Annotated in this window: 51 protein-coding genes and 1 riboswitch (2 of these 52 only partly in view); of the genes, 21 read left to right on the top strand and 30 right to left on the bottom strand. The window is 58.5% G+C overall.

Going from position 1 to position 56,848, the window contains the following annotated elements; genetic code table 11:
* The 9 genes from addA to HNQ99_RS09575 form a co-directional block, all read right to left on the bottom strand.
* A protein-coding gene (gene addA / locus HNQ99_RS09615; protein ID WP_184475423.1) for a double-strand break repair helicase AddA crosses the window boundary here: on the bottom strand, nucleotides 1-3,225 show its 5' portion. Its footprint begins 210 nt before the window's first position; only the first 3,225 of its 3,435 coding nucleotides appear in the window; it begins with the start codon at nucleotides 3,223-3,225; the stop codon falls past the left edge of the window.
* Nucleotides 3,222-6,209: a double-strand break repair protein AddB gene (addB, locus tag HNQ99_RS09610; protein ID WP_184475422.1), complete on the bottom strand. Its 2,988-nt coding sequence runs from the start codon at nucleotides 6,207-6,209 to the stop codon at nucleotides 3,222-3,224. Before addB ends, addA begins: the two co-directional genes overlap by 4 nt.
* Nucleotides 6,202-6,924 (bottom strand): nucleotidyltransferase family protein, encoded by a 723-nt coding sequence (locus HNQ99_RS09605; protein ID WP_246414851.1) that lies wholly within the window; start codon nucleotides 6,922-6,924, stop codon nucleotides 6,202-6,204. Before HNQ99_RS09605 ends, addB begins: the two co-directional genes overlap by 8 nt.
* The gene (locus tag HNQ99_RS09600; RefSeq protein ID WP_184475459.1) at nucleotides 6,924-7,913 is read right to left on the bottom strand and encodes an aminoglycoside phosphotransferase family protein; all 990 of its coding nucleotides are present in this window, start codon (nucleotides 7,911-7,913) and stop codon (nucleotides 6,924-6,926) included. Before HNQ99_RS09600 ends, HNQ99_RS09605 begins: the two co-directional genes overlap by 1 nt.
* Nucleotides 7,910-8,353: a tRNA (adenosine(37)-N6)-threonylcarbamoyltransferase complex ATPase subunit type 1 TsaE gene (gene tsaE, locus HNQ99_RS09595; protein WP_184475421.1), complete on the bottom strand. Its 444-nt coding sequence runs from the start codon at nucleotides 8,351-8,353 to the stop codon at nucleotides 7,910-7,912. Before tsaE ends, HNQ99_RS09600 begins: the two co-directional genes overlap by 4 nt.
* Nucleotides 8,350-10,698 carry a PAS domain-containing sensor histidine kinase gene (locus HNQ99_RS09590; RefSeq protein ID WP_184475420.1) on the bottom strand — a complete coding sequence of 783 codons (2,349 nt, stop codon included), beginning with the start codon at nucleotides 10,696-10,698 and terminating at the stop codon, nucleotides 8,350-8,352. Before HNQ99_RS09590 ends, tsaE begins: the two co-directional genes overlap by 4 nt.
* Nucleotides 10,699-10,836: 138 nt before the next feature.
* Nucleotides 10,837-12,249, bottom strand: a complete 1,413-nt coding sequence (gene ahcY, locus HNQ99_RS09585; protein WP_322790353.1) for an adenosylhomocysteinase — start codon at nucleotides 12,247-12,249, stop codon at nucleotides 10,837-10,839.
* 125 nt (nucleotides 12,250-12,374) lie between these two features.
* A complete protein-coding gene (locus HNQ99_RS09580) occupies nucleotides 12,375-12,860 on the bottom strand; it encodes a hypothetical protein (protein WP_184475419.1) in 486 nt (161 codons plus the stop codon).
* Nucleotides 12,861-12,957: 97 nt separating this feature from the next.
* Nucleotides 12,958-13,518: a YqgE/AlgH family protein gene (locus tag HNQ99_RS09575; protein WP_184475457.1), complete on the bottom strand. Its 561-nt coding sequence runs from the start codon at nucleotides 13,516-13,518 to the stop codon at nucleotides 12,958-12,960.
* A gap of 170 nt (nucleotides 13,519-13,688) precedes the next feature.
* Here HNQ99_RS09575 and HNQ99_RS09570 point away from each other — a divergent pair, with 170 nt between their 5' ends.
* From HNQ99_RS09570 to galE, 4 genes are all read left to right on the top strand, one after another.
* Nucleotides 13,689-14,171: a peroxiredoxin gene (locus HNQ99_RS09570; protein WP_184475418.1), complete on the top strand. Its 483-nt coding sequence runs from the start codon at nucleotides 13,689-13,691 to the stop codon at nucleotides 14,169-14,171.
* Between the two features lie 117 nt (nucleotides 14,172-14,288).
* Nucleotides 14,289-15,740: an AMP nucleosidase gene (locus HNQ99_RS09565; protein WP_184475417.1), complete on the top strand. Its 1,452-nt coding sequence runs from the start codon at nucleotides 14,289-14,291 to the stop codon at nucleotides 15,738-15,740.
* A gap of 175 nt (nucleotides 15,741-15,915) precedes the next feature.
* A complete protein-coding gene (locus HNQ99_RS09560; RefSeq protein WP_184475456.1) occupies nucleotides 15,916-16,875 on the top strand; it encodes a UDP-glucuronic acid decarboxylase family protein in 960 nt (319 codons plus the stop codon).
* Entirely contained in the window at nucleotides 16,872-17,903 is a 1,032-nt protein-coding gene (galE, locus tag HNQ99_RS09555; protein ID WP_184475416.1) for a UDP-glucose 4-epimerase GalE, read from the top strand. The genes HNQ99_RS09560 and galE overlap by 4 nt, the downstream gene beginning before the upstream one ends.
* Here galE and HNQ99_RS09550 read toward each other — a convergent pair.
* Genes HNQ99_RS09550 through HNQ99_RS09540 form a run of 3 tightly spaced genes read right to left on the bottom strand, consistent with a single transcriptional unit; the run spans nucleotide 17,869 to nucleotide 22,845 of the window.
* Nucleotides 17,869-19,653 carry an ABC transporter ATP-binding protein gene (locus tag HNQ99_RS09550; RefSeq protein WP_322790352.1) on the bottom strand — a complete coding sequence of 595 codons (1,785 nt, stop codon included), beginning with the start codon at nucleotides 19,651-19,653 and terminating at the stop codon, nucleotides 17,869-17,871. The genes galE and HNQ99_RS09550 overlap by 35 nt on opposite strands.
* Nucleotides 19,646-21,694, bottom strand: a complete 2,049-nt coding sequence (locus HNQ99_RS09545; protein WP_184475415.1) for a glycosyltransferase family 2 protein — start codon at nucleotides 21,692-21,694, stop codon at nucleotides 19,646-19,648. The genes HNQ99_RS09550 and HNQ99_RS09545 overlap by 8 nt, the downstream gene beginning before the upstream one ends.
* A complete protein-coding gene (locus HNQ99_RS09540; RefSeq protein WP_184475414.1) occupies nucleotides 21,691-22,845 on the bottom strand; it encodes a glycosyltransferase family 2 protein in 1,155 nt (384 codons plus the stop codon). The genes HNQ99_RS09545 and HNQ99_RS09540 overlap by 4 nt, the downstream gene beginning before the upstream one ends.
* 111 nt (nucleotides 22,846-22,956) lie before the next feature.
* Here HNQ99_RS09540 and HNQ99_RS09535 point away from each other — a divergent pair, with 111 nt between their 5' ends.
* Entirely contained in the window at nucleotides 22,957-23,991 is a 1,035-nt protein-coding gene (locus HNQ99_RS09535; RefSeq protein ID WP_246414849.1) for a glycosyltransferase family 2 protein, read from the top strand.
* On the opposite strand, the gene HNQ99_RS09530 is transcribed toward HNQ99_RS09535, so the two are convergent.
* On the bottom strand, nucleotides 23,946-25,274 hold the full coding sequence (locus HNQ99_RS09530; RefSeq protein WP_184475413.1) for a glycosyltransferase: 1,329 nt from the start codon (nucleotides 25,272-25,274) through the stop codon (nucleotides 23,946-23,948). The two genes, HNQ99_RS09535 and HNQ99_RS09530, sit on opposite strands and share 46 nt — an antisense overlap.
* Before the next feature lie 272 nt (nucleotides 25,275-25,546).
* Between HNQ99_RS09530 and HNQ99_RS09525 the strand changes: the two genes are divergently transcribed.
* The gene (locus HNQ99_RS09525; protein WP_184475412.1) at nucleotides 25,547-26,326 is read left to right on the top strand and encodes a DUF2569 domain-containing protein; all 780 of its coding nucleotides are present in this window, start codon (nucleotides 25,547-25,549) and stop codon (nucleotides 26,324-26,326) included.
* Nucleotides 26,327-26,334: 8 nt separating this feature from the next.
* Here HNQ99_RS09525 and HNQ99_RS09520 read toward each other — a convergent pair whose 3' ends face one another.
* From HNQ99_RS09520 to HNQ99_RS09500, 5 genes are all read right to left on the bottom strand, one after another.
* Nucleotides 26,335-27,270, bottom strand: coding sequence for a right-handed parallel beta-helix repeat-containing protein (locus HNQ99_RS09520; protein WP_184475411.1), 936 nt, complete (start codon nucleotides 27,268-27,270; stop codon nucleotides 26,335-26,337).
* Nucleotides 27,271-27,365: 95 nt separating this feature from the next.
* Nucleotides 27,366-29,966, bottom strand: coding sequence for a methionine synthase (metH, locus tag HNQ99_RS09515; RefSeq protein ID WP_184475410.1), 2,601 nt, complete (start codon nucleotides 29,964-29,966; stop codon nucleotides 27,366-27,368).
* 115 nt (nucleotides 29,967-30,081) lie between these two features.
* A complete protein-coding gene (locus HNQ99_RS09510) occupies nucleotides 30,082-31,125 on the bottom strand; it encodes a homocysteine S-methyltransferase family protein (RefSeq protein WP_184475409.1) in 1,044 nt (347 codons plus the stop codon).
* The gene (gene metF, locus HNQ99_RS09505) at nucleotides 31,122-32,069 is read right to left on the bottom strand and encodes a methylenetetrahydrofolate reductase (protein WP_184475408.1); all 948 of its coding nucleotides are present in this window, start codon (nucleotides 32,067-32,069) and stop codon (nucleotides 31,122-31,124) included. The genes HNQ99_RS09510 and metF overlap by 4 nt, the downstream gene beginning before the upstream one ends.
* The gene (locus HNQ99_RS09500) at nucleotides 32,066-33,037 is read right to left on the bottom strand and encodes an ArsR/SmtB family transcription factor (protein ID WP_184475453.1); all 972 of its coding nucleotides are present in this window, start codon (nucleotides 33,035-33,037) and stop codon (nucleotides 32,066-32,068) included. Before HNQ99_RS09500 ends, metF begins: the two co-directional genes overlap by 4 nt.
* Before the next feature lie 246 nt (nucleotides 33,038-33,283).
* Here HNQ99_RS09500 and HNQ99_RS09495 point away from each other — a divergent pair, with 246 nt between their 5' ends.
* From HNQ99_RS09495 to trmB, 3 genes are all read left to right on the top strand, one after another.
* On the top strand, nucleotides 33,284-33,490 hold the full coding sequence (locus tag HNQ99_RS09495; RefSeq protein ID WP_184475407.1) for a circumsporozoite protein: 207 nt from the start codon (nucleotides 33,284-33,286) through the stop codon (nucleotides 33,488-33,490).
* Nucleotides 33,491-33,572: 82 nt separating this feature from the next.
* A complete protein-coding gene (locus tag HNQ99_RS09490) occupies nucleotides 33,573-33,773 on the top strand; it encodes a hypothetical protein (protein ID WP_184475462.1) in 201 nt (66 codons plus the stop codon).
* 95 nt (nucleotides 33,774-33,868) lie between these two features.
* Entirely contained in the window at nucleotides 33,869-34,579 is a 711-nt protein-coding gene (gene trmB / locus HNQ99_RS09485) for a tRNA (guanine(46)-N(7))-methyltransferase TrmB (RefSeq protein ID WP_184475406.1), read from the top strand.
* 98 nt (nucleotides 34,580-34,677) lie between these two features.
* On the opposite strand, the gene HNQ99_RS09480 is transcribed toward trmB, so the two are convergent.
* Nucleotides 34,678-35,229 (bottom strand): hypothetical protein, encoded by a 552-nt coding sequence (locus tag HNQ99_RS09480; protein ID WP_184475405.1) that lies wholly within the window; start codon nucleotides 35,227-35,229, stop codon nucleotides 34,678-34,680.
* Nucleotides 35,230-35,412: 183 nt separating this feature from the next.
* A complete protein-coding gene (locus HNQ99_RS09475; RefSeq protein ID WP_184475404.1) occupies nucleotides 35,413-35,631 on the bottom strand; it encodes a hypothetical protein in 219 nt (72 codons plus the stop codon).
* A 143-nt stretch (nucleotides 35,632-35,774) separates the two neighbouring features.
* On the opposite strand from HNQ99_RS09475, the gene HNQ99_RS09470 reads away from it, so the two are divergent.
* Entirely contained in the window at nucleotides 35,775-36,896 is a 1,122-nt protein-coding gene (locus HNQ99_RS09470) for a sensor histidine kinase (protein WP_184475403.1), read from the top strand.
* 37 nt (nucleotides 36,897-36,933) lie between these two features.
* Nucleotides 36,934-37,653 carry a LytR/AlgR family response regulator transcription factor gene (locus tag HNQ99_RS09465; protein ID WP_246414870.1) on the top strand — a complete coding sequence of 240 codons (720 nt, stop codon included), beginning with the start codon at nucleotides 36,934-36,936 and terminating at the stop codon, nucleotides 37,651-37,653.
* A 76-nt stretch (nucleotides 37,654-37,729) separates the two neighbouring features.
* Here the strand turns inward: HNQ99_RS09465 and HNQ99_RS09460 are convergent, their stop codons facing one another.
* Both HNQ99_RS09460 and HNQ99_RS09455 read right to left on the bottom strand, forming a co-directional pair.
* Complete coding sequence (locus tag HNQ99_RS09460; RefSeq protein ID WP_184475401.1) at nucleotides 37,730-38,062, bottom strand: UrcA family protein; 333 nt, start codon at nucleotides 38,060-38,062, stop codon at nucleotides 37,730-37,732.
* A gap of 311 nt (nucleotides 38,063-38,373) precedes the next feature.
* Nucleotides 38,374-38,742, bottom strand: coding sequence for a PilZ domain-containing protein (locus HNQ99_RS09455; RefSeq protein WP_184475400.1), 369 nt, complete (start codon nucleotides 38,740-38,742; stop codon nucleotides 38,374-38,376).
* A 222-nt stretch (nucleotides 38,743-38,964) separates the two neighbouring features.
* On the opposite strand from HNQ99_RS09455, the gene HNQ99_RS09450 reads away from it, so the two are divergent.
* Nucleotides 38,965-40,659 carry a thiamine pyrophosphate-binding protein gene (locus HNQ99_RS09450; protein WP_246414842.1) on the top strand — a complete coding sequence of 565 codons (1,695 nt, stop codon included), beginning with the start codon at nucleotides 38,965-38,967 and terminating at the stop codon, nucleotides 40,657-40,659.
* Between the two features lie 25 nt (nucleotides 40,660-40,684).
* On the opposite strand, the gene HNQ99_RS09445 is transcribed toward HNQ99_RS09450, so the two are convergent.
* On the bottom strand, nucleotides 40,685-41,431 hold the full coding sequence (locus HNQ99_RS09445; protein ID WP_184475398.1) for a hypothetical protein: 747 nt from the start codon (nucleotides 41,429-41,431) through the stop codon (nucleotides 40,685-40,687).
* A gap of 154 nt (nucleotides 41,432-41,585) precedes the next feature.
* On the opposite strand from HNQ99_RS09445, the gene HNQ99_RS09440 reads away from it, so the two are divergent.
* From HNQ99_RS09440 to glpX, 3 genes are all read left to right on the top strand, one after another.
* A complete protein-coding gene (locus tag HNQ99_RS09440; RefSeq protein ID WP_184475397.1) occupies nucleotides 41,586-41,807 on the top strand; it encodes a hypothetical protein in 222 nt (73 codons plus the stop codon).
* Between the two features lie 135 nt (nucleotides 41,808-41,942).
* Nucleotides 41,943-42,887 carry an EamA family transporter RarD gene (rarD, locus tag HNQ99_RS09435; protein ID WP_281376785.1) on the top strand — a complete coding sequence of 315 codons (945 nt, stop codon included), beginning with the start codon at nucleotides 41,943-41,945 and terminating at the stop codon, nucleotides 42,885-42,887.
* 115 nt (nucleotides 42,888-43,002) lie between these two features.
* Nucleotides 43,003-43,971 carry a class II fructose-bisphosphatase gene (gene glpX, locus HNQ99_RS09430; protein WP_184475396.1) on the top strand — a complete coding sequence of 323 codons (969 nt, stop codon included), beginning with the start codon at nucleotides 43,003-43,005 and terminating at the stop codon, nucleotides 43,969-43,971.
* A gap of 93 nt (nucleotides 43,972-44,064) precedes the next feature.
* Here glpX and HNQ99_RS09425 read toward each other — a convergent pair whose 3' ends face one another.
* The gene (locus HNQ99_RS09425; RefSeq protein WP_184475395.1) at nucleotides 44,065-44,466 is read right to left on the bottom strand and encodes a glycine zipper 2TM domain-containing protein; all 402 of its coding nucleotides are present in this window, start codon (nucleotides 44,464-44,466) and stop codon (nucleotides 44,065-44,067) included.
* Between the two features lie 193 nt (nucleotides 44,467-44,659).
* On the opposite strand from HNQ99_RS09425, the gene HNQ99_RS09420 reads away from it, so the two are divergent.
* Entirely contained in the window at nucleotides 44,660-45,646 is a 987-nt protein-coding gene (locus HNQ99_RS09420; protein ID WP_184475394.1) for an esterase-like activity of phytase family protein, read from the top strand.
* Between the two features lie 100 nt (nucleotides 45,647-45,746).
* On the opposite strand, the gene rpmB is transcribed toward HNQ99_RS09420, so the two are convergent.
* Nucleotides 45,747-46,034 (bottom strand): 50S ribosomal protein L28, encoded by a 288-nt coding sequence (rpmB, locus tag HNQ99_RS09415; RefSeq protein ID WP_184475393.1) that lies wholly within the window; start codon nucleotides 46,032-46,034, stop codon nucleotides 45,747-45,749.
* A gap of 111 nt (nucleotides 46,035-46,145) precedes the next feature.
* Between rpmB and HNQ99_RS09410 the strand changes: the two genes are divergently transcribed.
* Nucleotides 46,146-46,622, top strand: a complete 477-nt coding sequence (locus HNQ99_RS09410; protein WP_407692313.1) for a nucleoside deaminase — start codon at nucleotides 46,146-46,148, stop codon at nucleotides 46,620-46,622.
* Between the two features lie 10 nt (nucleotides 46,623-46,632).
* On the opposite strand, the gene HNQ99_RS09405 is transcribed toward HNQ99_RS09410, so the two are convergent.
* A complete protein-coding gene (locus HNQ99_RS09405; protein WP_246414840.1) occupies nucleotides 46,633-48,462 on the bottom strand; it encodes a hypothetical protein in 1,830 nt (609 codons plus the stop codon).
* Nucleotides 48,463-48,510: 48 nt separating this feature from the next.
* On the opposite strand from HNQ99_RS09405, the gene HNQ99_RS09400 reads away from it, so the two are divergent.
* The 3 genes from HNQ99_RS09400 (at nucleotide 48,511) to HNQ99_RS09390 (ending at nucleotide 53,676) form a co-directional block, all read left to right on the top strand.
* Complete coding sequence (locus tag HNQ99_RS09400; RefSeq protein ID WP_184475392.1) at nucleotides 48,511-48,936, top strand: GtrA family protein; 426 nt, start codon at nucleotides 48,511-48,513, stop codon at nucleotides 48,934-48,936.
* A 188-nt stretch (nucleotides 48,937-49,124) separates the two neighbouring features.
* Nucleotides 49,125-51,056 carry an acyltransferase family protein gene (locus HNQ99_RS09395; protein WP_322790351.1) on the top strand — a complete coding sequence of 644 codons (1,932 nt, stop codon included), beginning with the start codon at nucleotides 49,125-49,127 and terminating at the stop codon, nucleotides 51,054-51,056.
* 161 nt (nucleotides 51,057-51,217) lie between these two features.
* Nucleotides 51,218-51,465, top strand: a riboswitch (cobalamin riboswitch).
* A 240-nt stretch (nucleotides 51,466-51,705) separates the two neighbouring features.
* Nucleotides 51,706-53,676, top strand: coding sequence for a TonB-dependent receptor (locus HNQ99_RS09390; RefSeq protein WP_184475449.1), 1,971 nt, complete (start codon nucleotides 51,706-51,708; stop codon nucleotides 53,674-53,676).
* Between the two features lie 197 nt (nucleotides 53,677-53,873).
* On the opposite strand, the gene HNQ99_RS09385 is transcribed toward HNQ99_RS09390, so the two are convergent.
* Complete coding sequence (locus HNQ99_RS09385) at nucleotides 53,874-54,617, bottom strand: Bax inhibitor-1/YccA family protein (RefSeq protein ID WP_184475390.1); 744 nt, start codon at nucleotides 54,615-54,617, stop codon at nucleotides 53,874-53,876.
* A 132-nt stretch (nucleotides 54,618-54,749) separates the two neighbouring features.
* Between HNQ99_RS09385 and thpR the strand changes: the two genes are divergently transcribed.
* A complete protein-coding gene (thpR, locus tag HNQ99_RS09380; protein ID WP_184475389.1) occupies nucleotides 54,750-55,283 on the top strand; it encodes an RNA 2',3'-cyclic phosphodiesterase in 534 nt (177 codons plus the stop codon).
* Nucleotides 55,284-55,300: 17 nt separating this feature from the next.
* On the opposite strand, the gene HNQ99_RS09375 is transcribed toward thpR, so the two are convergent.
* The 3 genes from HNQ99_RS09375 to sdhA all read right to left on the bottom strand — a co-directional run.
* Nucleotides 55,301-55,774: a low molecular weight protein-tyrosine-phosphatase gene (locus HNQ99_RS09375; RefSeq protein ID WP_184475388.1), complete on the bottom strand. Its 474-nt coding sequence runs from the start codon at nucleotides 55,772-55,774 to the stop codon at nucleotides 55,301-55,303.
* Between the two features lie 4 nt (nucleotides 55,775-55,778).
* Entirely contained in the window at nucleotides 55,779-56,330 is a 552-nt protein-coding gene (locus HNQ99_RS09370) for a superoxide dismutase family protein (RefSeq protein ID WP_184475387.1), read from the bottom strand.
* A 198-nt stretch (nucleotides 56,331-56,528) separates the two neighbouring features.
* A protein-coding gene (gene sdhA / locus HNQ99_RS09365) for a succinate dehydrogenase flavoprotein subunit (protein ID WP_184475386.1) crosses the window boundary here: on the bottom strand, nucleotides 56,529-56,848 show its 3' end. 1,483 nt of this gene lie beyond the right edge of the window; only the last 320 of its 1,803 coding nucleotides appear in the window; its start codon lies off the right edge, out of view; it ends in the stop codon at nucleotides 56,529-56,531.

Genomic DNA, 56,848 nt, shown 5'->3' with positions numbered 1-56,848 from the left:
CGTCTTGAAATCGACGACCCGGACACATTCCTCTGTCACAGATAGGCGATCAACCGTGCCGGCGACAACCTCCCCCCCCACCACGGCCGCAATTGGCGCTTCCGCCAAAGCGTCCGGGGAAAATAAGGCAGCAAAATCGGGATTTTCTATTATGGCAAGAGCGCGATCGATAATTTCTGAGCGAATGCCTTCCTCCTTTACTCCCTGCACCCGCAACAGCCAGCTATCCGCTGCGGCGCGGCGCTCGGAAGCCACGACCGCCGGCAATCGTTCATATAATGAATGCAGCCACTTCCCTCGCTCCGCCGCGGCTCGCATTAGGGCGGACGGTGGTGGATCGGGGATGCTGTCCTCCTCCTGCGCGGATGGTGCGAGAGGGCGAGGAGGACGCGCTTCCGCCGGCGCTGGTTGCCCGAGCCAAACCGGTAAAGGTAAATCCGTTTCCGGAGCGAGGTCTTGAACAGCTTGCACTTTACGCGGCGCAAAGGATTGGACGCCCTGATAAACCCGCTCATGGCCCCAGCGAGGGGACTCGTCCGCAATGACGCCAAGACGCTCCATCGCCCGCGCCACAAGCGCGTACCAGCTGAGTTCTGGCGGCAGCCCTTTTGCCTTCGGGCCAAGTGCTCCGCCCACCACCAGCTTCTCTTCCGCGCGGGTAAGCGCCACGTAAAGCAGCCGCCAATGCTCCTCCAACTCGGCCCGCTCAGCCTTCTTTGCAGCCTCCTCGATCAACCCCATCTTCTCGGTGCGACGCGGCGAGAGGACGGGGATCTTGACCTGACTGTCCTCGATCAACCAGTCAAAGCCCCGCATATTGCCCATGGCCTTGGGGTCCACCGTGGCGTCGGCCAATATGACCATCGGCGCTTGAAGTCCCTTCGCGCCATGCACCGTCAGAACCCGCACTGCATCGTCGGAGGCCGACGCATCGCGGACGATCTCCACATCGCCCCGGTCGAACCAGTCCACGAAGGTTTGCAGCGATGGATGCGCTTCGGCTTCAAAGCTCAAAGACGCATTCAGCAGTTCGTCAATGGGGTCGCGCGCCTCAGCGCCCAATCTACCCAGCAATTTGCGACGGCCATCCATTGGGCCTGAGAGAATATTCTCCAGATAGCGGTAGGGGGTCGTGAAATCGGCCTGGCCCAACAAGCCGTAAAGCGGTTCCAGATTGTCTGAGCCGCCCATGGTCCGCCGTAAATGACTCCATAGCCTTACCCCCTTCTCACGCCGCGCGCGTTCGAACAGTTGCTCCTGGGTCCATCCAATAAGGGGCGAGACAAGCAGATTGGCAAGGTTAAGATCATCCTCGGGCTGAAGCGCGAACCGCAACGCCGCGAGCAGATCGCGAACGGCCAGCGGCGCGTTGAGACGCAGGCGATCGATACCAGCGACTGGCACCCCTTCTTCATAAAGGCGCGCGACGATCAACCGCGCGAGATCGCTTCGCTTCCGAACCAGGATCATGACGTCACCGGCTTGTAGCGTACGCCCCTTGCTTTCCAGCATCAGGCCATGGCTCAGCCATTCGCTAATTTGGCTCGCGATACGGGCAGCATGTTCGCGGGATGAGTTGCTGAGCCACTCTTCTTCGCCCTCGTCCTCATTCTCCTGATCTGCCATGAGATCGGCAGAAACGGGATTCCAAAGGATGACTTCACCTGGATGGGGAACGGCGCTTTGATGCGCTTCCGCGCTCTCGTCTAGACCCAGCCATTCGCTTCCCAGTTCCTCAACGACCGCATCGACCAGATCAAGCACTGGCGGGGTCGAGCGAAAGGACTGCACCAGCGACAGCTTGTGGAAATTTTGCTCTGCCTCCTCGCATTGCCGGGAAAAGAACAGCTCGGCTGCGCGAAAGGCATCAGGACTTGTACCCTGAAACCCAAAAATCGCCTGTTTGAAATCGCCGACGGTGAAGATCGTTCTAACCTTTTCCCCCTTCGCGCCTTCCCCTGAGAAGAAATCTGAAGCAAGTGCAGCAACTATTTGCCATTGGGCAATATTCGTATCTTGAGCCTCATCCACCAGAATGTGATCGGTGGCTTGATCGAGCTTGAAGCGAATCCAGTCCGCCATCTTGTTTTCATTGAGAAGTCGAACCGTGGTGCGGATCAAATCATCGAAGTCGACTGCGCCCGCAAGGCGCTTGGCCTCGCTATAGGCATGGGCATAGGCACGTCCGGCCGACAGCGCTCTAGCATAAAGATCTGCCCAGGCCACACGAGCGCGCAGTTTCAACAATCGATCGCAGCACTCGGCCATTCGGGCCGCCAGCGCCTCATATTCGGGTTCGGCATCGATCAGCTTGGGCGAATATTTGCGTGGTTCTCCCTTGCCGGTCCAAAACAGGGACAGAAGCTCCGCAAGCGTCGCGGCTCGTTCCTTTCCAGAAGCGCCGCACCAGCGGGCGATGATATCGCAATGTTCCAGGGCCGTCTTGGTGGCCCAGGCCTTGTTGGCTGCGGAAATGCGCCGAAGGCCGGCAATATCGAACAATTCATCAGCGCATTCAGAAGCAATGGCCGTCTCCACATCGCCAACCGGAAGGTCGAGCCTGTCGCGAAGCCAGTTTTGAATATCATGGGGCAATGACGTCATGGCGTCAGGGGCACGGGCGCAGCGGGCAAGGAAATTTTCTGCCCCCTCTTCCCCGAGCCTCAGGCTAAGCGCCTGCATGTCTGCAATGAGACCGGCATTTCCCTCAGTTTCGGCGCTCACAAGCAGATCGGCCAGGGCTGAGCGCGCCAAGCTCTTCTGCTCGCGTTCGTCAAGTGGGCGAAAGCCGGGGATCAGGCCGGCCTCCAGGGGAAAAGCGGACAGCAGCGTCTGGCAGAAGCTGTGGATCGTCTGGATACGAAGGCCGCCGCCGCTGGCATCCAATACACTGGCGAACAAGGTGCGGGCATGATCGCGGGCAGCCGGACCAGACGCTTCGCCCAGCGCTTCCAAATCGTTGAACAGGCTGCCATCATCCATCTGCACCCACGCCGCCAGGCGGTTATGAATGCGCTCGGCCATCTCGGCGGCACCGGCTTTCGTGAAAGTCAGGCAAAGGATGTTTTCCGGACTGACGTCCTTCCGCAACAACAAACGAAAGACACGCGCTGTCAGCACGTGGGTCTTCCCGGTTCCGGCCGACGCGCTCAGCCAGACATGATCGTCCGGACGGGAAGCGAGGCTCTGGCTGCCTTTCAGCGGCTGCAGGGGCGAATGGTTCATGTTGAACCGCCTCCTGTCCTTCCCCGGCCATACCATTCCTCAAGCCGCATCAGCTGGTCATAGTCGCCATAGGTCGGAATTTCCGGGTGCAGCTTGGCCGTGAACGGGGCTTCCCCGATCAGCCATTTCTCTATTGCGTCGAGGAGATGCCGCTGCGCGTGCTGCGTGAACTCTTCCGTCACGATCTTTCCGTAGTTGCCCTTGGGGTCTACGGGGCTCAGGAAATAACCGAAGCTGTCAGACTTGGAGTCTCGCCCCAACGACCAGTATTCAAAGACCGAAGCGGTCCGCCGCTCCGCCAGACCATCAAACTCCCCCTTCTCGGCAATCAGGCCGAGCAGACCCAATTGCATGGAGTATCCCGCCGCGACCTGCTTTCCACTCGGGGGCTTGCCGGTTTTATAATCGACTATCGCCAATGTTCCGTCGGACATCACATCGATCCGGTCGGCCTTGCCCGCCAGATTGACGCCCGCAATGTGCAAGCGGCCCCATTTTTCCGCAAGCAAGGGCCGTCTTCCTTGCGACCAATTGTCTGCGACTTGCCGCGCTATCCAATGGATCGCCTTCATCAATCTAGGCTGCCATAGCGCCCGCATCATCGGATGAGCGTCCGACTGCGCCAACATCAATCGGGCGCGGGCTTCGAGCTTTGCTGCATCCCAACCGTCTTCGGCCGCCCATTTCTCCAACATGTCATGCACTGCGGTACCGCGCCAGGCGGCGCTCGGTTCGGCATCCACTGGATCAAGGGCGGACAGGCCCAACATCTTTCGGGCATAAAAACTGTAGGGGTCGGCTTTCAGACGATCCATGTCGGTGACGGCGATGTCCCTTGGTCGCGTCGCGGCAGGCGGGCAAGGCGCTGGCTGCGTTGCCGGGGAATGACTGCCGGGCTCATCTATCCTTAGCGCCAAATTGCGATATTCCCTGGCCTCACGCCATTGCGGCCCCGCCATCGCCTTCAAACGCAGCCAAAAGCGCGATGCGATAGCAGGGGCGCTGGCATCGCGGCGAGCGCGGGTTATCAGCACCTGGGGCGCACCGAGGGCGTTGGCAAGGTCATGCGCGGACAGGCCGATGCGCCTCTCAAGCCCTGGCAGGCCTAATTCCTGCCGGACACGGGGGGCGAGCCATGGGTCGGGCGCGGGAAGCGCCGGCCAAGTGCCTTCGTTCAATCCCCCAAGGATCATCAAATCCGCCTGCTGCAATCGCGCTTCCAGCAAACCCAATATCGCGATGCGCGGGTGCCCTCCTTGCGGCGGTCGAACGGCCATATTGGACAATATCTGTTCCAGCAGGAACACGAAGGAGCGCGGATCGGAATCCCGCGGTCCTTCCTTGGCGGCAGCTTCCATTTCGGAATAGAGTGCGGCCGCCTGATGGCCCTGATGCCCCGCCCAGACCTTATCACCAGCAAGTACACCCGCCGCTTCGCGAATGGCGGCAAATAGCGGGGGGAGCGAAGTGGCCGTCGTAAACGACGTCTCGAGCGGCCTCAAAATGGCATTAAGATTATTCCACCATATCAATATATTATCGGTCGACTCTAACCTTGCTTCTAGGTAATGGCCGATTCCTGCCAGCCCTGCGGCGGGCCTTGGCCCCCTCAACAACAAATCGAAGCGGCGAACCTGCTCGAGCCAAGCCAGCCTTTCGTCCCCGGCCTTCACCAGCGGATGTTTAAGGAGCGCCAAGAGCGAGATCGGAGCGAAACGTTCAGCAGCAGCCTGGGCAAGGGCAATGAGCAGAGCCCCTGGCGGCAGTTCACTCAATGGCCGCCCAGCGCTGTCGTCCGCTTCGACTCCCCAACGCCTCAAATGTGCGGACACCCTTGTGGCAAGCCCACGATCAGGGGTTACAAGGGCCGCGGTCTTTCCCGAGGTCTCCAATGCTTCGCGCAACGCAATGGCAATGGCCTGAGCCTCTTCGGCCGGCGTCGCTACCTCCAGGAACCTTACTCCCGCCAGATTGCGTTCCGAAGTCTCCAAATCTCGCCATTTTGCCGTCAGTCGGGGCGGCAGCATGGCATTGGAGATATTCCGGCTGCGCGCGGCGCGAGCGTCGTGCCCGCCGCCCCAACGCCAAAGCGCCACCTCATCACGGTGCACGCCCATTCTGTCGAGCAGCAGTTTCAACGCAAATTGGGGATGTGTTTCGATCGGCCGCTTGCGATAACCGGTGACAGGATCAGGCTCGAACGGACCGATGCTATCCCACTCCTCGGCGGTCAGGTTGAGATCCAGGTCCGGTAGCACAACAGCGCCACGTTCCATTCGCGCCACCCGATGAAGCAGCTCCGCAATTGCAGGGGCGGACGTCGTTATACCGGCCGCCACCACAAATCCCGCCGGAGGGTTGGTGCGCCAGCGCTTCGCGATTTGCGAGAGCAACCGGTTTCGACGCTCCGCCGCGTCGATCAAACCGCGCGCCGCCAACTCACGCGGCCATCTTTCTGTGAGAATATTAAATATTTCCAGAGACTTGTACCAGTGATCTGATAGTTCGACTGAAACATTAAGGTCCCTGAGCTTATCCGGCGCGATCTTATCCACCATCAGCGAGTCAAGCGCCTGCCCCAAGGCCACGCCAAGCCGCATCGCCTCCCCGGCATCAACAGCTTGCCCCGAAGCAGCTCGAACGTCCTGCACTGTCCGGGCCAAAATCATCTGGCGTTCCATAGGTGCAATGGCGGGCGGAATATCCGCGCCTTCGCTTATGGGCTCAAGAGCGCTTCCCAGCTTCTCGCCCAGTTCAAGATCGCCAAGGGGAACCAGGCGCGGCAGGAGCAAGCCCGTCTCCGCCCTACGAACAAAGGCGTCGCTGATAGAGCGTGCCGCACGATTGGTGGGCACGAGCACAATACCCCGAGCAAGGCCAAGGGGCTCTCTCCCATATTGCGCAAGCAAACCGGCCGCGAGCGCGTCGGCAAAGGCCCGGTGCGCCGGAATAGTGAAGACGGATGGCTTTTCGGCGCTACCCACCGGCGATAATGGCTTCTGCCCTCGGTATCGCTCCGGGCGAGCCTATGTCAAACCACAGCCCTTCGTGCGACACGCCGTAAAGGCGGCCTTCTTCTATGGCTCGACTCCAGAAAAAATTGGTCGAAAACGCCCCCTCCGGCGGATTGCGGAGCAGGCGGGGGGACACGAGTTGCACGCCGGTAAAAACAAATGGGGCCAGACGGCCAGAGCGCCTACGGGTAATGCGGCCAAGATCGTCCATATGGAAGTCGCCGGGGCCCTTATGACAGTGCGCCCGCGCATGCGGGACGAGCAACAGCAGCGCGTCCATCTTCTCATCGTCCCAATGGCTGCTCAACATCGCGATCGAGTTTTGGGGACCGTCGATCCAGATATTGTCGCTATTGGCACAGATGAATGGCTCGTCCCCAAGCATAGGCAAGGCCTTCACCAGCCCTCCACCGGTTTCGAGCAGCTTTTCGCGCTCATCGGAGATCAGTATCTCCATGGGACTTCGGCGGGCCTTCACATGTGCGATCAGCGCATCCGGCAAATAGTGGACATTGACGACGGCTTTCTTGATCCCACCAGCTTCAAGCCGTTCCAGCGCATGATCGAGAAGCGGCTTTCCATCCACTCTCACCAGCGGCTTTGGCCGTGTGGCGGTCAGCGGCCGCATACGCTTGCCAAGGCCAGCCGCCATCAGCATCGCCGAATGCACAGGTGTTCCGTTCATCATGCCTCGTGATGCTCCGCCAGCGCGTGATGGCGCTTTTCCCCTGGGATGTTGTCGGCGAACCAAGAGGCCACTGGCTTCAATGCCGGATGTTCAAGATCCCGCTCCAGCAGGTTCCACATACGAGGCAGGAAGGAAAGGTAACGCGGTTTCCCATCGCGCTTCCAAAGGCGCGTGAAGATGCCGATGATCTTGGCGTTGCGTTGAGCGCCGAGCACTGCGTAGGCGGCGTCGAAATGGCCGTTGGGCTTTGCGATCCGCTTGTAATGAGCAATCATCTCACGTTCCAGCTCAGGGGAGACATCGCGGCGGGCGTCCTGCAACAACGACACCAGATCATAGGCCGGGTGTCCGACAAGCGCGTCCTGAAAGTCCAGCAGTCCCAGCCCATGAGAAGATTCACGGTCAGGTATCAACATGATATTTTCCGCATGATAGTCACGCAATACGGTTACGGCGGGCGCGCCATCCTCTTCGGCAATCGGCAGCACCTGATCCCAGGCCGCAATATAACTGCCGGCGTCCGCCTCCACTCCGACGGCCGGGCAATACCATTGGGTCAACAGCCCGGCTTCGCGCTGATATTCCTGCCGGTCGTAGGGGTTAAGATCGGCAGCAGGCCGGGCATGAAGATCAGCGAGCAGCGCAACCGCGCGTTCATATACGCTGCGCTCCTCATGTGGAGCCGCCTCAAGATATTCCCGAACCCTGATGTCGCCGAAATCCTCCAGCAGCACCAGGCCGTGGTCCAGATCGCGAGCGTAAATATGCGGCGCGGCGAAGCCCTGTCCTACCAAATGGTCGGCGATCGCAAGAAAAGGGCGGGGATCTTCATAGGGCGGCGGCGCATCCATCAAGACCGCCTGCCGCTCATTGTCGATGATGCGGAAATAGCGTCGGAAGGACGCATCGCCCGCCAATGGCAGAATACGCGCGTCGCCCCAGCCAACTGAGTCAAGAAATGCCGGCGCCGCGGCGGGAGGGATCATTTCAATGGCCATCGCTCTTTCCATGCAGCAGGGACGGTTGCTGTCAAGCGCCTCGATCCATCATCTATCGCTTCGATCTTGAGGACCAGGCTGTGCGGCCACAGGGCGTCACCCATTTTTTCAGGCCATTCGATCAGCAGCAGGCTATCGAGCACCAGCTCATCCAGCGCCAATTCCTGTATCTCGCCGGCATCCTCTATGCGGTAAAGATCGATATGCGCCACCGGATAGCGGACCAGTGGCGGCGCATAAGGCTGGACGATGGCAAAGCTCGGGCTGGGCGCTTCCTCTTCGAGACCGAGCGCCGATAGAAGCCCCCGGGCAAGTGTGGTTTTCCCGACGCCCAGTTCACCTCGCAAGGCGATCACGTCGCCCGGCTCAGCGCGCTGCGCCAACATCGCGCCCAGGGCATGCATCTCTGCCTCGTTCCCGACTATCATCCCCTCGGCAACTCCATGGTAATCGCCGTTCCTTGCCCCAGCTCCGACATCAGATTTAGCGTTCCGCCATGAGCCTCCACCAATTGCCTTGCTAAAGGAAGGCCAAAACCAAGCGGCTCACCCTTCTTGGCCTGCTCGGCGCGCTTGAAGCGGTCAAAAGCAAGTGCCTGGGCTTTGACGTCCATCCCCGGTCCATTGTCCGAAACGACGATCCTTGCGCCCTGCGGCGTACCGTCGCCATGAAGCAACACCCGCCCACCCGAGCCAGTATAGCGGATCGCATTGGCCAACAGATGGTCGATCGCCTCACCCAATCGGCGGCTATCCCCGGACACACTGCCAAGACTGTCGTCGATCTTGACCGCCAACTCGATCTCCCTGCCCTTGGCTTCGTCTTGATAGTGGCCGGCCCGCTCCTGGATCAGTTCCGCAAGATCCAGCGGTCGCATATGCAGAGGCAATGCCCCCGCCTCACCTTGGGTCAGGTCAAGTACATTGTCGATGAGGCTGGATAGCCGAGCGACGCTTTCCATGATCGCTCCGATATAGTCGCGTGCCTGATCAGGCAGTTCACCGGCATAGCCGGCCTGGAGCATTTCGGTGAACCCCGCAATCGATGTAAGGGGTGTCCGCAGTTCGTAGCTCATGTTGGATACAAAGGCTGTTTTGATCTGGTCGGCCTCCTCAAGCGCGCTATTGCGATCTCGCAGCGCCTGCTCAATTCTACGGCTATCGGTAACGTCAAGCATCGTGAAAAGAGCATTGCCATCCGGTAGCGGAATGGCGGCAAATTCAAAATGCTGGCCGTCAGCGAAAGCGACGCGGCCACCGCGCTGCTTGCGTTCCACAGTGGCGGAACGAACCAACTCGCGCACTACAGAAATCTGATCGGGTTTCAGTAGCTTGTATGCCACTTTTTCCATCATTTGATCGACCCGAGGGTGCTCTGCCAGAGCATTTTCCTCAAAGCCCCAGATCTTCTTGAAACGGTTATTCCACAGATGCAGTCGTCCGTCGGATGCAAAGACACCCACCGCTTCGAACAAATTATCGAACGTCGCCGCACGAACCCGCAGCAATGTGTCGCGTGCGCTTGAAAGCTGAACCTGCTCCGTCCTGTCTTCAAAGATCAACAGCAAGCCGCCATCGGGCAGAGGCTGGGCAAATACTCGCAAATGCACGCCATCGGGGAGCAACCAATTTTCTTCGATGGCCTGGGTCGAAAGAAACCAGTCGCGCCGCTCCGTGCGCCAGGCGGGAAAATCGCGGCTGCCGGGCAAACGTCCTGCTTCGCGCATCGAATCGAGGACGCGGTCGAATTCCGGTGCGTCGGACAACGACTCCGAACGAAGCCCGAACAGGCGTTGAAAAGGCTGGTTGGAGAAACGCAAGCTGCGATCAGCGCCAAATTGCGCCACTCCCGCCGAAAGCCTGTCGAGCATGTCGCGCTGCGCCTCAGCAAGCCGCTTATATTCGCTCCGTGCCTGCTCCAGCTCGTGCATGTCGATGGCATAACCAGCCACCCCGGCCTCGCCCAGCGGCACGTCGACGACTCTCATCATGCGCCGTTCACCATCAATGGTGGCCGGCACCAGCCGCGCATAGGAAACGCCGGATTCCAGCGCCGTCGCTGCTGCCGCCATCGGGGAAACTCCCTCAATGGGCTCGACCAGTTCCATGCCGTTCAGGATCACTTCTTGCGCATCGCTCGCGTCAACCGACTGCACATAGGCGGAATTGACGAGCGACAGGCGCAAATCCGGACTGCGATGCCACATCGGCATGGGCGCCGCTTCGATGACCCCCGCCAAGGATTCCAGCGCGCGGGCAAGCCTGTCCTTTTCTTCTGTGAGCGCAGCTATCTCAACCTGGCTTTCGGTCGCATCGAACAGCCACAAAATAACCCCGCCTGGACTTGACAAGGCTGGGCCGGCCGGGGACCCTCGCACCAGCAACGCCCTTGATGACCCCTGCGCGCTCACTGGTCGGGTGAAGCTTTTTCCAGCCTTCTGCGCGGCACTAATGTCATGGGCAAGCGTCTGGCCGTCTTTCGGTTCAAGCCCTCCTTCTGCCTCAGTCAGTTGGGAGACGAATTTGGGAACGCTTTCCAGCCCCAGCCAGCCTGCAAGCCGGTCGGGCGCTTCGATCCGGCCATCGGCACGGACCAGGACAGGCAGAGCAGGGGCTGACTCCAGCAAAAGCGCCAACCGGTCCGCCTGCTCTGCCGCAAAGGCCGATCTTCGCCGCATTGAAAGCCCGGCGTACAGCGCCCAAACAGCGCCAAAAAGCCAAAGCGCAGCCACCACGCCAAGCGCAGCCATGGTGGTGGTGGACAGGGCTAGCATCCGGTATTCAGCCCCTGCTTGTAATGATTACCGGATATCATGGTCATGCAGGGGCAGTAGCCCAATCTGGGCGGCGGGTGAAGCCGGGATAGATATCCTCCCCCGCGAAGGAGGAGGAATTAAGCTGATGATCCTAAATCAATAACGGTAATGGTCAGGCTTGAACGGCCCTTGGGTGGGGACGCCAATATAGTCGGCCTGCTTCTGGGTCAGCTGGGTAAGCTTCACTCCGAGCTTGTCCAGATGAAGCGCTGCCACCTTTTCATCAAGATGCTTGGGCAGGACATAGACGTCATTCTTATACTGATCGCTCTTGGTGAAGAGCTCGATCTGCGCCAGCACCTGGTTGGTGAAGCTGGACGACATGACGAAGCTTGGATGGCCGGTGGCACATCCCAGGTTGACGAGCCGGCCCTTGGCGAGAACGATGATTTGCTTGCCATCTGGGAATTCGACCAGATCCACCTGGGGCTTCACCTCGGTCCACTTCATATTGCCAAGGCCAGCGATCTGAATCTCGCTGTCGAAATGGCCAATATTGCAGACGATGGACATCGGCTTCATCGCCCGCATGTGATCGACCGTGATGACATCGGCGTTGCCAGTGGCGGTTACAAAAATGTCGGCGCGGGTGACCGCTTCCTCCATAGTGACAACTTCATAGCCCTCCATCGCCGCCTGCAAAGCGCAGATCGGATCGATTTCAGTCACCAGGACACGCGCGCCGCCATTGCGCAGTGACGCAGCCGAACCCTTGCCCACGTCGCCAAAGCCGGCGACGCAGGCAACCTTGCCCGCCAACATCACGTCGGTAGCCCGGCGAATGGCGTCGACCAGGCTTTCCTTGCAACCATAGAGATTGTCGAATTTGCTCTTGGTGACGCTGTCATTGACGTTGATGGCCGGGAAGGGAAGCTTGCCCTTTTTCGACAGATCATAGAGGCGGTGGACGCCGGTGGTGGTTTCTTCCGAAACACCTTTGATGGCCTGAACCGTCTTTGTAAGATATCCGGGGCGCTCGGCCAGGAAGCGCTTCAGCACCGCTACAAAAATTTCCTCTTCTTCGTTGGAGGGTGTGAAGAGCGCTTCACCTGCCTCCGCGCGCGCGCCCCAGAGCGCGAACATGGTGGCGTCGCCGCCATCGTCCAGGATCATGTTGCAGGTTTCGTCCTTGCCCCAGTCGAAGATGCGGACGACATAATCCCAATAATCCTGAAGGCTTTCACCCTTGATCGCAAACACGGGGATGCCACGCGCGGCTATGGCGGCGGCGGCGTGATCCTGCGTCGAATAGATGTTGCAGGTCGCCCAGCGCACGTCGGCGCCCAGGTCGGCCAAAGTCTCAATGAGAACCGCTGTCTGGATGGTCATGTGAAGAGAGCCAGTTATCCTCGCTCCCTTCAACGGCTTGGACGCTCCGAATTCCTGGCGCAGCGCCATGAGGCCGGGCATTTCCGTTTCGGCAATGCGGATTTCAGCGCGGCCGAAATCGGCAAGGCCGAGGTCTGCGACTACATAATCGGAAAAATCAGCAACAGGTGCAGTGGCCACAATGGTCTCCTGGACTTTTTGAAATAGGGTCGGGCCGCCACAGCAATGCGGCGGCATCGGTTGGAGCTTCTCTACCAACCCATGCCGCCGGAATCAAATCAAATATAAAGATTTCTTTATATGAGTTACTTTGCCGCGATGGTAAGCGGGCATTTCGCGCCCGGCAAACGCGGATCAGCGCCCGCTCGCTGCGCAAGGGTGACAAGCGCCGCCTTGCTTGGCGACGCAGCATTGGCTGCCCGAGTCAGCGACTGCATGTCGGAACAGGCCAGCCCGACCGCCCCTGCGCCATAGCTGTTGGCCAGGGAAGTCACATAGCCATCATAAGCGTTGAGCGCCGCCTTTGCGCCGAGAGTCTGTTCAAATTGTGCGCGCAGCTCGTCATTCACCTGCGTCAATGCCGTCCGCTTGGAGCGGACAAAATCATTATATTCATCGAGAAAGTTGACACCTGTATTCCGGCACCGCAGCGCCGAGACCATCAGCATGGTTTCAAAGTCACGCACCTGCGCCGCCTCTATCGCCTGTATATTCCAGCAAGAGGCAGCCTGCGCCGGTGTTACCGAGAATAGTATCACTACTCCCATTATCGCTTTCAGAATATTTCGCATTCCAGTTCCCCGTCCCAATCCCCTGGGACGGAGCATGCGCTCTACAGTTTGTGCAAAGATTGACCGGTATTGTTAATGGCGGATTGCCGATGTTCGTTCAGGCATGGCCGCTTTGATTTGCCAGCAGGCTGGCGTCTATCCCGCTTGCCGACCATGCCGCGGTCCATCGTGTGCGGGTATCGGTGCTAAATAAAATCGTGTCGCTCGCTGGCGCAACGAACCAGCCGTGACGCGTCATTTCCTCCTCAAGCTGCCCCTTCCCCCAACCCGCATAGCCAAGCGCCACGATATAGCGCGTCGGGCCACGCCCTTCGGATATGGCCTTCAGCACATCAAGCGAGCCGGAAAGACCCCAGCGGTCACTCACCTGCAACATGTCCTGCCCACCCCAATCAAGGCTATGCAGAACAAAGCCCCGCTGACGCTCCACCGGCCCGCCCCGCAGAACGGGCACTTCTGGTACGTTTTCACCCGGAAGATCGAACTGCGTGAGCAACTCGCGTAACGAAAAACCCGGAATTTCCTGCCCGATATTGATTCCGAGCGCGCCATTTTCGTCATGGGCGCAAAGCGCGATCACGGATCGTTCGAAATTGGGATCGCCTATGCCGGGCATCGCCAGCAGCAGGCTTCCGGAATAAAAAGGCGCGTCATCCATGGTTGAAGAATATCGAACTTCCCCCTGCCGGTCCAACCGCACTTGCACTTTCCCTCCCAGAGGTCGGCGCACCGTATATATTTCGCGGCGGGGAGTTCGAAGCGCTTGACTCGGCAGGCCCGAGGCACGACCTCAGGCGCGCCATTCGGAATCAGAAAGGACCTCCCAAAATGACCATCAGCAAGGGCGACAAGCTTCCTCAGGTGACCTTCACCACCATGACTGCCAACGGCCCGGAAGCGGTCGACAGCGAAACTTATTTTAAGGGAAAGAGGGTAGCTCTTTTCTCTGTACCGGGGGCCTTTACGCCTACCTGCTCAGCCAAGCACCTGCCAAGCTATGTCGAAAAGGCCGATGAACTGAAGGCCAAGGGCATTGATGAGGTCGCCTGCACCGCCGTCAACGATGCTTTCGTCATGGGTGCATGGGGCAAGGCCAATGGGGTTGAAGACAAGGTCACCATGCTTGCGGACGGCAATGGCATTTTTGCCAACGCCGTTGGCCTGGAAATGGACGGCAGCAAATTTGGGCTCGGCACGCGCGGACAGCGCTTCTCGATGATCGTCAACGACGGTGTCATCGAAAATATTTTTGTCGAAGCACCGGGCGATTATAAGGTGTCCTCGGCTGAACATATGCTCGAACAGCTTTGAAACGATAGGCCCATTGCGGGGCCGCTTTCTTCATATTTTCAAGGCCAGCGCAGAAATTGTGCTGGCCTTGGCTTTACCGCCCTTCCCGACACTCCCCAAAAGCGTTACCTTTCGTCCATGACCCCTTCGGTTCAAGGCAAGGACGTCGTTGCGCAGCTCGACGAGATTTACCAGGCATCATTGCAGAATCTGCGCTCGGCCATGCTGCGCTTTGCCGCCGATGGCATGGTTCCCGGTCCCGAGGCCGTCGAACAGAGGCTTTTTTGCTATCCCGAGCTGCGGGTCACGCACGCCGGGGGGCCCGATGCTTCCCAGCATGGCCGCTCTTTTGCCCGACTTTCGACTCCAGGCGTTTTCATCAGCACTATTACCCGCCCCGCCATGTATGCCGCCTATCTGGCGGAACAAATCGACCTGCTGGTTCGGGACTACGGGGTAACCGTAGAGGTAGCGAAGAGTACGCAGCAAATTCCCTTTCCCTATGTGCTGGACGGCTTGGATATGGCGGAGCTGGACGGGATCGCGCCGACCGAACTCGCCCGGCATTTTCCGTCGACTGACCTGTCGCACATCGGGGACGAAATTGCCGACGGCCTCTTCCTTCCTGACGCCGAGGGCGTTCGCCCGCTGGCTCTTTTCGACGGATTGCGCACCGACTTTTCGCTCGCGCGCCTCAAACATTATACCGGCACTCCGCCGGAACATGTGCAGCGCTTTGTGCTGTTCACCAATTATCACCGCTATGTCGATGAATTCGTCAGTTGGGCCTGCGAAGCGTTAAAGAAGGAGGGGCGTTTTACGGCTTTATCGGGCGCAGGGGGCGTCTTTGTGACGCCTGACACCGCAGACCCGGCTGCCGCCATCGCCGATAGCGCCTGGCGCAGACACCAGATGCCCGCTTATCATTTGATGGCGCCGGACCGCAGCGGCATCACGCTGGTCAATATTGGGGTCGGCCCCTCCAACGCCAAGACAATCACGGACCATCTGGCCGTGGTCCGGCCAGAGGCGTGGCTGATGATCGGGCATTGCGGCGGGTTGCGCCCCAGCCAAAGGATTGGCGACTATGTGCTCGCCCACGCCTATTTGCGGGACGACCATGTGCTTGACGAAATGCTCCCCCCCGAAATCCCTATTCCCGCCATTGCAGAGGTTCAGCTGGCCATGGCGAAGGCCGCTCATCAGGTTTTGGGCGGCACGGAGGAGGAATTCAAGCGTCGGCTGCGCACCGGGACGATCGTCACCACGGATGACCGGAACTGGGAACTCCGCTTTTCCAAATCCGCCCTGCGCTTCAGCCTGTCGCGCGCCGTCGGTATCGACATGGAGAGCGCAACGATCGCGGCACAGGGTTACCGCTTTCGTGTTCCCTATGGAACATTGCTCTGCGTGTCCGACAAGCCGATCCATGGCGAGTTGAAGCTTCCCGGTCAGGCCAACCGCTTTTATGAAGAAGCGATAGCCAGCCATTTGCGCGTTGGGGTCGAAACCTGCGAACTGCTGCGCCAGGAGGGCGCGAAGCTCCACAGCCGCAAGCTTAGGGCCTTTAACGAACCGCCGTTCCGGTAGAACGCCATCCTGTCTCGCCTTCGCTCTGGCTTCCGCCTCATTATCCGAACGGATGATCCGACATTGCTTGGAATCCACCGGAAGGAACATAGTGGGCCCATTGTTTATTTGGCATCTTCGCAGAGCAGCAGGACCAGACAGGATTGAACAATTGAAGCAGACCCGACGGGCGCTGATGCGCCGGAAACGTGTCCTGGTGACAGGTGGCGCGGGCTTTCTTGGCTCCTTTCTTTGCGAAAGGCTGCTCGCAAAGGGCCATGAGGTCGTCTGCGTGGATAATTTCTTCACCGGAAACCGCGACAATATAGCGTCCATGCACGGGGAGCACCGTTTCGAGCTGCTTCGCCATGACATTACCTTCCCGCTGTTCGTCGAGGTGGACGAGATTTACAATCTCGCATGCCCCGCCAGCCCGGTGCATTATCAGTTCGACCCGGTCCAGACGACCAAGACCAGCGTGCACGGCGCCATCAACATGCTGGGGCTCGCCAAACGCACCGGAGCGAAGATCCTTCAGGCCTCCACCTCCGAAATTTATGGCGATCCCGAGGTCCATCCCCAGAGCGAGGATTATTGGGGCCGGGTCAATCCGATCGGCCCGCGCTCCTGCTATGACGAGGGGAAACGCTGCGCTGAAACCCTGTTCTTCGATTATTGGCGACAGCACCAATTGCCGATCAAGGTCGCCCGCATCTTTAACACCTACGGGCCGCGGATGCAGCCGGATGATGGCAGGGTCGTATCCAATTTCATCCTTCAGGCGCTGCGCGGCGATCCCATCACCATTTACGGCGACGGCATGCAGACCAGGTCCTTCTGCTTCGTCGATGACCTGATCGAGGGTCTTATGCGCCTGATGGCTTCTCCCGATGATGTGACGGGTCCGGTCAACCTTGGCAATCCCGTGGAATTCACGATGTTCGGCCTAGCCGAAGCCGTCGTAAAGCTGACGGGCAGCAAATCGACCATCGAGCACCGCCCCCTGCCCCAGGACGATCCCCGGCAGAGGCGGCCTGACATCACGCTCGCCAAAAGGCTGCTCGACTGGGAACCGACCGTTCCGTTGGAAGAGGGTCTACGCCGTACGGTCAGCTATTTCCGCGACCTGATTGACCGGGGCGACTTGCACACATGAGGAAGCAAACCATCCTGGTCACCGGAGGGGCGGGCTATGTCGGCTCGCATTGCTGCAAGGCCTTTGCGCGCGCCGGGTGGCAAGTGGTGACCTTCGATAATCTTTCTCGCGGCCATGCCGAGGCGGTGCAATGGGGGCCGCTTGTACAGGGCGACATACTGGACGCAGGGGCACTTGACGCCGTGTTCCGCGAATATCGCCCCGATTGCGTGGCGCACTTTGCGGCCCTTGCTTATGTCGAGGAATCGGTGCGGCAACCGGAACTTTATTATCGCAATAATTGCATCGGCACCTTCACCCTGCTTGACCGGATGCGCGCGGCAGGCGTGACGAAGCTGATTTTCTCAAGCACCTGCGCCACCTATGGCGTACCGGAACATGTTCCAATTGGCGAAGATCATCCCCAATGGCCGATAAATCCCTATGGCTGGTCGAAGTTGATAGTGGAAAGAATGCTGGCCGATTATGCACCTGCTTATGGCTTGGACAGTGTAGCATTGCGTTATTTCAACGCGGCGGGTTGCGATGTGGATGGGGACATTGGCGAATGGCATGAGCCGGAAACCCATGCCATCCCGCTGGCCATAGCGGGAGCGCTGTCGGAGGAGCGAGCCTTTACTGTGTTTGGCACTGATTTCGAAACGCGGGACGGCAGCGCCATAAGAGACTATATCCATGTCGGCGACCTCGCGCGCGCGCATGTGCTGGCGGGCGAATGGATCATGACGCAATCGGGCTTTAACGCCTTCAACCTCGGGACGGGACAGGGCACGACCGTCCTGGAGATCGCCAATGCCGTGGCCAGCGAATGCGGCAGCACCCGGCCGGTTCAAACAGGGCCAAGGCGAGCGGGCGATCCGCCCATCCTGATCGCCAACGCTAGTAAGGCAAAGCGGGAACTAGGCTGGGAAGCCGAGATATCGGACATAGAAACGATTGTCCGGACGGCAGTCTCCTGGTACCGGCGCCAGCAGGCCGCCATCAGAAATCACGTCAAGAAATGGCCGCAACCGACACAGGCTGCTTAGGCTTCAGCAACTCGGCGGGACTACCCTGGCCGATGACCTTGCCCTGGTCGAGACAGATAACATGATCCACTTCCCGGACGGTTTCCAGGCGGTGGGTAATGATAAGGATTGTCTTACCTGCAAAGCGCGTTTCCAGCGCGGTACGGATACGGGCCTCCAAAGCTGTATCGAGGGCGCTGGTGGCTTCATCCAGAATCAATATGTCTGGATCGCGCAAGATGGCGCGGGCAATGCCGACGCGCTGTCGCTGACCGCCGGAAAGGTTGAGGCCCTGCTGTCCTACCCAGCTTGAATCGCCATAGTCGAGCCCGGCCAGAAGCTCGGTGAGGCCGGACAGTTCATAAGCCTCTGAGAGGGCGGCCTCTTCCGGATCATCACGAGCCATCGACACATTGTCGCGGACCGTTCCTTCAAAAAGGTCTATATCCTGCCCCGCGACGGCAAGGGTTTTCAGCCATTCCTCACGGCGGATAGCGCCTATCTCCGACGTATCAATGAGGACATGGCCGCGATCCGGGGCATAGAGGCGCAGCAGCAGGTTGACGACGGTAGTCTTGCCCGAGCCGCTTGCTCCGACCAGTGCCGTTATCTTGCCTTGGGGAATATCGAAACTGGCATCCGCTAGCGCGGGACTGCCATCATAGGCGAAGCTGACATTCCTGAATTGGATTGCTTCATAGGCCGGAGGCATGGGCTGTTCGCCATCAGCGGGAAAGCTTTTGCCCTCCGGCCCGATCATCTTGCGAACGGCGCGCAGTTGCGGTGCGGATTGTGCGAGGAAGAGCAGGTTCCCCTCAAATTCGCGCAAATGCGGCTGCAGGCGATAGAGCAAGGCCACAATCGTCAGCGTGGCATGGAAATCTATTGAAAGCACGCCAGCGCCAACTACGATCAGGCATAATATGGCAAGATACCCAATCTCCGTTGCCGGGCCTATCGCGGCATTCAGTCGATCCATACGGGCAAGGCTTTGGCGAGCGGACGCCGAGGATTGCAAAAAGGCGCGATGCTGGGCCGCTTCCCTGCCATAGGCCCGAATAGCCCGCATCCCTTGCAAGGTCATGAGCATCAGGCCGCCCATCGACTGATGCTCCGCCTTTACCGCTGCGCCAAGTTCGGTGACCGGCCGGGACAGCTTTCCAAGGAATGCCGACACCAAAAAGGCGCAAACCGTCGCAGCCAAGGTGACCTTCCATGACAGCGCGAACAGAAACACGGCGAAGACGAGAATGGCGCAGAGATTGATGATGAGTCGCGTAAAGGCCGAATTGGCGGCCGCCACGCCCCAGCTGTCGGTCCCCAAAATCTCCATCAGCTCCGCCTGCTCATGGCGGCGGATAAACTCATAGGCGACCTGGAGATATTGTCGGTGAATCCGGTTCCGGGCTGTCTCGCTGATGCGGGCGCTGAGCCCTGCGGAAATGCGGGTATAGGCATAACCAACAATGCCGCGCAGGACGATGAGAGCGAAGATGACTGCCGCAAGCGATACTGGCCCACCAAGCGCGTCCAGTAGCCATACCGCTCCCGAGCCAAAGGTTTGCATCGCGGCTTCCGGCTCGTCCAACTGCCCCAGCGCCGCATAAAGAAAAAGGATGATAAGGCTGATGCCGGCCGTCTCGGCAAGCGATGCCAGGACGCCAAGAAATACCAGCAGCGGCATGGGTCGCCGCGCCGCTGGAATCATTTCCAGCAAACCCCAAAGATCCCTGAGTGTAGCCAGCCGGTCGGCTAAAAGGCCCTTAGGCACGCATGGCTTCTTCCCCCACACAATCGTCCCTTCCGGCAATAATGAACTTCCTGGGCTTATAGTTTTTGCGCCGCCGAGGCGTACCTACTATCCGACGCCTTGCCCCCCGCATCAAAGCCCTGGGAAAGCGCCACAGCATCAATGCAGCCATATGGTGGGGCGCACGCAGGGCAAACTTACGCATCAACCGCACCGCCGAAGCAAAATCGCCCCGCTCCGCCGCCGTATTCAAGCTCCATATCATGAAATGGTTTTGGCCGCGAATGATAGCGCGGCGATGATCCGGGTGACGGCTCAACATCTCTTGGCCGACTAGCTCGAAAGATCGAACCATTCGCATCATGTCGCTGGACATGGCCCCGCTGAGCTGACGGTAGCCGGTGAGCGGCTCAGGCACGAGCGCGAAGCGGTATTTTTCGGCAATGCGAAAATAGATGGAGAAATCCTCGCAGCCCTGCGCTTCGCGGTCTTTCAGGCTGCTATCGAACCCGCCCGCCGCCTCCAGCGCGGATCGGGTTATCAAGGCCGCACTGCCATTGCCGACGAAATTTCCCCGAAATATGTCTTCCAATACTCTGCCCGAAATCAAAGGTCGGTAATTGCTGCTGATGATATGGCTGTCCGCATCGATTTTGGCATACCATGTGTAGGCGAGGCCCGCCTCCTCACCCGCCTCCCTCAGCGCCTTCAATTGGAGCGCGATCTTGTTGGGTCCCCAAAGATCGTCCGCATCCACAAAGGCGATAAGATCGGCGGCCGCCGCTTTCCAACCGGCGTTCCGCGCCGCCGCTACGCCGGCGTTTTTTTGCTGCATCACGCAGATACGCGGATCCTCTGACGCTTCGGCCAGCGCCAAGTCTGGTGTTGCGTCAGGGGAGCCATCATCAACGACCGTGATATCCAGCGCCGAATGGGTCTGGTGCCGGACGCTGGCCAGCGTCTCACCGATCGTATCGGTGGCGCGATAGGCCGGTATGACGACGCTCACCAATTCCTTTGGCGAGGAAGGCTCCACGCGCAGCATTCCCGCCAACTTGAGTTTTAATCCTTCACGCGTTTCCGGCGACACCACGCTGTCTATCATTGCCCGATCCAGCAATTCATTCGTTGCCGACCAGTCCCGCGCAAAACTTGCAGGAGTGCGGCAAGCGCCCGTGCAAAGCGCCTCCAACAGCATTGATGCCGCGGCCTGAAGACGTTCTTCCTTCGCCTGAATCTGGGGCAAGGGCGGCAAATTCTGCAATGGCTGTCCTTGAGCCGCGGCAACCGTACGGCACCAAAGCCCGAAATAGGCGAGCGCCATGTCCTGCGCTTCATCCATGAGCTGGCGGTCTTTGTACGTGCCGCCAAGGTGCGCGAATCCCCTTGCGATCACCGTAGCGGCATCGGAAAAAAGCTGGGTTACATTGGCTGAAAGCGAGTCAGGGCCGATCCGGTAAAAGGCATATAGCCCCGGAGCCTCCGTCAGCATTGCACCTGAAAAAGCCAATCTTTGCCATAAATCCCAGTCTTCGCAGGTAGGGAGGCTTGAATCGAATCCGCCGATGGCCTCTATCCTCTGACGCAGGACAAGCATGGAGTGACTGGCAAGCGGATTGCGGTGCGCAAAGTCCTGCGCCGGATCGACCGCAAGGTCCTTTGCAAAGCGGGGCATGAAGGCCTGTCCCTGGGGCGTGACCCGCACATATCCGCAATAGCTTGCAGCGGCATTCTCGTCTTTGCGCAATGCAGAGTGCAACTGCTCGACATGACCACGGCTGATCCAATCATCGGCATCGAGGAATAGCACGGCATCGCCCCGTGCATGCCGCAAGCCCTCGTTCCGAGCCGCCCCTACTCCTTCGCCGGGACCGGTCACGATCCGGATGCGCCCATCGTCCTTTGCACGATCAGCCGCGATGCTGGCCGTGCCGTCGCGCGATTCGTCATCGACGACAATGGCCTCAATATCCACGAATTCCTGGCCGAGAACGCTCGCCAGAGTTTCTCCCAGAGTTGCTTCCGCATCCCGAGCAGGAATGATGACCGACACAGCCGTCATCGAGCGTTGCCCCGGCTATGCCGCGCATAATAAAGGAGGCCCGCGATGAAGCCAGTAACTTCCTTACCGAGAAATTGGTTATCCGGTTGGACTCCGTAGCGGAATTTCTGCCAAAGCCGCTGGGCATAATAGCGGGGCATAAGGCTGAAGGCTCGCCACAAATTACCGCGATTATGCGTACGCTCATATTGGACCAGAAGGGCTGCGGCGTGCCCGCGCATATAATGGTAGATTTGGGCGGACAGGCCCTCCATCTCCCGGCGGTGATAATGAAATGCGACGGCCGCCGGTTCGTAGAAGCAAGTACCGCCAACACTCAGCACCCGGTGCCAATATTCCGAATCCCCCGAACAGCCGGCAGCACCCACATCGAGCCGCTCATCGAACAGCCCCGCTATTTCAAACGCTTCGCGGCGAAAGGCCATGCTGGCCCCTGCACCGATTTTCCAAACCTCGCTGCCAGTGCTTCGATCCGCAGCGAAAAAGTCTGAACCGAAGCTCAGCGGTTCATAGCCTTGGCCGAAACTCCAATAGGTTTCGAAAATCTGCTGCGCCTCGGTTTCCAGTTCGGCGGGCAGGACCAATCCCGTAACTGCCATGGCGTCATTGTCTTCAAGCGCGCGAACCAGTCTTTCCAGCCAACGGGGATGCAGATGCACATCATCGTCGGTGAAAGCGATGATCCGGGCAGTGGCACGAAGAACACCACTATTGCGTGCAATGTCCAGCCCCGCCCTGTCCTCCCGCACATAGATCACGCCTGCCGCTTCCGCCACCTTGCGGGTTCGATCGTCCCGGGACGCATTGTCAACCACAATAATTTCGACCGGCGGCTGGCTTTGTCCCGGAAGCGAAGCGAGGCAGCGGCGCAACTCATCGGGACGGTCGCGCGTGCAGATCACAAGCGATGCCGCGGGAGATGGTCTAGGTGGCTGCCTGGCGATCTGCGTTGCACGCTCGAACACGGCTTTGCCCGAGATGTCGGACCAATGAGTCTGAAGGTCGATGACAGTGCCCGGCCTTCCCCGGTCACGTACCTGACCTACCGGGACATCCTTCCACCAAAAAATAATGAGCGTCTCCGCCGCCCCACGCAATAATGTGGGCGGCATGGCAGACGCGTCGATATGCTCGATCGCAATAGGCGGCATTGGTACCTCTGGTCGTCTGCGTGACAATGGAGGAACTGCGGCGCCGCGCGTATAACCTAAAATGATATGCTGCGGCGACGAGTTCGATTTATACGATGAACAAAGCTATTTTTGGAGGCCAAGCGCAAGGCATCTGATTACCTGCGTAAAAACCGGAGTAAGACCCTGGCACAGACAGACAGCACGGTTTCCGTAGTCATTCCTGCCTATAATGCGAGTCGCACGATAGCGGAGACGCTGGAGAGCGCGATCAACCAGACGCATCAAGCGCTGGAAATATTGGTCGTCGATGACGGATCCAGCGACAGCACCTCTGAAATTGTGGAGGATTATGCTGCGCGGGACGGGCGCGTTCGCCTGATCCGGCAGATAAATGGCGGTGTCGCCGCCGCGAGAAACGCGGGCATTACGGCTACAAGCGGTGAATTCATAGCGCCGCTCGACGCCGATGATCTGTGGCATTCCACCAAAATCGCACGGCAAGTGGAACTGTTCGCCCGCAACGGACCGGAACTAGGCCTTGTGTATACCTGGTTTGCGCTGATCGACGAACGTTCACGGGTGAAGCAGTTGCGCCATCGGCCGGAGCATCAGGGGCAAGTGCTGGCGCCACTCGCCTTCCACAATTTCATCGGCAACGGCAGTTCAGCTCTCATACGCCGCACGGCTCTGGCCCATACCACGGGCTATGACAGTTCCCTGCGCGCACGTGGGGGCCAGGGCTGCGAGGACTGGAAGCTGTATTTTGAAATTGCGGAGCGTTACAGCTTTGGCCTCGTCCCGCAGCCGCTGACCGGATATCGCGACCTTGCCGACAATATGTCGAGCGACGTCCTTCAGATGCTTCGTTCGCGCGACCTGTGCACATTGGACTTGTTGCCGCGGCATCCTGATCTGGCGCGGGCATTCCGCACCGGGCGCAATCGGCTAAGCCGCTTCCTCTTTCACCGGGCGATCAGACGTGGCCGGATAGATGAGATCACCAAACTTGCGCTGTCCATCGGGCGCCATGACCCGGTCTATCTGGCGAGGCTTTTGGCGACGCTTCCGCTCGCGGCTTATGAGGGCATAACCGGTCGGGTTTTCGGCAGTAAGGATTATCAGGGAAGAGACATGATCCGCTTTGCCGATTTCAACCCGTCCTGATCGGGCGCGGCGGCGCCTGCCATGCCGGTCAGCGACGAAAAAAGACTGGTGAGCAGTTCAAGATGACGGCCGGCCGAATATTCCCGCCGCGCCTTGGCAGGTCCCTCCCGCCGCAGCGTTTCTTCCAGATTGTGATCAGTCAGCAGCCGTTCAATGGTCGAGGCAAGTTCCTCTTTGTCCCCCGCACGAAACAGTAGCCCGTCCTTGTCATGCTCGATTGCCAGCGACAATGAACCCAGGTCGGATGCAATCACCGGCACGCCCGCACAAATGCTTTCAAGATAGCTGTTGGGCAAATTTTCAAACCAGAGCGACGGGATCAGCGAGGCAACGGCATTCTTCAAAAGAGCGGGAATGTCCTCAGCCGCGACGGGGCCATCGAAATGGATGCAATCCGAAAGACCGGCGGCCCGCACCCTTCGCACCAATTCACGCCCATAATCCACATATTGCGGGCTACCGACAATGCGCAGGGGTGGGATATGCGCCCGCCCCATACGGGCTCGCAGGATCGCCATGGCGTCGATCAGCGTTTCAAGCCCCTTGGAAGGATCCAGACGCCCGAAATAGAGCAGATGCCGGCGCGCGCCCGGCGATTGACCGCAAAACATCTCCTCATCCGCGAACGTCGGAACGCAGACCAGCCGCTCCGGTGGGAACCCGCCCTTGATCATCATCTGGGTGAGAAAAGGATTAGTCGTGACAAACCGGTCAATGAGGTCGAGATAGCCGCTCCGCCTGTGATACCACGTCGCCGCAGCGTCCATCGCCGACACCAGCCGGCTGTCGTGGACGCAGCCATGCACCACCCCCGGCCAAAGGCGCCCTTCCAGGCACTTGGTACAGGTCCGCCCCTTCCGAAGAAAATGATGTTCCGCGCAAAGGAAGCCATAATCCGACACGCGGACGACGACCGGAACTTTTGCCTTATGAAGAGCAACCAGCACAGAAGGGGACAATTTGCGCATGAAAAGCATCAGATAGGCGACGTCGGGACGAAAATCTTCGATCAGCCTTGCAAGGTCCCGTTCGACCTCAGCGGAATAGAATAGACGTTGGAAGGTTTTGACGAACGACGCGGGCCGCTTGCGGTGCTGGTCGAAGAATATCTCATCGGGGCCGCCAATCGGGGTCGTAAAATAGGGAGACCAGGGCGACGTCTGGTTCTGACCATAGTCGATAGAGAATATAGCCGTCTCATGCCCGGCTCGTTCAAGGACGCGCTCAATATTGAATAAGTAGCGCTCGGCCCCGCTGGCGACAAAATACCGGTGATTTATCAATAGGATGCGCAATGTTAAAATCGCTCCACAGCAAGAAACCAGCCTGAACTTCTGCCGTCCATCCCGTGATCTTGTAGAGAAAACACCGCCCTCTATCCAATTCTATAAAGTACTAGATCTAAACATTCCGGACTGAATGACAAACCGGATGGAGAAAACCCATTTTGTTCATAGGCTTAGGAACATGAACCCGACGTTGACCATTGGTTAACCACAATGGTCCAAACTCGGCCCTGACATTCCCGTCTTTCCTTGGCTATAGTGGAGCCGCGATGATTGATCGGCTTTCTCGGAACCTTCACGGCAAGAGCGTTCGGCTGGTGGCGGCCTTGCAGGCCAACCTTCGATCCATAGCGGCAATATGGATGCTGATCATAAGCTTCGCTTGCGGTCTTCGACTGGCCTTTGCCGTCACGCATATCGATCCAGGCTTAGGGGTGGTCAGTAATGCCTTGCCCTATGTGGCGGTCACGATGGCGCCGGTGGCAACATTATTCTTTGCGCTTCGCATGTTTCCCTCGGGCCAGCTTTATGCGCAGCCTGCAATTCGTCTTTCGCGCTATGGCCGCTGGCGGCGGGTAAATTGCCTCGATGCTCGGGCGCTTCCCGCCTTTGGCGCTACCGGCCTAATGGCCTCCCTACTGGTCGGCATGCTTTTGAACGTGCCGGTCCGCACCGCGGAGTTCCTGGTAGCGATACCGGCCTTGGGGAGCCACGCGCCGGGGTGGTATCAGGCGTTGTTTCACGTCATGGTCGCCGACGTCGTCATCCTGACCAGCCTATATGTCTTCGCCTTTGTGATGGCTATTCGGCTGGTGCCGTTCTTTCCCCGCTTTCTGGTGCTTGTATGGGGCATGGACCTGCTGGCTCAGCTCAGCATAGCGAAGCTCGTCGCCTCGGTATCCGGCGTGCCGATGCCGGTCGAACGGGCGCTGCTCGATCTGTTGGAAGGCAATTTGAAGAAGGTGCTTATCAGCGCCGCAATCTGGCTGCCCTATCTGATCCTTTCGGACCGGGTAAACATCACCTACCGTCAGCGCATCAGTAAGTGAAATAATGGTCAGCGCCGTTCGAACGGCTTTATTCCCTGACCCAACACATTCGGGCCCAGTGCTATCCGATCGCCGCTCCAATCGGCGACAAAGGTGCTTGAACGCGTAATGCCTGGAGCGAATGCTGCGCGGTTGTCCCTGATCACCAGCCCGTTGGAACTGTTTTCCTTGCCCTCCGCGGCCAGCGCAATGAACGCGCTGTAATTTTCCTTGCTGCGGCCCTGCACCATCTGATTTCCTGAAATAAGGCCCGTCGCCCCCGCGGGAAGGTCGATCATGTAGTTGGTCTCACGGCCTCCTGTATCGTCGAAGCTGTTCCCGACAATGTCGGCAATGGCTGCGCGCGATTTTACATAATGGCCGCCATTGCCTAGTTCAAAGCGGGATCGGGTGACGCTCAGCTTGCCATAGCCGCCCACATAAATGCTGTGAGCGCAGGAAAGTCCGCGGTCGCAACGGCCGAGATGCTGAAAACTGGACCGGTCGATCCGGATCGCTCCGGCAGGATCGGCCGCCGTCAATATGCCCTGTTCGCTATTTCGGAAAAGACTGTTCACGACATCCAGATCGCCGCGCTCGAGCCTGATGCCGGCTCCATTTGCATCGGGCACGCGCATATTCTGGAAAATGACGCCGTCCACAATCGCTCCCCGCCCCCGCAGGACAAGCGCCGCCTTCCCCTCGCAGGTCGCGCCGTCGAATATGACCGTGCCGGGCTCTCGGGCCTTGAAGGTGATCATACCGGCCGACTGGACGGCACATTGCCGATAGCTGCCCGGCCTGATCAGAATGACGCCCTTGCCCTCGCCAATCGCCTGCACCGCCTCATCCAGGCGTGCAAAGCTTCTGCCCTGTTCCACGACCATGAAGGGACCTTGACCTTCATCGGCAAATGCCGCGGTGGTCACTGCTATTGAAACAAGAGCGGCGGATAAAATTTTCATGACGGCCTTTCCGTTTGGTGGAGAGCCGCTTAACCCAAAGAAATGAAATGCCGCTGAGTTGATATGGTTAATTACCCCAGCGGCCGTTCTTGCGGTCAATCCAGGTTGGGCCTCAGCCAGCGCTCGGCGGTCTCCATGTCCACACCGCGGCGAACGGCATATTCCTCCAACTGATCCCGACCGATCCGCGCCACACCGAAATATTCGCTTTGGGGATGACCAAAATAAAAGCCGCTAACGGCTGCGGTCGGCAGCATGGCGAAGTGATCGGTGAGCGTGATGCCGCTATTCTCCGTCGCGTTCAGAAGATCGAAGAGCAATGGCTTTTGACTGTGATCCGGACATGCCGGATAGCCGGGCGCCGGGCGGATGCCGCGATACTGCTCCTTGATCAGTGCTTCGTTGGTAAGCTGCTCGCCCTCCGCATAACCCCACAGCGTCGTGCGGACATGCAGGTGCATCCGTTCAGCAAAGGCTTCGGCCAGGCGATCTGCCAGGGCTTTCAGCAAGATGTCGTTATAATCGTCATGCGCCGCCTTGAAGCGGGCCAGATGCGGCTCGATGCCGTGTCCGGCCGTGACCGCGAAACCGCCGATCCAGTCGTATTCCGGGGCAATGAAATCGGCAAGACACATATTGGCGCGGCCCTCGCGCTTGCGGATCTGTTGCCGCAGGAAGGGCATGCGTACCTCTTTCCCGCCGACTTCGATCAGGACGTCATCGTCCTCACGCCGGCACGGCCAGAGCGCAGCCACGCCCTTGGCGGTCAGCCATTTTTCCTTGATGATCTGGTCCAGCATCTTCTGCGCGTCATCGAACAGACTCCGCGCGCTTTCACCGATGATCGCGTCATCCAGAATGGCTGGATAATTTCCCGCCAGTTCCCACGCGCGGAAGAAGGGAGTCCAGTCGATATAGTCGCGCAGGTCGGCCAGATCCCATTCGGGATAGACATGCAGCCCCGGCTGTTTGGGGGAAGCAGGTTTCAACGCCGGATCGATCGTGAAGGCGTTCGCCCTCGCTTCTTCCAGCGTTACCAGTTCGCTTTGGCCTTTGTTGGCGCGGGAACGGCGCACATCCTCATATTCCTCGGCCACCTTCACAACGAAGGGATCGCGCTGGGTCTCGCTCACCAGCGTGGAGGCGACACCGACCGCGCGGCTCGCATCCAACACATGCACCACAGGACCAGTATAGGCCGGCGAAATGCGCAATGCGGTATGAACCTTGGATGTAGTCGCGCCGCCGATGAGCAGCGGCATGTCCATGCCGGCGCGCTGCATCTCTTGAGCCACTGTCACCATCTCGTCCAACGAAGGCGTGATCAGACCCGACAGGCCGATCATGTCGGCGTCATTCTCATTTGCGGCCTTCAAGATGTCCGTCCAGGCGACCATCACGCCAAGGTCAATGATCTCGAAACCATTACACTGAAGCACCACGCCTACGATATTCTTGCCGATGTCATGAACGTCACCCTTGACGGTCGCCATGACGATCCTGCCCTTGCCCCGCGCATTCTGATCCTTTTCCGCCTCGATATAGGGGAGCAGGTGAGCGACGGCCTTTTTCATGACGCGGGCGGATTTCACAACTTGGGGCAGAAACATCTTGCCTGAGCCGAACAGGTCGCCGACCACATTCATGCCGTCCATCAGCGGGCCTTCGATCACCTCGATAGGACGGGCAGCGACCAAGCGCGCCTCTTCGGTGTCCTCAACCACAAAGGCGTCTATGCCTTTGACCAGGGCATGTTCCAGCCGCTTGGAAACGGCCCAGCCCCGCCATTCCTCGGCGGCCTTTTCAGCCGCCGCGTCAGTGCCGCGGAATTTCTCGGCCAAGGTGATCAGCCGCTCGGTCGCATCGGTACGCCGGTTGAGGATGACATCCTCGCATGCCTCGCGCAGTTCGGGATCGATCGTGTCATAAACGTCGAGTTGCCCCGCATTGACGATCCCCATGTCCATCCCCGCTGGAATGGCATGATAGAGGAACACCGAATGCATCGCCCGGCGCACGGGCTCGTTGCCACGGAAGGAAAAGCTGAGGTTTGAAAGACCGCCAGAGATGTGCACATGCGGGCAACGCTGACGGATTTCCCGCGCGGCCTCAATGAAATCGACGCCATAATTATTATGCTCTTCAATCCCTGTCGCGACCGCGAAGATATTGGGATCGAAAATGATGTCCTCGGGCGGAAAGCCAATGTCGGTCAGCAGCTTATAGGCGCGCTCACAGATCTCGATCTTGCGTTCCCTGGTATCCGCCTGTCCTTTCTCGTCGAAGGCCATGACCACCACGGCCGCGCCATAAGCCATCACTTTGCGCGCATGTTCAAGGAAGGCATCCTCCCCCTCCTTCATGCTGATCGAATTGACGATGGGCTTGCCCGACACGCATTTGAGCCCCGCTTCGATCACTGACCATTTGGAGCTGTCCACCATGATCGGCACGCGCGCAATGTCGGGCTCGGCGGCGATCAGCTTAAGGAAGGTGGTCATCGCGTGCTCGGCGTCGAGCAGCCCCTCGTCCATGTTGACGTCGATGATCTGCGCACCATTCTCAACCTGCTGCCGAGCGATCTCCACGGCAGCGGTATAGTCGTCCGCCATGATCAGCTTCTTGAACTTGGCCGATCCAGTAACGTTGGTGCGTTCGCCTACATTGACGAAAATGGCTGTGGTCTGTTGGTTCATTGTCTCATTTCAATTTCTGCGACATTCCCGCGAAAGCGGCGACCCATCTCACCTCCATCTCCAGCATTGTAACGGGGATGAGACAAAGGGTTCTGCTTTCGCTGAATGATGAAGTTCAAGCCGCTATATTCATCGGCTCCAGCCCCGCCAGGCGCGTCACCACCGGCGGATGCGGTATCACCCGGGGCGGAAGCCCCTCCACCGCCTTGCGCATTGCCGCGATATGCGCGGGCGTGGAACCGCAACAGCCGCCCAGAATATTGACCTGACCATTATCCGCCCATTCCTTCACCAACGAGGCCGTCTGCTCGGGCAATTCGTCATATTCACCAAGCTCATTGGGCAACCCGGCGTTCGGATAAACCATGACGAGCGTATCGGCGATGTGGCTCAGCGTCTGGACATGTGGACGAAGCTGCTGCGCGCCAAAGGAACAGTTAAGCCCGATCGTCACTGGCCGGGCATGACGAACGGCGTACCAGAACGCCTCGACCGTATGGCCTGACAGGTTCCGCCCAGAAAGGTCGGTGAGCGTCATCGACAGCATCATCGGCACATCCTTGCCATGCGCCTGCGCCGCTTCGATGACTGCCATGATTCCGGCCTTGGCGTTCAGCGTGTCGAACACGGTCTCGATCAGGATGAAATCCACGCCGCCGTCGATCAGCGCGTCGGCCTGTTCCCGGTAGACATCCTTCAGATAATCGAAGTCAATTTCCCGAAAGCCGGGATCGTTGACGTCCGGCGAAAGGGAGAGCGTCTTGTTGGTCGGCCCAATCGCTCCCGCCACAAAGCGCGGCCGCCCATCCTGCGCGGCCCTGTCCGCCGCGTTCCGTGCAAGCTGCGCCGATGCAAAGTTGATCTCGCGCACAAGATGTTCCGCGGCATAATCGGCCTGGCTGATCCGATTGGCGCTGAAGGTATTAGTGGAAACGATGTCGGAGCCCGCCGCCAGATAGGCGTTCGTTATCTCCTCCAACACTTGAGGCCGTGAAAGAGCCAATATGTCGTTATTGCCTTTCTGGTCCTTCGCCAGCCCCAGGGTCCCGGCATAGTCCGCCTCACTGAGCTTGTAATTCTGGATTTCCGTACCGAAGGCTCCGTCGGTCAGCAAAATCCGCTTTGATGCCTCTGCCTGCAAATGGGCCCGCGCGCTCATGCCGCTTCCTCACGCAGTTGCGCCTCAGGCCGACCCCGGAGGCCCAGCAGGTGACAGATGGCATAACTCAGCTCCGCCCGGTTAAGCGTGTAGAAGTGGAACTCCCGCACGCCGCCCGCATAAAGCTTGCGGCAAAGCTCGGCCGAAATGGTCGCTGCCACCAACTGGCGGGTCGAGGGATGATCATCCAGTCCCTCGAACAGCCGGTCCATCCAAGGCGGGATGGCGGCTCCGCACATGGCGGCGAACTTCCGTGTCTGGGCCACGTTCGACACCGGCAGGATACCCGGCACGATCTCTGTCTTGATCCCGGCGGCCGCAACCTTATCCCTGAAACGGAAGAAGGTTTCCGGTGAAAAGAAGAATTGCGTGATGGCGCGGCTGGCGCCTGCATCCAGCTTTCGTTTCAAATTGTCGAGATCGGCCTGACTGCTCACCGCCTCCGGATGCGTTTCGGGATAGGCAGCGACGCTGAGGTCGAACGGCGCAATCTCCTTCAGGCCCGCAACCAGATCGGCCGCGCTGGCATAGCCCTCCGGGTGGGGCGAAAAACCTTTTCCTTCCTCGGGCGGATCGCCGCGCAACGCCACGATGTGCCGAACGCCTGCCTCCCAATAAGCCTGGGCAACCTCCGCAATCTCGGCCTTGCTTGCGTCGACGCAAGTCAGGTGCGCAGCTGGCAGCAGGTCCGTCTCCCGCACGATCCGCGCTACAGTCGCGTGTGTCCGTTCCCGCGTAGAACCGCCTGCCCCATAGGTGACCGACACAAAGCGTGGCTGAAGCGGGGCAAGCGTCTGGATGCTGCTCCACAAGGTTTCTTCCATCTTCTGGTTCTTGGGCGGAAAAAATTCGAAGGAAACATGCGCGTCGCCCGATAGGTCGCCAAACATCGGCGCGTCCAGCGCCCGGCGTGCTTCCTCCAGCTGCGTCAGGGTAAAAGTCATGATGCGCTACGTCCCTTTATCGGCAAGACTTGCGCCTCATGCCGGCGCGCAAGCCATAATTTAACAGTAAGTTCGCCACCGGCGAACGTCCGTTCCTGCTCCAGATCGAACCCTGACTGTTTCAACCAACGTATCATCTGATCGTCAGAGAAACCAAGGCGCGCGTGGGCGTTGTTCACTCGAAGTTCTTCCCGCTCGTGAGGACCAAAATCCGCGATGAGCAGCCTTCCCCCGCTATCCATCACCCTCGCCGCCTCTTCAATCACCAATTCCGGCTGCTGCGCATAATGCAGTACCTGGTGAAGAATGATCGTATCGGTCACCCCTTCCGAAAGCGGCAGGGCATAGAAATCGCCCAGCAACAGTTCATATTTCTCCGAACCTTTTTCTGGCAGCTTAGCTCGGGCAAAGCGAAGCATTTCGGGGCTTCGATCAATTGCGACCACTTGGTCGGCCGCATCACCGAACAATTGGATCATCCTGCCCGTGCCCGTCCCAATGTCCAGAAGGCGACCGATCCTTTCGCCCTCCAGCATGGAGCGCATGGCCGCCTCCACGTCGGCCTCAGGCGCATGAAGCGATCGGATGGCGTCCCATTCCTCGGCATGTTCGGCAAAATAGCGCTCTGCCGCGTGAGCCCGATCCATGCGGACCGCCGCAAGCCGCGCCAGATCTGCCTTCACCCAAAGAGCCTCGCTATCGGAAAGTTCCGCAACGTCCAGGAACCGCATCAAAGGGGCAATATGGCCGGACTGTCCCAAGCGGAGAAATACCCAGCTTCCCTCCTTGCGCCGCTCGGCAAGCCCGGCCTCCACCAAGATGCGGACATGACGGGAGACACGGGGCTGGCTCTGCCCGACCACTTGTGCGATCTCCCCTACCGAAAGTTCCATGGAACGCAAAAGACAGACGATCCTCAACCGCGTCGGGTCAGCCAGAGCGCCAAATATGTCCAATATTGCGACCATGAAAGTATGATATAAAGATTTCTTTATATCAGTCAACCTTGTTTCTGAAATGCGGATTTTAGGCGTCTTAGGCAATCACTTCCGGCAGAAGCGATTGGAAATCAACGAAGGATTAATGTCATCCATTTCGGTAGGGATTGCCTTGGGCCTAACAAATCGTTACGTGTGCGCCTGCAGGCCAAGCAGGGGTTGAGCTTCTCTTGAGCCGGCCTGCATCAGGTTCAGTCTCTAGAGGGGGTTTTGCCCATGTCCAAGTCTATTGCTCTTTCGCTCGTTCTCGCCGCTTCGCTCGGCCTCGCTGCTTGCAGCGAAAAGACTCAAGAAAACGCGTCCAATGCAGCCGAGAACGCTGCCGTGACGGCGGAAAACGCAGCTGCTGATGCGATGAATGCGGCTGAAAACGCCACGGACGCGGCCGCCAACGCTGTGGATAACGCTACGAACGCGAACTGATCGCTTTCCAGCTTTTAGATTCGAGGAGGGTCGTGTCATCAGGCGCGACCCTTTTTCTTTGCCTCCTGCACTGGATATCGCAATGTCTTCCGTACCGCGCTCCATCATGCTCGCCTGCCTCCTCGCCCTCCCCTCCTGCGGCAGCAACGATAATGATCCAGGCCCCGGAGGTGTCACTGTAGGCGAGGCGGAAGCGCTGAATCAGGCTGCTGAGATGCTCGACGACAGGTTGGCCGGAAATGCCACCGGCGCGAAAACGCCCGGAAATGGGGCCAGGGACTGAAGACGGGCAACGGATTGTAGGCAAAGCCGCAACCGACCAAGCTTACCGCCAAATCCCCCTAGCCGTCTTCGCTTCATTGGGCTAGCAGGCGGACCATGTCCGATCCTACCACTTTGAACCGCCTTTACGGCCGTCGGCAAGGGCACAAGTTGCGTGCGGGCCAGGCGCAGTTGCTGGAACAACTGCTACCGCAGATCGAGGTGCCGGAGACTGGTCCTCTTGCTTCGCGTGCCTTGTTCGGCGACGATCGGCCATTGCACTTTGAAATCGGGTTCGGCTCCGGAGAGCATCTCGCCTACCGAGCCGACCTGCTGCCTGACCATGGCTTCATTGGTTGCGAACCCTTTCTCAATGGTGTGGTCGGCGCGTTGCAGCACGTTCAGAATGGCTTTTTGCCCAACATCCGGCTGCATATGGGCAATGCGCTGGATATATTGGCGCGCGTGCCGGACGGGGCGTTGAGTTTCTTGTACCTGCTTCATCCAGATCCCTGGCCCAAGGCGCGGCATGCCAAGCGGCGGATGATGAATCACGGCCCGCTTGACATGATGGCGGCCAAGCTGAAACCCGGCGGGGAATTTCGCCTCGGCACCGATCATCCGATTTATTGCCGCTGGTCGATGATGGTTATGAATCAGCGAGCAGACTTTGAATGGCTCGCACAAAGTCCCAAGGACTTTCTAAAACGGCCAGGTGGATGGCCCCAGACCCGCTATGAAGCCAAGGCAAGGCGCCTGGGTCATGAAGTCTGGTACTTCCGTTACCGGCGCAATGAGGCAGAGGCCGGCGCGCGGCATTCGATCTGAATGAGGCACAGAGGCACAGTAAACCACATCCCCGGATCGCTCGACCCGCCAGACAGGTGTCCCATGCCCATGTTCAGCGGCGCAGCACGGTGATGCGATCAGTTCGCCGGCTTCGTCGTATCCACTTTTTCCACCCACTCGGGGTAGAAGGTCGGCTCACGATTCGACCAGCCTGGCGCGGTGGCCGCGGCTTCGCTGATCGATTGCAGGAGCACCCGACGCTTGTCCGGATGCAGGTGTGGCAGGCTCGCCGCCGCGCAGAATGCCCCCGGCAGCCATGGCCGTGACGCCGCCCCGATCAGCCGCTCGTACAAGAAACGATACGCACTGAATGTCGTCAGCCGATCCTGCCCCAGATCGAAAGCCGATAGCGTCACCAGTGGAGCCATGAACGGTTCCACCTGGTCCAGTCCGCTATCATCGGGGACCAGCGACTTTATGAAATCCAGCCGGTCGTACATGCGGGATTGTGCGCGAATGCTCGCCGCTTCCACCACGTCTCGGGACCAGATTTTCATTGCGTCTTGCCGGTGCAGCCCCACGTCCAAGGACCGCCTGATATATCTCTGCGTACCAGCAGGGAAGCTAGCAAACTCTCGCATTTCAGCGAGTGTTACTTCCCCGTCCGCAGGTCTTGCACTAATGCCCATGCTCTTGCCTCCGACATATAAAATGTCTGATCAGCCGAACATGCGCCTCTTATGGTTACCTAATGATTAAGGTTCCGCTCGGCTGACATTTACATCCGACCAGATTTCTTTGTGCGTCGCAACAAAAATCGATCAGCGCAATCATCATGGTCGAATAACGGCAATGCATGCATCTCTTTAAGGTCAAGCGCCTTTATCGTCTTCTCCGCCTTCATCATCCTCTTTTTCCCAATCCTCTTTGCGATATCCCGAAGAGGGCATGGGTCGGCCGTCATCGCCCTTGCGAGCGACGCTGGGGGGATCTGAAGCGTCCATCGATTCAATAATGCCTTCGTCCAGCTGTTCCTCTTTCGTCATCAGTTCGCCCGCTTTTTTAGGACGACTTTTGGAGTCTCGCTGCATGATCTCATCCTTTTCGTTCGTCTGGGAAAACGGACCAGCCAGCCCGCAGTTCCACGCCCTCTTCGACCAACAACCCGGCCGGTTCGACGCATGACCACAGCAGGGGCAGACAGCGGGCGTTGGATACATTACTGACCGAAAGGATGAACAGGATCGCGGATGACGAGGGCCAACGGGCAGTTTCGCCTTCGATGGCGCTGTGTTCCATCCTGGGCTTCTGGCTCTTCTACATGGTCGTGGTCACGCTACGTTCGTTGGTCATGGGCTTTGAGCCTCAAGGGGAAATGGCATTTCGCCGCGGCGTGGTCACCTTGGTGGGCATCGCGATCACCTGGGGCTTGTATCTGGCGTTGCGACGTTTCGACAGCCGATCGCAGCCGACTCGCCTTGTGACTGCTTTCGTGGCAGCGGTCCCCTGCGCAATCCTTATCGCGCTGGCGAACTATTATGTCTTCAACATCTACGACCCTTCGGGACTGATGGAGGATTACCCCGCCGCCAAGGCCGCTACGGCGAAGGAGGAGGTCCATGCAATCAAGGACATCGCCGAGGTGGCGCTGTCGCGTTATTTCTTTCTATCGGCCTGGGCAGCGCTCTATCTGGCCCTGTCATATGCAGGCGAGGTCAGGCGTATCGAACGTCGGGCCGCCCGGTATGAACAGGCGGCTCAAAAAGCTGAGCTGCGGTCCCTGCGGTATCAGGTGAATCCGCACTTTCTATTCAACACCCTCAATTCCCTTTCCACCTTGGTCATGAAGGACCGGCGGGAGGAGGCGGAAGCGATGATCCTCAGCCTGTCGAATTTCTATCGCAGCAGCCTGACAGGAGACCCGCTTGATGATGTCCCGCTATCCGACGAAGTGCGATTGCAGGAACTTTATCTCAATATCGAAGCCGTTCGATTCCCCGACCGATTGATCAAGCGGATCGACATTCCGCCGGACCTCATGGATGCCTGCGTGCCGGGACTCATCCTTCAACCGCTGGTGGAGAACGCCATCAAATACGGGGTGTCGCGAGCAGCCAGGCCGGTGACGATCACCATCAGCGCGCGGCGGGATGAGGAACGACTTCATCTCAGCGTCAGCGACGATGGCGATGTCATCCCTGGGGATAGGGACAAGGGCAACGGTATAGGTCTGGCGAACGTTCGGGACCGGGTTTCCGCCCGTTTTGGCGAAAAGGCCACTATCCGATGGTATAGACCGTCCAGTAACGGTTTTGTGGTTGAACTGAGCATGCCTATAATGATGGATGGCTGCTGATTCTGCACCAGACCAAGCGGCACGTCCCCTACGGACGATGATCGTGGATGACGAACCGCTCGCGGTCGAAAGGCTGCAGATGCTGTGCGCGCGTGAGGCTCGGGTGGAGTTGGTGGGGACAGCGACAGACGGCGAATCCGCGCTTCGGCTGGTGGAAGGGGTGAGTCCCGACCTGCTGCTACTGGATATCGCAATGCCGCGTCTTGACGGTATCGGCGTAGCGCGAGTTCTGAGCCGCAGTGAACGCAATCCTTCCATTATCTTTGTTACCGCCTTCGAAGGGTTTGCCGTTGAAGCCTTTGATCTGGCCGCAGTCGACTATCTGCTGAAGCCGGTATCGCAGGAAAGGCTGGGCCGCGCCGTGGATCGGGTGCTGGCATTGACGCACACAGATCGAATCCCTCGTCCAAGCAACAGACCTTCCGTCTGGGCAGAGGATTTTTGGGTTCCTCACAAGGCCGAACTGGTCCGCATTGCCGCAACGCATATCGACCGTATCGAGGCTGAACGCGATTATATGCGTCTGTTTGTCGGACCCCGCAGCTACCTGCTGCATCAAACCATCAGTTCACTGGAACAAAGGCTGGATCCCGAACAATTCATCCGTTTGCACCGCTCTCATATTGTCAGGCGCGGCCACATCGACCGGCTTCGACATGATGGCAGCGGCGTCTGGTTTGCGCGGCTGCTCGACGGGACGGAAATACGTATTGGCCGCACCTATCTTGCGGGAACAAAAGCTATTGCCGGCCGATAGAAAAAGACCCCCGGCCTAAGGGTAGCCGGGGGCCCCGATCCAGAACGCGTATGCCCGCCCCGGATCAAGTTCTATCTCATTTCTCGACGGTCAAACTCGCAAGGCGCTCACCGTTCCGCGCGCTCTCCATGGCAAGAGCGACATCGCGGCTGCTACGAGCGCTTGCCTCGTTTCGACAGCGCTGCATGTCCTGCATTTCGGTAATATTCCGGATATCAGCTCGGCCACAAACCTTTTGGACCGCTCGCTTCACGCGCTGCTGCAGCGTAGAAGCTCCGCTATCGGAAGAAAGATCCAGATCCTCATAGCGGACCTCAACCGATCGATCGCTCGCCAGCGCAGGAGCCGATGTCAGAATCAAGCCGGCAGCGGCGAGCATTGTTTTTGCAAAACCGTTTCGAGCACGCATGACTGTTCTCCTCTGTTTTGGCACATCCTCAACCCATCGGCCCCGATTGGGGCAGAGGATGCGAAATGACTTCTTATCGCCGGTTCGGCAGAGCTATTGAGTCCCCCTCGCCGTAGCGCATCCTGGCTATATGCCGTTACGGCATGGCGATCATTCGCGCTTCGACCAGCGCCCATTACGGTCGGTGAACGACATATGCAACGACAAACAACATATGAGCGGCGACGAACAGCATCTCTGCAATTTTTGATCGCTTTTCTGGGCCTCCCGGTAATCATGTGTCGGCGCACCGATAACAGGGCACGAAAATACTATTTCCGATTAAAGCCAGGGCGATAGGTGGAGATTTCCGGCCGAAAGTAAGTGGGCACCTCATAGGGCTTCACCACTCGCTCTGTCGGTGGGGCCAATGCCTTGGCCGGGTCGATTTTTTCATGAAACTGCAGGCCGAAACAATGGCCACTAGTCCAGATGACGGTGGCATCGATGGCGCCGATATTATTCAGCAGGACAGCGACCTCCTCTCCTTTGAAAAGGATCTGGTCACTTTTCCCTCCCAGACCGCTGGCTGAAATATTGCGGACAACGATCTTGGTCGCGCCCAGCCGCGGCGACATTATCTGCGCCGTCAAAAGCCTGCTCGTTCGCGGCTCTCGCGTTTGCCCGACGTGCTCAGCCATCGTCAGCTCTTCAGGGTTGCGGGCAAAGCCCATAGCATTCCGGCGTCCCGTATAGTTCTTATATGCACCCGTCGTACAGGAACACCCTTAAAGAACCTTAAAACGAAGTTATCAAACCGTAACGATCCTCACGATCTACGTTCTTCGGGAAACATGCATTGGAATATATTCGTTGACTTGCAGGCGGCTGATAAGGGAACCTACCGACGGAGGGTTGAGCAATTGACCAAGACCGATCCCCATTCCCCGCCGGCCCGACGGACCGCTGCCGCACTGCTGGTCAGACAACTGGAGATTCAAGGGATTGAGCATATCTTCTGCGTGCCGGGCGAAAGCTTTTTGGCCGTACTGGACGCACTCATCGACAGTTCGATCAATGTAACCGTCTGCCGCCACGAAGGCGGAGCGGCCATGATGGCCGAGGCAATCGGCAAGCTGACCGGAAGGCCTGCCGCCTGCTTCGTCACCCGCGGCCCCGGCGCCAGCAATGCAATGCAGGGCCTGCACATCGCCCGGCAGGATTCGACGCCGCTTTTGCTTTTTATTGGGCAAGTAGAGCGTCACGTCCGCGGGCGCGAAGCGTGGCAGGAACTGGACTATGATGCCGTTTTTGGCTCAATCGCCAAATGGGTCGCCGAAATCACCGACGCGGAGCGCATTCCCGAAATCATCTCCCGTGCCATGCACATGACATTGAACGGACGCCCCGGACCGGTCGTGGTCGCGCTTCCCGAAGATCTGTTGTCGGATATAAGCGACGCGCTTGACTGCCCGAAGGCGGTGGCTACGGAAACCTATCCCAATGGCGAACATATCCAGCAGTTTCAGGCATTTTTGGAAAAAGCGGAAAAGCCGCTCGCCATTGTTGGCGGATCGCGCTGGACCGCGGACACAGTGAAAGCATTTGCGGCGCTGGCAGAACGGTGGCGGCTGCCTGTCGCTGTATCGATGCGTCGGCAAATGCTGTTTCCCGCTGATCATGATTGCTTCGCCGGCGACCTCGGCTTTGGGGCCAACCCCAGGCTGGTCGAACACGCCAAGCAAGCTGACCTGCTGCTGCTGCTCGGCACCCGGATGTCGGAAGTGACGAGCCAGAACTATAGCATCATGGACATACCCAAGCCCCGGCAATCCGTGATCCATGTTCATGCCGATCCGCTGGAGCTGGGTCGGGTTTATCGTGCGGACCTTGCAATCAATGCGACGCCTTCCGGAATGATTGCGGCAATGCGGGACATCATCCTCCCCCCTTCGCCCCAGCGATCCGCTTTCTGCGCGGCTGTCCGACAGGATTTTGTAAACTGGAACGATACAAGCGTTGCTGATCCGCCCGGAGCGTTTCAACCCGCCCGAATGATGCAATGGCTTGGCGAGAAGCTGCCTGAAGATGCAATCATCTGCAACGGCGCTGGCAATTATGCGATCTGGGTGCATCGTTTCCACCGCTTCCGCGCTTTTGGGACGCAATTGGCCCCGACCTCCGGCTCAATGGGCTATGGCCTGCCTGCGGCCGTCGCGGCCAAGCGCCTCTACTCCGACCGCATGGTGATCGCCTTTGCAGGCGACGGCTGCTTCTTGATGAATGGGCAGGAGTTTGCGACCGCCGTCCAATATGATCTGCCGATCATCGTGATCGTCATGGACAACGGCATGTACGGTACGATCCGAATGCATCAAGAGCGGCAGTTTCCAGGCCGCGTGATCGCAACCGATCTGCGCAATCCCGATTTTGCCGCCTATGCACGTGCATTTGGCGGCCATGGCGAGCGGGTGGAGCGAACAGAAGAATTCGGTCCCGCGTTTGAAAGGGCGCTTTCCTCAGGCAAGCCAGCAATCATTCATTGCCTGATGGATCCAGAGGCGATCACACCATCAGCCACATTGTCCGAGATACGAGCCGGGGCACATGGAAAGTGACCACCTTAGCATTCGGGAAGAGGGATCAGCTTCCGTTATTGGCCACGATGTCTACGGCGGTTCCTCCGCTTTCATGTTTGGCGAAGGTGATGAAATAGGCGCCGTCGTCCTTACTTCTCACGCCGCCCAATACATGTTCGCCATTCAGGAGCTGATGTTCGGCATCAAAGCCCGCTCTTAGTGCCTTGGTATAATAAAAATCGATAACCGGCTGCATTGGCTGGTTCGTGACGAAGCTGACAGCGCGCAGGTTGCAATTGGCATTCTCTGAGCCCGCGGCCTCCATCAGTCGAGCCTTGGGGTAAACTGCAAATGTCTTGGGCAGCCGATTGGCCCATCCCATTCCATATTGCAGGTTCGCCTCGCAGCCTCCCCTCCCCTTGCCGCGCTGGCCTTGCTGGCGGGCCAGCGCGCCCAGGGTCACAGGAGCGCTCGTTTCACATCCGGGACAAGGCGCGGCTTCGACAGCCTTGGGCGCCCGAAAAAGCTTACCGCCGATGGGCGCATCATATTGGGTCGCAAGTACGTGCGGCGGCAGCGCTCCCGTGCCTGGCCGATCAGGTGGCCGAACGGCGTTGGTATTGGAACGGCTTGCCAGTTCCGGATCGACAATGATCTGGTCCTCAAGAGCACCTCTCAAAGCCGGATCACTGGCATTGGTGAGGCTTTCATCCAGCGAAGCCAGGTTACGATCAGCGTCGTCATCACGTCCGCAGCCTGTCAAGGACAGTGCAAAGATCGCGGAAAGCGTGAATAGCTTATTGGCCAACATGCCGGTGTGCTCCTTCCAATCGTGAGCAGACATGCAGCATTTCGGTTAAATTTGGGTTAGGAATCAATGCGGCAGCAATGATTGCCGCCACAACCCTGCGTTGTTGGCACATAAAACCCTTGCTGCGCCTCAGGCATAAGGGCATTTAAGAGCCATGCTGAGCGTGCTGGCATCCCTCATCGGCTTCGTGGCCTTGATCCTGATGATACCCACTGTCATCCCATTCCTGGGATGGGCAAATTGGTTGATAGTTCCCATAGCCCTTGCCGGCGCAGTCATCGGCTCCTTTTCTTCCAGAAATACAGGTCGAAATTTCTGCCTGATCGTCGCAGCCATCGGCGGCCTTCGGCTGTTCATCGGCGGCGGCATTATCTGACAATTCCTTCGGCAAGGGGTTGAACCATGGCTCGTCATAGCCATTGACGAACCAGGCGCCGGCCGATCTTAATCGCCGTTTCTAACGACATCATCTTCTGGCCCCGCCGTTGCAACGGTTCTCGCAAGGAATTTCATGCCTACTTCCACATCCGCTCAAACCGCCCCCGTGTTGGAAACTCGTGCGATGGCGCGCGGAGGAATTGCTGCGGGTATGGGCGCTTATCTGACTTGGGGTTTCCTTCCGCTCTATTTTCTGGTCCTGGACAGCGTTTCCCCGCTGGAAATTGTTGCAAGCCGGATCATTTGGTCGCTCTGCTTGCTGCTGGTTATATTGACCCTGCGCGGCACGCTCGGGCATTTTGGCCAAATATTGAATGATGGGCGGGTCATGCTCACCCTGGCGGCGACCTCAGCGCTCATTGCAATCAACTGGCTTGTCTATATCTGGGCCGTCCACGACAACCATGTTGTGGCTGCGAGCCTGGGATATTTCTTGAATCCTCTGGCCAATGTGCTCCTCGGCTTTGTCGTGTTGAAGGAGCGGCTAAGGCGATTGCAATGGATGGCCTTGGCACTCACCACGATCGGTGTGGCGATGATGGCCGTTTCCGCACTCGATACAATCTGGATCAGTCTGGCTCTCGCAGCTTCATTCTCGTTATATGGGCTCATTCGCAAGATGGCACCCGTGACGGCCTTGCAGGGACTTGCAGCCGAAACGCTCATCCTCGCTCCATTTTCGCTGGCCTATATGGGATGGCTCGCCGCCGCCGGATCCCTGGCATTCGGCGCCAATCCAATGACCACCGGCCTTCTGGTGCTCTCCGGCGTCGTAACCTCGGTTCCGTTGTTGCTCTTTGCCGTAGCTGCCAAAAGGATGACCTATTCCACGCTGGGCCTATTGCAATATATCGCTCCGACCTTGCAGTTGCTGCTCGGCGTCCTTGTTTTTGGAGAAACACTGACCGCCGGACAATTATCGAGCTTCGGGCTGATCTGGGCGGGACTTATCCTTTATAGCACGGCAAGTCTCCATCAGGCGCGTGCGGAACAAAACGCTCTGCCGGGTATCGAATGACGGCAGCGGATAAAGACACTCAAAACACCGTCTGAAGGAGGGAGACGTTCTCGACAATGCAACATGGCTCGCTTATCGAAGTCCCGGTAAGCACATATGGAAGGATATAAGTTAGATGGTAAGCGCCAGCCACGTACTTGACCGCGTTCTTGTTCTGGAGATGGTGCGCGTCACCGAAGCCGCGGCTATCTCTGCATCGAAGCTGATCGGCCGGGGCGACGAGAAGGCCGCCGACGCCGCTGCCGTAGAGGCGATGCGCAAGGCATTCAACGACCTGGCCATCGACGGCACTGTGGTCATCGGGGAAGGTGAACGCGACGAAGCTCCGATGCTGTACATCGGCGAAAAGGTCGGCAACGCGATAGGCAGCGGCCCCCGGATCGATATCGCGCTGGACCCGCTGGAAGGCACCACGATTACGGCAAAGGCAGGTCCGAACGCGCTCGCCGTGCTCGCCATCGCGGAGGAAGGATGCCTTCTCAATGCCCCTGATGTCTATATGGACAAGCTTGCAATTGGGCCGGGCTATTCTCCCGGCCTGATCGATCTCAACAAATCGGTCCGCGAAAATGTAGAGGCAGTCGCGCGTGAAAAGGGCGTCGAGCCTGGCGACATTATCGTGTGCGTATTGGACCGGCCGCGCCATGAAAAATTGATTGCCGAACTTCGCGAGATCGGCTGCGGCATCATGCTGATCCCCGACGGCGACGTTGCTGGCGTCATCGCAACTACCGATCCCGATACAACCATCGATATCTATATGGGTTCGGGCGGCGCGCCTGAAGGCGTGCTTGCGGCCGCGGCGCTGCGTTGCGTTGGCGGACAATTCAAAGGCCGTCTGCTCTTCCGCAACGATGACGAACGTTCGCGTGCGCGCAAATGGGGCATCGACGACCTGGACCGCATCTACGACCTTAACGACCTGGCCAAGGGCGACTGCATCTTTGCCGCTACCGGCGTTACCGACGGCTCATTGCTTCAGGGCGTAAAGCGTCTGCGCGGTGGTGCGATGACCACCGAAAGCGTCGTGATGAGGGCCAGTTCCGGCACCATTCGCTGGGTAAAGGGCGAACACCGGCTTTAGAATGTGCTGACTTGGAGTTATCCCTATCTCCGTTCATCTAAATCGAAAAGCCACCCCAGATCACTAGGGCGGCTTCTCGATTTGCACGCGGGTTTAGCAGTCGCGATCGATTGCACGACCCGCTACGGCGCCGACGCCCGCACCGATAATGGTGCCCGCCGTGCGGTCACCCCGCCGCCCGGCAATCTCATTGCCCAGCAAGCCGCCTGCGATCGCACCGATAATGGTGCCGCCCGTGCCGCTGTCGCACCGGCCCCTGTAAGAGCGCCGGTCGCTATAGTAGCGGCGATCCGACCCGCGATAATAACGGTCCCCACGGTAGTAGCGGTCACCGCGATAATAGCGGTCGCCCCGGTAACTCCGGCTCCGGTCATAATCGCGATAATAGTCGCCGCGTTCATACCCATGGCGAGCCATTGCGGGAGCGGTGGGAACGGCTACCGCCGTCAGGACGGCCGCCGCCGCGCTTAACGAAAGCAGAAATTTCTTCATCATCTGGCTCCTTCATCCAGAATGGCGCTTGCTTCAAAGCCGGAACCCGAAGCCTTCGCGACCCAGATCCATTCGACCCTGCCTTTATGGGCGATTCGGTTTGAGCCAAAACTGAACGCGCATGTTATCCGCCGTTCACATTGCTGCTTTCAGATTAACCATGACAGCCATTGTCTTACCGCGTTAGAGCATAGCAATGTTTCGCCTGATGCTGATCCTGTTCGTCGCTGTCATCCTGCTCCCCGCGCCCAAGTCCAGCAAGGAGATCAGGACAGTGCCAGGAGCGCTGCTGATTAGTGCCAAGCCGGTGCCACTGAATACGTCCGATCCGCAACAGCGCGAAATCGGCCGTCTGGAATATCTCGAAGGATGGGAGCTGAAGAGCGACCATCCCTCCTTTGGAGGTTTGTCGGCCATGGTCCTAAGGCCGGACGGTCGCATCATAGCCCTTAATGACAGCGGGGACCTGTTCGGACTGCGCCTGCCCCACGAAAACGAAGGCATTAGAGAGTTCATCGCGCCTCTCCCCATACGACCGGAGGAACGCAACTGGCCGAAATGGAAATGGGATTCAGAGGGGTTAATGTACGATCCCGAAAGCAACCGATATTGGGTAACCTTTGAGCTCATTCATCGCATCTGCCGCTATTCCCCTGCCTTCGCGCGTGTCGAGGAGTGTCAGGAACCCAAAGCGATGCGAGATTGGCCAAGCACCGCTGGCGCCGAAGCGGCCGTCCGCCTGCCGGACGGGCGATTCCTGATTTTCGCGGAGGGGGCCTATGGTCCAAAGGGAAGCACGGAGATCTTGCTGTTTTCCAGCGACCCTGCCGCACCTGGACCAGCGCCCGTCCGGCTCGGCTATCAACCTCCGCAGGGTTATCGAATTACCGATGCGGCTTGGCTGGAACCGGGAAAGCTATTGACCCTCAATCGACGAGTAACGATCTTCGATGGCTTCACGACGAAGCTTGCCATGGTTGATATCGATGACCTTTCGTCCGGCAAACTACTTCAGGCGCAGGAGATAGCCACGCTTCGCCCGCCGCTGCTTGCGGATAATTTCGAAGGGCTGGCGGTCTCCAGCGAAGGCAAGCGGCATATTGTCTGGATGGCATCGGACGATAACCACCAGTTTTTCCAGCGGACGCTATTGCTGAAATTCTCGCTGAAGCCGCCGGAATAGATTTAGCGCTATCATTAACGCAGTCGCCTGTTCCCGCAGGCACGAAAAAAGCGGCCCCATCAGAGCCGCTCTCTTCATTCGCCAAAATTCAAAAGGAGCTTCAGGCCGCCTTCTGCTTCTTCACGATATCGCGCTTCAGACGACGTGCGCGCAGGGACAGCTTTTCGTCGTTGGTCTTCAGCAGCCAGTTATCCAGACCGCCAACATGTTCCACCGAACGAAGGCCGTGGGTCGACACGCGAAGCGTCACGCTCTTTTCCAGCGCTTCGGAGATCAGCGTCACATCCTGCAGGTTGGGCAGGAACACGCGCTTGGTCTTGTTGTTGGCGTGGGAAACATTGTGACCCACCTGGCGGGTTTTGCCGGTCAGCTCGCAAATACGCGACATAATCTTAAAGCCTTGTTCTTCGGGTTTATCCGGAAAGACCGCGCGGATAACGGACATCGGACGAATCGTCAACCGCGCTTTTAAGCTTTTCCCCTATTCTCGCAACCGCTCATGGTTATAACCGCCGCCATGTCGTCTTTTCCTTTACCTCCACCCATGCGCCGCGCCCTTGATCTCGCCCAGGCGGCGGCAGAGGCGGGTGAAGTGCCCATCGGTGCGGTGGTCACCATGAACGGCATCATCATTGGCGAAGGCGAGAACCGCAATCGGCGGGACAACGACCCCACCGCTCATGCGGAGATCGTGGCCCTGCGTCAAGCGGCTCAGACCCTCAGCGATTTCCGGCTGACCGGCTGCGACCTTTGGGTAACGCTGGAACCCTGCGCCATGTGTGCGGGTGCTGCATCCCATGCCCGCATAGCGCGCCTCTATTACGGCGCCAGCGATCCCAAGGGCGGGGCCGTGGAACATGGCGGTCGTCTCTTTACTCAGCCTCAGTGCCTGCACCGGCCGGATGTCTATAGCGGGCTCGGCGAAAGCGAAGCGGCAGAGATTCTGCGGACATTCTTCGCCGAGCGCCGGGATTAGCCGAAAAGTATCACCGCTCAATCCGGTACAGCTTGTAGGGCAGCCCCTCGCCCAGATCCACGGGGCTTAACCAGGCAGGCACCTTCCCCTTCGCCATCTGCGCATAAAAGCCCTTGGGGCTGCGCGCCTGATAGACGGTTCCCTCCGGGAAATTCGGGCAGATCAGCAGATAACTGGCCCCACGCGCCCTTGCGATGAGCCGGAAACCCTCAGGTGGTCCGTCAAAGGCGTGATGAATATCCAGAATGGCTTTTTCATTCCGATGATAGGGTCCGGCAATGGCGCTATGGTGTGTTACAGCCAGGATACGCGGCCCAAGATCGACCATCGTGAAGATAGTCGCAGGCGGCAAGCGGTTGAGAGGCTCAAGTGCAGGCAATGTGCGACACTTTGCGCTGGCGGACCGGACGATCTGCCGCCTTGTGCCGGGCTTTGCCTTATCGAAGCTCAGGGTGAGTTCATACGCGCCAAACACTCCCGCCACCAGCACAACGCCCGCCAGAGCAGCCAAGCGCATCCCAGTCCTTTTAGTGAAGAACAAAGCAGACAGGCATGAGTAGGCAAAGGCGGCAACGCCCGGTATCGCCAGCAATTGCGCGGCGGGTGCGGCCCTTGTCTGCCAAAACAGCAGCACGAAAGAAAACACCGAAAGCAGCGCCACTGTCAGCCACGGCCAGAACCGCCCAGGCTCCCGCCGATACAGGAAGCAGGCGACGATCGATACCAGTATGCCCGGTATGGGCAGCGCCAGCAGCGGCCGGACGACATCCTCCGATTGTTTATAGATTGGCTTTGCCTCGCGGATATTGTCGAGCCAGAGCCGGTTAAGCTCGGGCGAAATCTGATAGGCTCCCGACAAACATTGCGGCCACACCAACCACGCTCCGGCAGCCAAGAACAACGCCACGACCCCGCCCGCCGTCAGCCTCGCCTGCCAGCTTCGAAGAGGCAGCAGCGATAGCAGGACCATTCCCGCCCCCGCCACCGCAAGGATCGACAGCCACACTGGCGAGAGAGCATCACAAACAGGCGCTCTGTTGTCATGGCTGGCAAATACCAGGAAACCGAACCCAACTCCCCCCGCAAGGCCAAGCGCATAGGTCTGCATGCGGCAGACTTGCCTCGCATCGGCAACCCAGCGCAAAGCGATCACTCCCCCGGTCGCCGCCAGGTAAACGATCATCTCCATGCCGATGGCGACGGAAATCGCACTAGCAATGCCAGCGACGAGCCCGCCTCTTGCGGCCCTGTGATCGGCAAGCCCGGCCAGCGCGACCAGCGTCATGGCCAGTTGCCAGCCATGATGATCCACGCGCATCGGCATGAACATAGACAGCGCCATTCCGGCAGACAGCGGCGCGAAAATGGCTATGCACCAGCTATTTCCGCCTACCAGCCGCCGCATCACAAAGCCAAGCGCCAACATTGCCGGAAGTAGCGGCAGCAAAGGCGCAAGACCCGCCCCCAGCCGATCCGCCTGCCCGACATCCATGAACGCCCTGAAAAACAACATCAGCGCCGCAAGCGGCAGATCGACTATCCGCGACCAGTGGATGTTCGCGCCATTGGGCGGGTCGAGCCGATGCTGGCGTAGGTCATACCACCCCTGTCCCGCCAGCCAGTCCCTGACCTGCAGAAACCGCATATTGTCATCGGTGTCATTCAACGCCAGCCAGTGAATGGCATTCCAGCGTTCGATCAGGAACCATGCGCAAAGGCAGACCCATGCAATGACGGTCAGCGCTTTCCAATGCACATGCGCCCAGGCGCCGAGCCGATGGCCAAGCCGCACCAGGCCTTTCCAGCCCCACGATTTCTTCAGCGCACCGCTTTCCAACATGAGCGCCCGGCATTAATGCCCCAAAAAATAAGCGCAACGGGAAATGCAATGAAGAAGCTGGATCAGATAGCGGCGATGGAACCGGAAATGCGCGTGCTGCTAGCGCAGTTGGGACGCTATGCCGCGACCGGCTTGGCGGTGACGGCTCTACAAGCGCTCATCTACTGGCTGTTGGCGACACCGGTGAAGCTGCATCCCCAGCTGGCCAATGGCATAGCCTATCTCTTCGCGGTCGCGCTGGGATATGTTCTGCACAGCGCCTTCACCTTCCGCGGTCATGGCGCACGCGACAAGACCGCGATCCGCGGCATTCGCTTCATACTGGTGTCGCTGGTCAGCCTCGGCCTCAATGCGATGTGGGTACAGATTTTTGTCGTCTGGCTGGACTGGGCGACTTGGGTGCCGGTGCCTTTCATGCTGTTCGTAACGCCCTTCGTGGTGTTCGGTCTCAACAGGCAGTGGGTTTTCCGATGAGGGTCTGATTGGGGATAAGGGGTTGATTAGCCAAAATCCCCAACTGACCGGACACGCCGGCTATGATATATACGGCGAACGGAAAGCAGGCGGCCGAAGATGGCGGTCCGCCACCACCAATTCACTGTTGAATCTGGCAACCGATTGCCTGTTTTGTCTCTGTTTCTTGTTCCTTTCATTCGGGGGATGTGTTGGAGTACAGAAAGGAGATAGATGGGCTAAGATCGGTTGCCGTTGTTCCCGTTATTCTGTTTCATGCAGGCGTCGGCTTGTTCAGCGGTGGTTATGTCGGTGTAGACATATTCTTCGTCATAAGCGGCTATCTCATTACCACCTTGTTATTATCGGACATTGAACGTAACAGCTTTTCTATCCTGAAATTTTATAAACGGCGCGCTCGCAGAATTCTACCGGCGCTAATGCTTGTACTTTCATTTTGCCTGTTCATGGCATGGTTTACTATCATGCCCGTAGATATGCGGGACTTCATGGAAAGCGTGCTCGCTGTCTCGCTTTTCTCTTCCAACATATTGTTTTGGCGAGAAGCAGGCTATTTCGATGCGGTGTCGGATTTTAAACCCCTGCTTCATACCTGGAGCTTGGGCGTCGAGGAGCAATATTACATTATTTTTCCACCGATGCTCTTTCTGCTGTGGCGTTTCGGCGGCCGTTGGAAAATAGCGGGAATTATGTCTCTATTGTGCTGCAGTTTCGCGGTGGCGCAATGGAGTGTGGCGCATGCGCCAATGGCCGCCTTCTTCCTTTTGCCGTCACGCGGATGGGAATTGCTGGTCGGATCGGTCACCGCAATCTATCTGAAACGAAATCCACCGCCGGGCGACGGCGTCACGAGCCATTTGCTCAGCTTGGCTGGCCTCGTCCTGATAGCAGTATCAACATTCATCTATGACAACAGCACGCCCTTTCCGGGCTATTATGCGCTTGTACCCGTTATTGGGACGGCAATGGTCATATTGTTCGCAGTGGATGGCACATTGGCCAACAGGCTGCTTTGCACGAAACCGTTGGTCACGATCGGGCTCATAAGTTACAGCGCCTATCTCTGGCACCAGCCTTTGCTGGTCTTTGCCCGCTTCAAAAGCCTTAGCGAACCCACCCCACTCTACTTGCTCGCCATTGCCTCCCTTTCCTTCCCTCTGGCATATCTCAGCTGGCGTTTTGTGGAACTGCCCTTCCGTAAGCGCCACTTTCTTTCACGAAGTCAGGTTTTCATAGCCGCCTCGGGAATGATCGCGCTGTTTAGCGCTCTGGGTCTATGGGGTCATTATTCCAACGGTTTTCCCCGTCGCTCCATAGTGACCCGATTGAACGTGATGAACTACGAACCTGACAATCGCATGCTGCAGGAAAAGAGCTGGAAATATCTGCGGGAAAGGAGCGGCGACCGGAATTACGGTGTCGAGGGCAATCCCTATGACCTTGAACCCTGGTTTACGAAATCGCCGAAAAAGAACGTTCTTCTTATCGGCAATTCCCACTCCAAGGACATGTACAACACGTTGATCCACAGCCGGGATTTCATGGCGCATTTTGAAGTCGCGCGCCTTGGAAGCCAAATCCGGGGTTTGAAGCCAAGTCTATTTAATGTCCCGAACTACAAAGCGGCCAATATTATCGTCCTCGTCTCGCGCTTCGATCCTTCCGATTTTGATGATGTGGACTGGTTATTCAGGAAGGTTCTCAACGACGGTAAAAAGATTGCAATAGTGAGAACCTTGTTCGAACTGCCGCAATATGGCCAAAACAATGTGGCCGACATGATTGTTCAGAGGTCGATTGCCGGAGGCTGGCGAGATCCACAAGCAATAAGTTCCAGGATAAACCGAACCTATTTCAACGAATATCGCAATGGTTGGAGAGTTGAGCCTGACTTACATGGTGACCGAAAAATCGACGCACTTAAGCTGAGATATCCCAGCATAATCGTACTGAATAGAATGGATTACATCTGCAATCCACAAAAATCGATCTGTTATGCTATTGATACAAGCCTTAAAAAATATTTTTACGGTGACGGACACAACACTTTAGCCGGTTCGGCAGTGTTCGGAAAACGTATCGACGAGACGCACTGGGCAGTTCCGCTCCTCAAGCCATGATCTCGTCGAACGCCAAAGCAACCGTTCACGCAATCACGGTCGCCACGCAATTGGCCGGGGCAGTTGCTGCTTATTTGTCGTAGCCAAATGAAGATGTGTTGCGCTTGCGAAACATGTGCTGCTATGAGCGCGTCATTCGCGTGGGGGCTATCGCTCGCTGCTGCGAATATAATCGCGCCGGTGTCCTCGCAGAAGGACTTAAAAAGGGAATGTGGTGCGGGTAGCTTGGCTATCCAAATCCACGGCTGTCCCTGCAACTGTAAGCGGCGAGCGCGATGCACATGTGCGGACGGGAGCATATCTCGAGCCGTCAGCCACTGGGCGGTCGCAAAATCATGCGAGACCTGGGAAGGCGTGCGTCAAGCTGTGACCCGCGAGCCAGGAGACCTGCCGGCGTTTGGTCGCTCTTGCCTTGGCCCAGGGGATGGCCGTGGCACGGTAAATCCGTCTGAGCGACGAACGAGCGGTGGAGGCCGCATCGGTTCGCGCGACGGTCGCACTGGGCGTCCGGCTGTCGCCGCGCCGACCGTCATCGACGGCAAGTCTCCATCGGTAGTCGCGCGACGCCGGGAGAAATTGAGTGATATTGAAAAGAAATTGGATCTTGCTTGCGCAGGGCCTGATAGCCATTGCCTGGGCAACACCGGCGATGGCGGAGGAGGCCGGCCTGTCCGTTGCGGCAGAGTCCGACTTGGCATCCAACGCCATCGTCGTCTTTGGCCGCGGAGAGGCAAAGCTGGGGGTGGTGCAGGCAGCAAGCGAAGGCAGCATCGGCGGCGCTGATCTGCTCGTCCGCCCCCTCTTACGCGTCGCCGAACTGCTGGAAGCCGTTCCGGGCATGATCGCGGCCCAACATTCGGGCAGCGGCAAGGCGAACCAATATTTCCTTCGCGGCTTCAATCTCGATCATGGATCGGATTTCAGCACCTTTATCGACGGCGTGCAAATGAACCTGCGTACCCACGGCCATGGTCAGGGCTATCTCGACCTAAATGGCCTCATCCCTGAAATCATCGCGCGCGAGGATTTTCGCAAAGGTCCCTATCGCGCCGATGGCGGCGACTTCGCCCTTGCCGGCGCCGCCTATATGACGTCGATCGACGACTTCGACCGCCCTTGGGCAGCCATGGAAGGCGGTTCTTTTGGTTCGCGCCGTATCGCGGCGGGCGGCACGATCCACGACCTCGGTGTTGGCGACCTGACCCTGGTGGCGCAAGCCAAGGCCTATAATGGACCATGGGAGGAACCAGAGCATCTGCGGCACTATACCGGTTTCGTCAAATATCGCATGCCCGTCGGATCCGGCGATATGGAAGCGACGATCCACGGATATCGCGCAACATGGCAACCGACTGAGCAGATACCCGAGCGGATCATCGGATCATCTTTATGTGCCGATCAGTTCTGCTCACCCGATCCGTCTGCGCGCGGAGAGACGACACGGATCATCGGAAACATCGCCATCGATCAGTCAGGCTGGCGCGCGAACGCCTACGCTCAGTTCTATGACTGGACGATGTATTCCAACCCGACCTATGCGGAAACCGATGGCACCAGCGCACAGATCCAGCAGTTCGACCGGCGTTGGATAGCGGGCCTTGCCGCCGAAAAGCGTTGGGAGCTTGCGCCGTTACTTCGCCTGACAGTGGGCACGGAAAACAGGTATGACCATCTCGGCAATGTCGGCGTAAACCGAACCGCAGACAGCGCGTTCCTCGCTTCCCTCGGCCGCTATCATGTGGAGGAGCTTTCCGCCGCGCTCTATGGCGAAGTCAGTTGGAAGCCAGTCCCGGGCCTGCGCCTCATCAGCGGCCTGCGCGGCGACTATTATCATTACGAGGTCAGGGCGAAGGATGCGGTGGCCACATCCTTAGGTGAAGGAGCCGGCAAGGATGGCATTCTCTCGCCCAAGGCGTCTGTTGCCTATCAGGTAACGCCGCATCTTGAGCTTTATGCCAATTGGGGGCGCGGTTTTCACTCCAACGACGTTCGGGGGGCAGTGAATGTCGATACGCCGGTCCCGGTCCTCGTGCGGGGCACCGGCAAGGAACTGGGCGGCCGGGTGCAATTTTCCGGCCTGACGCTGACCGCGACATACTGGTGGTTGAACGTCGGCAGCGAACTGCGCTTCGTGGGAGACTCCAACGCTGTGGAGCCCTCGGGCGCCAGCAAGCGGCATGGCTATGAATTCGTGGCCTTCTGGCACCCGTTATCCTGGTTGGCGCTCGACGGCAATTATACAGCGAGCCATGCGCGCTACGACAATGGCGATCATATTCCGAACGCGTTTGAGAATGCGGCATCGGCCGGCGCGGCAATCGTGCTGGCTCCGTGGGAGGCGAGCGTCCGCGTCCGTCACTTGGGCCCCTATCCGTTAATTGAGGACAATGGTATCCGCGACAAGGGCAGCACCGTCCTTAACATGCGCGCCGCATGGAAGGGCAAGCGGATCGAACTATATGGCGAAGTGCTGAATGTCCTCGACAGCGGCGACAAGGATATCGCCTATTATTACGAATCCTACATTCCGGCTTTCGATGCCGCCGGGCCGGTGGAAGGGCGGGTCAGCCGCGTCGTGGAGCCAAGAACGCTAAGGATCGGTGCCACGATCAATTTTTAGTTGCCCGACATGTCGTGGAAAATTTTATTTTCCACGACACTTTCCGCCTCAATAACCAAGTATCCGCCAGTCCGGACGGGAAGATCGGCTCAGAGGGTTGATGCCACCCCGCATCTACAGTGGAACCACTCTTGCACATATAAAAGGCCCGGCACCTTCCGGCGCCGAGCCTTCATGTTCCCTCGAACAGCTTCAGCTTAGTCGCGGTTGCCCATGAACTGCAGCAGGAAGGTGAACATGTTGATGAAGTCGAGGTAGAGGTTCAGCGCCCCCATGATCACCGTCTTCCCCATCATGTCCGTGCCTGCGACATAGGCATACATGCTCTTGATCTTCTGTGTGTCATAGGCGGTCAGCCCAGCGAAGAGCAGCACGCCAATCGCGCTGATCGCCAATTGCAGCGCCGTGGACTGTAGGAAGATGTTGATGACCATCGCCACCAGCAGGCCAACCACGCCCATGATCAGGAACGTGCCGAGACCCGACAGGTCCTTCTTGGTCGTGTATCCAAAGAGGCTAAGGCCAGCGAAAGCCGCCGCCGTCGCGAAGAAGGTTTGCGCAATCGACGTTCCAGTATAAACCAAGAAGATCGTCGAAAGGCTAAGTCCCATCACCACCGCGAACGCCCAGAACAGCGCCTGCGCCGCGCCGGTCGAAAGGCGGTTGATGCCAAAGCTCAATACCATCACAAAGGCCAAGGGGGCAAACATGATGGCATATTTCAAAATGCCGGGCTGCATGAACACCTGCGCTGCCGGCGAATTGATGCCGCCGCTGGAAAACAGCAGGGCCACAATGCCGGTGAGCATGACGCCGCTCGCCATGTAATTATATACCGAAAGCATGTAGGACCGCAGCCCGGCATCGAATTCGGCCGCACGTGTTGCGGCAGTTGCGCCGAAACCCGTGGCTGTCGTCCGGGGGTCAGACCAATTAGCCATCGTAACTCATCTCCATTTAACGTCCGGCCCTATCGCCGGCTTGTCGCTAATATCGTTGGATTAAGGGTTGGTTTCAAGGAAAACCGGAATGTTGTTCGTCGATTTATGGGACAAATTGAGTTAACTTTCCTTATGCATCGCCTATTCGTCGCCATTCGTCCCCCCGCCCCTATCAGGGAAAAGCTGCTTTCCATTATGGGTGGCATCGAAGGAGTGAGATGGCAGAATGACGCCCAGCTGCACCTGACATTGCGTTTCATCGGGGAGGTTGATCGACATCGCGGGCAGGATGTTGCCGCCGCGCTTGGCGGGGTTGGAGGGGCTCGCTTTTCCATATCCCTGAACTCGGTCGGGGTCTTCGACCGCCGGGGCAAGGTCGACGCATTATGGGCGGGCGTCACTCCGCATGATGATTTGCGAGCCCTGCACAATAAGGTGGATCGCACTTGCCAGGCTGTAGGGATTGCGCCCGACCAGCGCGCTTATCTTCCCCACATCACTTTGGCCCGAATGAACCACCGCTCAGGGCCCCCCAACGACTTTCTGTCCCTGCACGCCGGACTTTCCAGCGCGCCCTTCGCCGTGGAGCAGTTCAGCCTTTTCGAAAGCGAGCTCGGCCGCCAGGGAGCCGTCTATCATCTGGTGGAGCGTTATAGCCTGGCTTAGGACATGATTCTAGCAGGCTAGCGACGGCGCTCATCCTCGATGGTCTTCAACAGCGCCTCGACGCCGGCAGTCACATCGGCCCAAGTGGCTCTGAAGCCCTCTTCGCCGCCAAAATAGGGATCGGCGACGCTGTCCCCCTCCCGGCCAATGACATGATCCAACAGCAGCGACAGCCGCGCCGTCGCGTCGGACGGTTTTATAGATTGCAAGTTCGCCATATTTTCTGAATCCATCGCGACAATGTGCGTGAACTCCAAGAAATCGCTTAGTTTTACCTGACGGCCTCGATATCCGGCAATATCCGCTCCATTCTGGCGAGCCACGGCCTGAGCCCGGTGGTCAGGCGGTTGTCCCACATGCCAGTCCCCGGTCCCGGCCGAGTCCACCCCAATGTCCAGGCCATGCGCCTCGGCCGCCTGCCGCAGGGCGGCCTCCGCAAGCGGTGAACGGCAGATGTTGCCCAGGCAGACGAAAAGAATATTGGCGTCCATGCGATTACCCCGCCGCGAATACCCCGCAGGCAATACGCCCGCCGCTATTGCCGGATGGGTCGGTCATCATGTCATCTGGCCCTCCATGAACAACAAAGGCGGACCCATCGGCGTCCAATAGCGCATTGCTACCCTCCGACAGCCTTGCGCCAGGGATCGTGATTTCCAGCGTTCCCCGGCCATCCGTGCCGATCAGCAAATTCGGCAAGTCACCCATGTGCATACCCTGCGGATTGTTCTTGCCGTGTTGATGCCCGGTCGGGTTCCAATGGCCGCCTGCGCTCGCAAAATCCGGCGGCGTGCAAGCTCCCGTCATGTGGATATGGGCTCCATGCGATCCGGCAGGCAAGTTCACACCATTGATGGTCAACCTGATGCCATCGGTCTCAGCCACCGCACGAACCTCGCCGCGAGCCGATCCATCCGGGGCCCGCAGTGATGCGATTGCGGTTTGAACGGCCGTTCCGCTGGTCGATTCCGTTTCATTCGTTGCAGCAGCGCAGGCGCTCAGAAAAATTGGCGCGATCAGAAGTGACAGCCGAAGGTCCGTGATCATAGCCGGGCTCCAATCATTAAAGTGGATTGGTGGCGAACGCAGGTCTCCACACAATGTTGCCGATCATGTCCGACTCCCCGCATGTGGGGAAGATACAAAATGGGGTGCGCATAATGCGTCACCCCACGTTGTTCGCCAAAGCCAAGGCCAGGGTTCGTTAAAGGTAAGGCCAGACCGCCCAATGTGCGGCTCGACCGATTAATATACCCGCTTCTTCGGCTGGATATATTCGACTTCGTCTGTCAGCGTATATTCATGGACCGGGCGTGCATCGAGCGTAACCTTGCCACCCTTGCCACCCCAGCCTTCAAACCACGAAATCGTGTGCTTCATCCAATTTGGATCATCGCGATCAGGATAATCCTCATGCATATGTGCGCCACGGCTTTCCTTCCGGTTGATGGCGCCCTTGATCGTGCAATGTGCCTGGCTCACCAGATTGTCGAGTTCCAATGTCTCAACCAGGTCAGTATTCCAGATCAGCGACTTGTCGGTCACGTCCACGTCCTGCATCCGCG

It is taken from the genome of Rhizorhapis suberifaciens, from assembly GCF_014200045.1.
Taxonomy (GTDB): domain Bacteria; phylum Pseudomonadota; class Alphaproteobacteria; order Sphingomonadales; family Sphingomonadaceae; genus Rhizorhapis; species Rhizorhapis suberifaciens.
This window is presented reverse-complemented; position numbering and strand designations above follow the sequence as displayed.

Excerpts from the sequence above, each read along its gene's own strand:
- HNQ99_RS09420 (WP_184475394.1), top strand. The coding sequence starts at position 44,660 with ATGTTTCGCCTGATGCTGATCCTGTTCGTCGCTGTCATCCTGCTCCCC.
- HNQ99_RS09605 (WP_246414851.1), bottom strand. The coding sequence starts at position 6,924 with ATGAACGGAACACCTGTGCATTCGGCGATGCTGATGGCGGCTGGCCTT.
- HNQ99_RS09480 (WP_184475405.1), bottom strand. The coding sequence starts at position 35,229 with ATGGGCATTAGTGCAAGACCTGCGGACGGGGAAGTAACACTCGCTGAA.
- HNQ99_RS09385 (WP_184475390.1), bottom strand. The coding sequence starts at position 54,617 with ATGGCTAATTGGTCTGACCCCCGGACGACAGCCACGGGTTTCGGCGCA.
- galE (WP_184475416.1), top strand. The coding sequence starts at position 16,872 with ATGAGGAAGCAAACCATCCTGGTCACCGGAGGGGCGGGCTATGTCGGC.
- HNQ99_RS09460 (WP_184475401.1), bottom strand. The coding sequence starts at position 38,062 with ATGCGTGCTCGAAACGGTTTTGCAAAAACAATGCTCGCCGCTGCCGGC.
- thpR (WP_184475389.1), top strand. The coding sequence starts at position 54,750 with ATGCATCGCCTATTCGTCGCCATTCGTCCCCCCGCCCCTATCAGGGAA.
- HNQ99_RS09580 (WP_184475419.1), bottom strand. The coding sequence starts at position 12,860 with ATGCGAAATATTCTGAAAGCGATAATGGGAGTAGTGATACTATTCTCG.
- HNQ99_RS09470 (WP_184475403.1), top strand. The coding sequence starts at position 35,775 with ATGAACAGGATCGCGGATGACGAGGGCCAACGGGCAGTTTCGCCTTCG.
- rarD (WP_281376785.1), top strand. The coding sequence starts at position 41,943 with ATGCCTACTTCCACATCCGCTCAAACCGCCCCCGTGTTGGAAACTCGT.
- HNQ99_RS09570 (WP_184475418.1), top strand. The coding sequence starts at position 13,689 with ATGACCATCAGCAAGGGCGACAAGCTTCCTCAGGTGACCTTCACCACC.
- HNQ99_RS09475 (WP_184475404.1), bottom strand. The coding sequence starts at position 35,631 with ATGCAGCGAGACTCCAAAAGTCGTCCTAAAAAAGCGGGCGAACTGATG.
- HNQ99_RS09405 (WP_246414840.1), bottom strand. The coding sequence starts at position 48,462 with ATGTTGGAAAGCGGTGCGCTGAAGAAATCGTGGGGCTGGAAAGGCCTG.
- HNQ99_RS09465 (WP_246414870.1), top strand. The coding sequence starts at position 36,934 with ATGATCGTGGATGACGAACCGCTCGCGGTCGAAAGGCTGCAGATGCTG.
- HNQ99_RS09400 (WP_184475392.1), top strand. The coding sequence starts at position 48,511 with ATGAAGAAGCTGGATCAGATAGCGGCGATGGAACCGGAAATGCGCGTG.
- HNQ99_RS09410 (WP_407692313.1), top strand. The coding sequence starts at position 46,146 with ATGGTTATAACCGCCGCCATGTCGTCTTTTCCTTTACCTCCACCCATG.
- HNQ99_RS09545 (WP_184475415.1), bottom strand. The coding sequence starts at position 21,694 with ATGACGGCTGTGTCGGTCATCATTCCTGCTCGGGATGCGGAAGCAACT.
- HNQ99_RS09445 (WP_184475398.1), bottom strand. The coding sequence starts at position 41,431 with ATGTTGGCCAATAAGCTATTCACGCTTTCCGCGATCTTTGCACTGTCC.
- HNQ99_RS09500 (WP_184475453.1), bottom strand. The coding sequence starts at position 33,037 with ATGGTCGCAATATTGGACATATTTGGCGCTCTGGCTGACCCGACGCGG.
- HNQ99_RS09590 (WP_184475420.1), bottom strand. The coding sequence starts at position 10,698 with ATGCTAGCCCTGTCCACCACCACCATGGCTGCGCTTGGCGTGGTGGCT.
- metF (WP_184475408.1), bottom strand. The coding sequence starts at position 32,069 with ATGACTTTTACCCTGACGCAGCTGGAGGAAGCACGCCGGGCGCTGGAC.
- HNQ99_RS09370 (WP_184475387.1), bottom strand. The coding sequence starts at position 56,330 with ATGATCACGGACCTTCGGCTGTCACTTCTGATCGCGCCAATTTTTCTG.
- HNQ99_RS09520 (WP_184475411.1), bottom strand. The coding sequence starts at position 27,270 with ATGAAAATTTTATCCGCCGCTCTTGTTTCAATAGCAGTGACCACCGCG.
- HNQ99_RS09525 (WP_184475412.1), top strand. The coding sequence starts at position 25,547 with ATGATTGATCGGCTTTCTCGGAACCTTCACGGCAAGAGCGTTCGGCTG.
- HNQ99_RS09455 (WP_184475400.1), bottom strand. The coding sequence starts at position 38,742 with ATGGCTGAGCACGTCGGGCAAACGCGAGAGCCGCGAACGAGCAGGCTT.
- HNQ99_RS09490 (WP_184475462.1), top strand. The coding sequence starts at position 33,573 with ATGTCTTCCGTACCGCGCTCCATCATGCTCGCCTGCCTCCTCGCCCTC.
- metH (WP_184475410.1), bottom strand. The coding sequence starts at position 29,966 with ATGAACCAACAGACCACAGCCATTTTCGTCAATGTAGGCGAACGCACC.
- HNQ99_RS09440 (WP_184475397.1), top strand. The coding sequence starts at position 41,586 with ATGCTGAGCGTGCTGGCATCCCTCATCGGCTTCGTGGCCTTGATCCTG.
- HNQ99_RS09375 (WP_184475388.1), bottom strand. The coding sequence starts at position 55,774 with ATGGACGCCAATATTCTTTTCGTCTGCCTGGGCAACATCTGCCGTTCA.
- HNQ99_RS09560 (WP_184475456.1), top strand. The coding sequence starts at position 15,916 with ATGCGCCGGAAACGTGTCCTGGTGACAGGTGGCGCGGGCTTTCTTGGC.
- HNQ99_RS09495 (WP_184475407.1), top strand. The coding sequence starts at position 33,284 with ATGTCCAAGTCTATTGCTCTTTCGCTCGTTCTCGCCGCTTCGCTCGGC.
- HNQ99_RS09510 (WP_184475409.1), bottom strand. The coding sequence starts at position 31,125 with ATGAGCGCGCGGGCCCATTTGCAGGCAGAGGCATCAAAGCGGATTTTG.
- HNQ99_RS09600 (WP_184475459.1), bottom strand. The coding sequence starts at position 7,913 with ATGATCCCTCCCGCCGCGGCGCCGGCATTTCTTGACTCAGTTGGCTGG.
- rpmB (WP_184475393.1), bottom strand. The coding sequence starts at position 46,034 with ATGTCGCGTATTTGCGAGCTGACCGGCAAAACCCGCCAGGTGGGTCAC.
- HNQ99_RS09390 (WP_184475449.1), top strand. The coding sequence starts at position 51,706 with ATGGCGGAGGAGGCCGGCCTGTCCGTTGCGGCAGAGTCCGACTTGGCA.
- tsaE (WP_184475421.1), bottom strand. The coding sequence starts at position 8,353 with ATGATAGTCGGGAACGAGGCAGAGATGCATGCCCTGGGCGCGATGTTG.
- HNQ99_RS09575 (WP_184475457.1), bottom strand. The coding sequence starts at position 13,518 with ATGGATGACGCGCCTTTTTATTCCGGAAGCCTGCTGCTGGCGATGCCC.
- trmB (WP_184475406.1), top strand. The coding sequence starts at position 33,869 with ATGTCCGATCCTACCACTTTGAACCGCCTTTACGGCCGTCGGCAAGGG.
- HNQ99_RS09425 (WP_184475395.1), bottom strand. The coding sequence starts at position 44,466 with ATGATGAAGAAATTTCTGCTTTCGTTAAGCGCGGCGGCGGCCGTCCTG.
- HNQ99_RS09565 (WP_184475417.1), top strand. The coding sequence starts at position 14,289 with ATGACCCCTTCGGTTCAAGGCAAGGACGTCGTTGCGCAGCTCGACGAG.
- glpX (WP_184475396.1), top strand. The coding sequence starts at position 43,003 with ATGGTAAGCGCCAGCCACGTACTTGACCGCGTTCTTGTTCTGGAGATG.
- HNQ99_RS09540 (WP_184475414.1), bottom strand. The coding sequence starts at position 22,845 with ATGCCGCCTATTGCGATCGAGCATATCGACGCGTCTGCCATGCCGCCC.